Below are 57,671 nucleotides of genomic sequence, written 5' to 3' on the forward strand. Positions count from 1 at the left end.
ACCGATCAGCTGTATTAATCAAAACAACGATTCAAGCCACGCACGGATTTGCAAATCTTCTATGCAATAGCACATTTCAATAAATGTAGAAAGCAGGGAAGATACGAATCACAATAGCCCCAACGACGTGGAATCGAGTGTCCGGAACGGGAGTTGAACCCGTACGCCTGTATATATATAGGCACTAGCACCTCAAGCTAGCGCGTCTACCATTCCGCCACCCGGACAGGTGCGTAATCGCAACGGAGATAATCATAGCATCTCAGGCGGCATCGTGCACTGGGCGATTGGGGGAGCGTGTCGTCGCGGAGAGTGCTTTTCGGCGGCGGGCTGTAGCCTAACACCATGACTGCACCCCTCTTCCTGCTGGATCCCGACCACGATGATTCCCCACTGGCCAGCGATGAGCTCCATACCGGCTGGCGCCTGACCCTGCCCGAGCACATTCGTCGCCATGCCCTGGGCTCCATGAGGCTGAAGAATGGGGACCAGCTGGATCTTTCTGACGGGGGCGGACTGCGCATCAGAGCCCTGGTAAGGGATGCCTCGACCGGCCTGGTGGAGGTCACCGCTGTGGGGCGGCAGGCGCCTCCCAAGAAGGAACTGATTCTTGTTCAGGCCCTGGCCAAGGGCGGCAGCGACGAGCAGGCCATCGATATGGCCACCCAGATTGGAGTGGATCAGGTCATGCCTTGGCAGGCTGATCGGTCCATAGCCAAATGGAGGCCGGGCCGCAACGACCGGCACTGGCAGGCCACATTGGATGCAGCCACTGAGCAGAGCCGGAGGGCCTACCGTCCTCGACTGCTGGACAAGGTGGACAGCCGTGGTCTTGCCTCCTGGTGCCGGAAGGCGACTGATCAGGGATGCCTGGTCCTGGTCCTGCACCAGGATGCCGACCTTGGGTGGGATGCGGTCCGCAAGCGCGTAGACGAGCTTCCAGCGAGCTCGCCTGTTGCCGTGGTTGTGGGCCCGGAAGGCGGGATTGCCGACCAGGAGGTTCAGACCATGATGAGGGAGGGAGCCCTGGCAGTTCGGCTGGGCGGCAATATTCTCCGGGCCGCTCTTGCCGGACCTGTGGCCATGACCCTGCTGGCGGACATGCTGGGTCGTTGGTAGTCGGAAGCCCCTGAGCCCAGCGCATGAAGTCGCGCGCAATATACAACCTCGACAATAAGATGGAAAACAGCGAAAACGCCAAAAACAGCAATGCCGGCAAAGAATTAAGGAGTGGTCATGAGCGATGACGATCGACAGGAGGACTGCATTTTCTGCAGAATCGTGGCAGGGAAGGTCCCCAGCGAGAAGGTCTATGAGGATGAGACCGTCTACGCTTTCAAGGATGCCAACCCCAAGGCCGCCGTCCATGTCCTGATCGTCCCGCGTCACCACTACGCGTCGGTGGCTGAATTGGCCAAGGCTGATCCTGACACCCTGGCCCACATCGTCCAGGTGGCACAACAGATTGCCGACCAGGACTTCCATGGAGCCTACCGACTGATCTTCAACACAGGGGAGGATGCCGGACAATCGGTCTCCCACGTCCACGCCCACGTCCTGACCGGACAGGTGCTGCCCGAGTGAGGCCCATGTTCACCATCGTCGTCGTGCAGGAAGGGAATCCGTGGCGGTAACTACGCGAACCCTGGAGATTCCTGAGGGGATCGACCCGGTTCAGGTGTTGGGGCCGGAGGATGCAGTCATCGACAGGATCGGGCGCGCCTTCCCGGCAGTGTCCATCCTGGTTCGGGGCAACCGGATCGTGCTGCGGGCCCAGGACCGGCAGGGCGACGTTCAGGCGGCCCAGATCCGGGACCTGCTGTCTGAACTCATGCAGACTGCCGATCAGGTTCCCCTGGATGCCGATCAGGTGGGGCGAATACTGGATCACCGTCGCTTGGGGACTGCCCCCGCAACTGCGGCTGACTACTCCCGTCCAGAAGGGCAGAAAATTACAGACCGCAAAATGCAAGACCGCGATACTCAGGACCGCAATACGACAGACCATACTTCTGTAGACCGTAATTATCATGAGACAGCCATTGCCGAGTCGGAGGCGAGCAACACGCTGGAAGGCGGCGACCAACCCCGCCAGGCAGCTCCTGCTGCTCTTCGTCGCCGCCCCCTGACCCAGGCCTCCAAGGGTCCGATCAGGCCCAAGACCGCTGGCCAGTCCGCCTATGTGGCCGCCATTGAAACGCATACCATTACCTTTGGCGTCGGACCGGCCGGCACCGGCAAGACCTATCTGGCGGTGGCCAAGGCCGTTCAGGAATTCCGGGCCGGGCGTATCGGGCGAATCATTCTGACCAGGCCTGCCGTGGAGGCGGGGGAGAGTCTGGGCTTCCTGCCCGGCACCCTCAATGAAAAGGTCGACCCCTATCTGCGGCCCCTCTACGATGCCCTGGCCGACATGCTGGGCACCTCAAGGCTCCACCGGCTTCTGGCCGACGAGACCATTGAGGTGGCTCCGCTGGCCTACATGCGAGGGCGGACACTGAACGATGCCTTTGTCATTCTGGATGAGGCGCAGAACACCACCCGCAGGCAGATGAAGATGTTTCTGACCCGTCTGGGCTTCAACACCAAGATGGTCATCACCGGCGACGTCACCCAGGTCGATCTGGGCGGGCCAGCATCTGGTCTGGCAACCATTGAAGGGGTGTTGCACGGCATCGACGACATTGCCTTCGTACACCTGCAGGCGGCCGACGTAGTGCGCAATCGGCTGGTCGGGCAGATTGTCCGGGCCTATGACCGCGCAGATCAAGCCCGCAGCCGTGGACGGGAGCAGGCATGAGCGTAGAGGTGACCAACGAGACCCAGTGGCTGATCGACGCCAAGACCTTCTCCGATCTGGGGGTTTGGGTGCTGGACCAGATGCGGGTGAGCACCCAGTCCGACATGACCATCATCTTCAACGATCCCGAGCCCATGGCGGTGCTGCACGAGCGTTGGATGAACCTGGCCGGGCCAACCGATGTCATGAGCTTCCCTATGGACGAGCTGCGCCCCGGAGACGAGAACCATCGGCAGGAGGGCATCCTGGGCGACATTGTCATCTGCCCCTGGGTGGCGGCCCAGCAGGCTCTGGCAGCAGGTCATTCCACAATGGAGGAGATGCTGCTGCTGGCCATCCACGGCACCCTGCATCTGCTGGGATACGACCACGCCAGCAGGGAACAGGAGGCGCAGATGTTCGGTCTGCAACGCCAACTCTTGCTGACCTTCCTGGCCCTTCGCCAGGGGCCCATTGCGGATGCCGCACTGCCGGCCGGGGCCACCAATGCCATGGAAATCTACGAGCGGTACGGCCGTGATGCCCACCGGAGAGGCAAATCCCATGAGTGAGCAGACCATCGCTGCCCTGGTGGTCATGGTTCTGGCCGTCATCGCCCTGGTCGTGCTCTCCCTGGCGTTGGCAGAGGCCCAGGGGGCGCTCAATCGGGTGACCAGGTCCAGCCTCAACAATTTGATTTTGGGCCTGCAGACCGACCAGGAGCTCAGCCAGTTCTCCAGAATGAAGCGGATTGACCGCATTCATCGGGCACAGAGTCTGATTTCCCAACGGCAGGTGACAGGCAGCGCCTGTGCCTTTTTCCGCATCATCTGCGACATCATGGTCGGCGTCCTGGTGGCTTGTATGGCTGCTCTTGGCGGCCTGCCCTTCTGGGAGCAACTGCTGTGCGGAGTGGTCATGGCCATCCTGGTGGCTGCCATCTCCGTCACCCTGGGTCCGCATGGCCGCTCCCGCCAGCCCATGGAAGCATTGCTTAAGCACGTCCGGCTGGTCGGGCTGGCTGTTCTCCTGACGCCTTTCAAGCGTCGGCGGCAGGCTGAAGCCAGTGCCCGCATAAACCATCGCGGCGACCTTTCCGACGATGAGGAACTGGAGAAGATCCAGATCGAGCAGGGCCGTGCCATGGTCGACCAGTTGGTGGAGGCCGGCGCCTTCGATCCTGAAATCTCCGAGATGCTGAAGAACGTGCTGACCCTGTCGACCACGCTGACCCGCGAGATCATGGTCCCTCGTACAGACATGATCTGCATTTCCAAGGACGCAAGTCTGGATTCGGCCCTGAAGCTCTTCTCCCGGTCGGGGTTCTCCCGCATACCTGCCATTGGTGATGACGTGGATGACCTGGTCGGCATCGTCTACTTGAAGGATGTGGTCCGGGCCCTGGCCTTCAGCCACAAGGGCGACAGATCGGTCGCCTCCATCATTCGTCGGCCTGTTCTGGTGCCTGAATCAAAGCCGGTGGACGATCTCTTCCACTACATGCAGCGCTCCCGCCACCACCTGGCCGTGGTTGTGGACGAGTACGGGGGCATCGCCGGTCTGGTCACCATTGAGGACGCCATCGAGCAGATCGTGGGCGAGCTGGAGGACGAGCACGACCGGGTCCAGCATGACGAGCCCAAGCAGATCGGCCTGCACACCTGGCAGCTGCCGGTCCGCACGCCCATCGCCGACCTGGAGGAACTCTACGAGATCACCATCGACGAGGACGATGTGGATACGGTGTATGGACTGCTGACCAAGCTGCTGGGTTCCGTACCCGTCTCAGGCTCATCGGCAGTGACCCGGGGAATCAGGTTGACTGCGGGCGAAGCCGTGGGTCGCCGCAAGAAGATCGCCACCATCGTGGTCGAGCCAGCCAACGGATCCAGCATCGCCCTTGAGGACGATGCGGAGGAAGACCAACATACCGACGGGGATCAACCCGAGCAGGACAGTCAGGAGAATTCATGACCAAGGAAAAACAGAGCGATGCCAAGGCGCCGGTCCACCGATCGGGGTTCGTGGCAGTAGTGGGCCGACCCAATGTGGGCAAGTCCACGCTCATGAACGCCCTGGTGGGCAGGCCCATCGCCATCGCCTCCTCCCGGCCGGAAACCACCCGTAAGGCCATCCGGGGAATCATGACCCGGCCAGAGGCCCAGGTGGTTCTGGTGGACACCCCGGGCATCCACCGTCCGCGCACCCTGTTGGGTCAGCGTCTCAACGACGTCGTGGAGGCCTCCCTGTCGGACGTGGACGCCATTGCATTTCTGCTGCCTGCCGACCAAGCCATCGGCCCTGGCGACCGTCGCATTCTCAGTCGGCTGCGGTCCGACTTCGCCCGCAAGGATAAGGACGGCAAGTGGATCTGGCGAAAGCCGCTGATCGCCGTAGTGACCAAGATTGACCAGCTGAGCAAGGGTCAGCTGGTGGACAAGCTGCTGGAGATCGGCGCCTTTGCCGACTTCTCCCAGATTGTTCCGGTCAGCGCCCTGGAGGCTGACAACGTGGACGAAGTGGCACAGGTTTTGATTGATGCCATGCCCGAGGGCCCTCAGCTCTATCCCGACGATCAGCTGACCGAGGAACGTCCCGAGGACATGATCGCCGAGCTGGTACGCGGAGCCTACCTGGAGGAGCTCGACGACGAGCTACCGCACTCCCTGGCCGTCCGTGTGGAGTCCATCGAGCCGGATCCAGAGGGCGGGCGCGACACTGTCCATATAGGTATTTACGTAGAGCGCGACTCCCAGAAGCCCATTGTCATAGGGCGGGGAGCCGAGCACCTGGTGCGGGTGAAGAAGAAGCTGCGTACCGCCGTCAACCGGACCATGGGCCGTAAGGTCCGGTTGGACCTGCACGTCAAGGTGGCCCGCAACTGGCAGACCGACCCCAAGCAGCTGGAGCGCCTGGGGTTCTGATCGTGCTCAGCGGCGGGGTGCCGGGGTGCGCTTGGCCGTGTACATCCGGGTGTTCAGCAGGTCGGCGTAGCGCTCGATGACCTTGGGCCGGATCACCTTCATGGATGGTGTCATCAGTCCGTTGTCCTGGGTGAACTCCTCGGGCAGGATGATGAACTTGCGCACTGATTCGGCTCGTGAGACGCCCTCGTTGGCCCGGTCCACATATTCCTGGACCTCGGCCCGGACCACGGCGTTCTGAGCCGCCTCCTGCAGGGACATGTTGCGGTCCAGTCCCTTGGAGGCCAACCAGGGCCGCAAGGCGGACTCGTTCAGGGTGACCAGGGCGGAAATGAAGGGACGTTTGTCACCCAGCACCAGGGCCTGGGAGACGATCTCGGAGCGTTCGATGACTTCCTCGATGGGCCTGGGGGAGACGTTCTTGCCGCCGGCTGTGATGATCAGGTCCTTCTTGCGCCCGGTCAGGAAGAGGAACCCGTCACGGGAGAGCCGTCCCAGGTCGCCGGTGGCGTACCAGCCGTCCTCGGTGAAGGAATCGCGGGTGGCCTCCTCATTCTTGTGGTAGCGGTGGAATACGCAGACGCCCTTGATCTGTACTTCGCCGTCCGAGGCGATGCGGATGGTGAATCCCGGGAAGGGGATGCCCACCGAGCCCCTGTGGTAAGGGGTGCCCAGGGGGTTGAAGGCGCAGGGTGCTGTGGTCTCGGTCAGACCGTAGCCCTCATAGACCGGAACATTGGACCCGCGGAAGAATCCAAGCAGCTCCGGGTCCAGGGGTGCGCCCCCTGAGACGATCCACTTGGCCCGTCCGCCCAGGACCTGGCGCAAAGAAGAGTAGACCAGCGGGTCGTAGAAGGCTCGCCGCAGGGCGCTGCGCTTGGTCGGCCAGCCCTGGCGGGAGATGTCCTCCATGTAGGTGCGTGCCGCCCGTGCCGCTCCGTTGAAGATTCTGCCCTTGATGCCGTGCCCGGCCTTCTGGGAGGCGGCGTTGTAGACCTTCTCAAAGACCCTGGGCACGCCGATGATGACCGTGGGCTTGGACTCCTGCAGGTCGGACAGCAGGGTGGCCAGCCCGGAGGAGATGTATACGTGCATGGTCCCGTAGACGACCCCGTAGCTGATGGCCCGGGCGAAGGTATGGGCCTGGGGCAGGAAGAGCAGGATGGATCCATCCGGGTCGTGGGTCAGATTGGGGATGAAGGCGTTCAGGTTCCTGGCCAGCTGGCAATAGTGCTCATGGGTCATCTCCACACCCTTGGGCGCCGCTGTGGAACCGGAGGTGTAGACGATGGAGCAGAGGTCGGTCTTGCGGATGGAGTTGATCCGCTCGTCAAGTTCGGCGTCGCTGACCGACTCCCCATAGGCCTGCAACTCCTGCAGGGCACCGGACTCCAGGCAGGCGATCCGCTCCAGGGTGGGGCACTCCTTGTCGGCCCCCTCGGCCTTGGCCCGCATCTCGGCTGTCTGCACAACCAGCAGCCTGGCATCGGAGTTGTTGACGATGAATCGGATCTGTTCGGCCGAATCGGTGTCGTAGATGGTCGCGATGACCCCGCCGATGGACAGGACCGCGGCATCCACGATGTCCCACTCGTAGCTGGTCCTGCACATGAAGGCCACGGCATCACCCTTCTTCAGCCCGTAATGCAAAAAGCCCTTGGCGGTGGTTCTGATGTCGTGCAGTATCTCCCGGCCGGTCCGGTAGGTCCAGCTGCCGTTCTCCACAAAGTGCAGCACCGGCTGGTCGGGGGTGCGGCGGGCCCGGTCGGCGTAGATGTCATAGACGGTCATGTCGTCAGGCACCGGACCCATGCCGGCGGTGGTGGCCGAAAGCAGTCCCGAGGCCGGATCCATGCGCGTGGTGGTGGCGTAGTCAGCCGACCAGAAATGCGTATTGGGCAGGGCCAGCGAATCCTCGGCGGCCCGGGGGGCAGCCTGCGACAAATCCGCATTCTCCTCGCCAGTCGGTCCCTCCCCATGACCCACCTGGTGTGCCACAAAAGATTTGACCGATGCTAGTAACGACACGTTGTCTCCTTCAATAATCGCGGGATATGTCCAGAATACCCGCCTACTTGGAGAAGGGCGGGCCCGGTGCTAAAGTAGGCACGTTGCTTTGGCGAGGGAGGCTTTTCGGCCTCCGTTATCGACTCGGCTGGATCATCGGCGGCCTTTCCTTATGGGCGGTCCGGAATCCGACGCGGCGATGCGCCAGGACCGGCCCAGGTCGGTCTTGAGGAACCACTCAAGGAAGGAAGCCAACATGGCTAACACAATTAAGCTCGAGGGCGAAGTCCGCGACCAATTCGGCAAGGGGGCGGCACGCCGTATGCGCGTGGCCCAGCAGATTCCAGCCACCATCTACGCCGGCGGCGCCCAGCCCGACTACATCAAGCTGCCCATGCGCGAGACCACTCTGGCCCTGCGCCGCGCCAACGCCCTCTTCTCCATCAGCTTCGGTGGACAGACCAAGACGGCCGTGGTCAAGGACGTGCAGCGCAATCCGGTCAAGCGCCAGGTGGAGCACATCGACTTCTATGAGGTCCGCGCCGGCGAGAAGGTCACCGTTGAGGTGCCTGTCTTCGTCAGCGGCGAGACCAAGGGCGCTGCTGTGGCCCTGATCGACACCCAGAACCTGCAGGTCCGGGCTGACGTGTCCAACCTGCCCGAGCGCATTGACATCAGCGTTGAGGGCCTGGCCGAAGGCGACAAGATCCTGGCCAAGGACATCAAGCTGCCCGAAGGCTCCGAGCTGGTCATCGACGATATGGAGGAATCCATCGTCTCCGTTGAGATTCCCAAGGAGGAGAGCCTGGAGACCCCCACCGAGGAGACCGAACAGGCCGATACGGAAGCTGCTCCGGAGGCCGACGCCCAGAGCGAGTGAACCCGAAGGTTCGATTTGCAAGGCCGTGGGATCATCACGATCCCGCGGCCTTTTTGTCTAAGACGGTCACAATGCGAAATGCGCCGGACAGGTCAAGGCCTGCCTATGCGATAGTTCGGGTACCGGGCATCGCCATAAGCATTGCACCCGAGCAACCAAATACAGTAGCAAGAAGAAGTGGTAGATAATGGCAGAGCAATCACATCACGACCCGAAGGCACTCAATGAGTTGGCGGACGCTTTCAAGGTCATTCCCAACGATCATCCCGCCTCTGACGAGGAGCGTGCCCGGCTGATTGACAAGCCCGCCTTCGGCCAGCTCTTCTCAGACAACATGACCCATATGGGATGGACTTCGGAAGGCGGCTGGGCGGACCGCAGGGTTGAGCCCTACGGACCGATTAACCTGGATCCAGGGGCTTCGGTGCTTCACTACGCCCAGGAGGCCTTCGAGGGACTCAAGGCCTACTACCACGACGACGGCTCCATCTGGCTCTTCCGGCCCGATGCCAATGCCCAGCGCTTCTACAACTCAGCCAAGCGTCTGGCCCTGCCCCCGCTTGAGCCCAATGATTTCCTGGGCTCGGTCGCGGCCCTGGTCCGCCGTGACGCGGCCTGGGTGCCCAAGCGGCGTGAGTACACGCTCTATATGCGCCCCTATATGTTCGCCTCCGAGCCCTTCCTGGGCGTGCGCGCCCCGCATGCGGTGGACTATTGCGTCATCGCCTCGCCCTCGGGGCCCTACTTTGCCGGCGGCGTCAAGCCGGTCAGCATCTGGGTGGAGGACAAGTGGTTCCGCACCGGCCCCGGCGGCACCGGCTTCGCCAAGTGCGGCGGCAACTATGCGGCCTCCCTGCTGGGCGAGAACCGCGGCGCAGAGCACGGCTGCCAGCAGGTCTGCTTCGTTGATGCTGCCACCAAGACCTACCTGGAGGAGCTGGGCGGCATGAACATGTTCACCGTCCACAAGGACGGACACCTGGAGACCCCCAGCCTGACCGGAACCATTCTGCCCGGCGTCACCCGCAACTCCTTGATTGCTCTGGCCCAGGATCACGGTCGTGACGTGGTGGAGACCATGATCCGTCTGGACACCCTGCTGGACGACATCCGCTCCGGCGAGGTCACCGAGGTCTTCGCCTGCGGGACCGCCGCCATCATCACCCCGATCGGGCGTTTCAAGTCCGAGAACTTCGACGTTCAGGTGGCCGACGGCGGCTCGGGCAAGGTCACCATGGACTTCCGCAACGAGCTCCTGGGCATCCAGCTGGGCGAGATCGAGGATCCGCACGACTGGATGTGGAAGGTCTGCTGAGCGCTGACCTCATTCCTGCCTGACAGGTTTTGAGATAAGGCGGCTTCAGGGCAGCACTTAGCCCTGAAGCCGCCTTTTGTCATCTTTGTGGCCTTACGCACATCACCGGCCTGTTCTGCTGTGTGCTTGGCTAATCTATAGACAGACTTGAGTGAGAACCTGTTCCGGAAGGAGAAGCGCGGGATGAAGACGGCCTTGGAGGGGAACCTGATCTTCATGGTCATCGAGTACCTGGGCATCTTGAGCTGTGGGCTTTCGGGCGGTCTGGCTGCCGTGCGCAAGGGCTACGACATCATCGCTATTCTGCTGGTCTCCTGGATCAGTGCCCTGGGCGGCGGGGTGGTCCGTGACGTTCTTCTGGGTCAGGTGCCGCCCAGTGGCATCACCGACAAGGGCTCGGTCATCGTCACCCTGGCTTCCGGCCTGGTAGTGGCTGTCGCCCATCCCGAAATCAGCCGTATGACCTGGTCCATGCTGGTCACCGATGCCATGGCCCTGGGATCCTTCGCCGTCAACGGGACAGCCAAGGCTCTGATGTGTGGAACCGGCGGCATGACGGCCATCTTCATGGGCATGGCAACGGCCCTGGTCGGCGGTCTGCTGCGAGACATCCTGCTCAACCAGGTGCCTGCGGTCATCCAGGACCAGCACTGGTACGCGCTGCCTTCCCTGATCGGTTGCCTGCTGACCCTGGCTTCCACGCGCGCTCAGCAGCATGGGCTCTATCCGGCCCGGGTCGACATGATCCTGGACCTGGCCATCGTGGCCCTGGTGGTCGTCCTGCGCATCATCTCGGTAAAATTCGACATCCTGGTGCCTGGGGCGGTGGACCGGCACTCGGCCCGACTCCCACTCAGTGACGCCCAGCTGGCCAGGGCCATCCGTCACCTGATGCATGGCCGGTCGAACATCAGCGTCACCATCAAGCACACCGACGAGGACCCGGATACCAAAAAGGGCTGGTGATCCAAGCGCTTGGATCACCAGCCCCCATAGGGCACCCGGTTCAGAGGGCGTTGACGGCGTTGGCCAGACCGGACTTACGGTTGGCGGCCTGGTTGCGATGAATCACACCCTTGCCGGCGGCCTTGTCCAGACGGCGGGCGGCCACCTGGTAGGCAGCCTGAGCGGCCTCCTTGTCACCGGCATCCACGGCCTTGCGCACGGAACGCACGGAGGTCTTGATTGCGCTCTTGACCTCCTTGTTGCGCAGGTGCGCCTTTTCGTTGGTGATGACCCGCTTCTTCTGCGACTTGATGTTTGCCAATGTTGCTCCAAACGATGAATGTATCTGTACAGACAACCCACCATAGTAGCACCCGACCGGGAGAAGAATCCGCCAGAGGCGGGCGCTTCGGCCCAGGGCATCGTCTAGAATCGTTAGACCAGACGTACGTGAGGAGAGCAGACCGGTGCAGGAAGCCAAGAACCAACCAGGATTCACTGACCAATCGCTGATCCGTAATTTCTGCATCATCGCCCACATCGATCACGGTAAATCAACGGTGGCCGACCGGATTCTGCAACTGAGCGGGATCGTGCCCAAGCGCGAGATGCACGACCGGTTCCTGGACAGGATGGACATCGAGCAGGAGCGCGGCATCACCATCAAGTCCCAGGCTGTTCGCCTGCCCTGGGTCAAGGACGGCGTCGAATACACCCTGGGCATGATCGACACCCCTGGCCACGTGGACTTCACCTACGAGGTCTCCCGGGCCCTGGAGGCCTGCGAGGGCGCGGTCCTGCTGGTGGACGCCACCCAAGGCATCGAGGCGCAGACCCTCTCAAACTTGTACATGGCCCTGGAGGACGACCTGACCATCATCCCCGTGCTCAACAAGATCGACCTGCCCTCGGCCGAGCCGGACAAGCACGCTGAGGAGATCGCCAACCTGATCGGCTGCTCCACGGACGAGGTGCTGCGGGTGTCGGGCAAGACCGGCGAAGGAATCCGCGAACTGGTGGACCGTATCGTGGACCGGATACCGGCCCCCAAGGGGGATCCCAAGGCCCCGGCACGAGCCCTGATCTTCGACTCGGTCTACGACTCCTACCGGGGAATAGTCACCTACATCAGGATGGTGGACGGCGAGCTCAAGGAACGTCAGAAGATTCGCATGATGGGCCGGGGGACCGTGCACGACCCCATCGAGCTGGGCGTGATCAGCCCGGACATGACACCCACCAAGGCCCTGGGTGCCGGCGAGGTCGGCTACGTGATCACCGGCGTCAAGGATGTCAGCCAGTCCAAGGTGGGCGACACGGTCACCACCGAGGCCAATCCCGCCAAGGAACCCCTGCCCGGCTATCAGGACCCCCAGCCCATGGTCTATTCCGGGCTCTTCCCCATCGACAACGCCCAGTTCCCGGAGTTGCGTGACGCCCTGGACAAGCTCAAGCTCAACGATGCCGCACTGGTCTATGAGCCGGAGACCTCGGTGGCCCTGGGCTTCGGCTTCCGTTGCGGCTTCCTGGGGCTGCTGCACATGGAGATTGTCACCGAGCGCCTGAGCAGGGAGTTCGGCATGGACCTGATCGCCACTGCCCCCAACGTCACCTATCAGGTGACCATGGAGGACGGCAGTGAGCACACGGTGACCAACCCCAGCGAGTTCCCCGACGGCAAGGTTCGTCAGATTCTGGAGCCTGTGGTCAGCGCCGACATCATCACCCCCAAGGAGTTCATCGGACCGGTCATGGAGCTCTGCCAGGACCATCGCGGGCAGATGGGGACCATGGAGTATCTGAGCCCTGAGCGCGTCGAGATGCACTACAGGATGCCCCTGGCCGAGATCGTCTTCGACTTCTTCGACCAGCTGAAGAGCCGGACCAAGGGCTACGCCAGCCTGGACTACCAGCCCGACGGCACCCAGTCCGCCGACCTGGTCAAGGTGGACATCCTCATCCAGGGGGAGAAGATCGACGCCTTCTCGGCCATCGTCCACAAGGACAAGGCCTACGCCTACGGGGTGATGATGACCAAGAAGCTGCGCAAGCTGATTCCCCGTCAGCAGTTCGAGATCCCCATCCAGGCGGCCATAGGGTCTCGGATCATCGCCCGGGAAACCATCAGCGCCCTGCGCAAGGACGTGCTGGCCAAGTGCTACGGGGGCGACATCACCCGCAAACGCAAGCTGCTGGAGAAGCAGAAGGCCGGCAAGAAGCGCATGAAGATGCTGGGACATGTCGAGGTGCCCCAGGAGGCCTTCATCGCCGCCCTGAGCACCGGCCAGGCCCAGGATCGGGACACCAAGGACAAGATCCGGGCCGCCGCCAAGAAGGAGGGCTGAACGGGTGGGATCCTACCAGGTCTACATCCATGTGCCCTTCTGCATGCGCCGCTGCGGCTACTGCGACTTCAACACCTACACGGCCCGGGACCTGGGCGGGGGAGCCAGCCGGGAGCACTACGCCGACCTGGCCATCCAGGAGATGCGCATGGTCCGCGACTGGCAGACCTCCCGAGGGCTGATAGAGCCGCCCGTGTCCACCATCTTCTTCGGCGGGGGCACCCCGACCATTCTGCCCGCACAGGATCTGGTGCGCATGGTCGAGGCCGTGGCCGACCTCTGGGGTCTGTCTCCGGAGGCTGAAATCACTACGGAGGCCAACCCCGACACCGTGGATCGGGCCTACTTGGAGCAGCTGCTCCGGGGCGGCATCAACCGGGTCTCCTTCGGCATGCAGTCGGCGGTGCCCAGCGTCCTGGCCACCCTGGACCGCACCCATACTCCGGCCAATGTGACCACTGATGTGGCCGCTGCCAAGGACCTGGGACTCAGGGCCAGCGTGGATCTGATCTACGGGACGCCAGGGGAGCGGCTTGAAGATTGGCGGACCAGCCTGCAGGCGGCTCTGGACCTGGGTGTGGACCATGTCTCCGCCTATGCGCTGACCCTGGAGCCCACCACCAAGATGGGCCGTGCCGTGCGCCGGGGCCAGTTGCCCGCCCCCGATGACGACGACGAGGCGACCAAGTACGAGATGGCCGACGACATGCTTTCCCAGGCGGGCCTTTACTGGTACGAGATCTCCAACTGGGCCCGTCCCGGCCAGGAGAGCCGCCACAACCTGGGCTACTGGCACAACGTGGACTGGGCCGGCATCGGGCCAGGCGCCCACTCCCACTATCGTGCTCTGGAAGGCCAGGACACAGGCATGGCACTGGTAGAAGAGGCTCAGAAGTCGGAGCCCATACCTTCCGTCTCGCCCGGGTTCAGGGCCACCGGAAAAGCAGCAGCACAAGAGGCCGATCCTGGGGCACGCTGGTGGCTTTCGCCGGAGCCCGGCCTGGAGGAACGGCATGCCCGGGCCATCCGCTCCTGGGACATCGCCCACCCCAGGGACTGGGCAGCCGCCATGGATGACGGACGTGTGCCCTGGCAGGATGCCGAGCTTCTGGGCTGGAGGCAGGACCTTGAGGAGACGGTCATGCTGGCCCTGCGCTTGCCTGAAGGCCTGGGACTGGATCGGCTGACCAGGCTGGCAGGTCGTCCGGTAGACCCGAAGATCCTTAAGGATCTGGTCGACCAGGGCCTCCTGCTGCCCGTGGGTGACAGAATCCAGGTGACCCGCCGGGGCCGTCTGCTCAACGATCTGGTCATCGATCAGGTCCTGGAGGCGGTGGGCATTCGTTAGACACTGCGGAACGTTACATGGATGTCACCTGTGGATGCATTATTCTGTTGATTCACCAATGACCAGGCTCTTCAAGGGCGGAGCATGCCGGCCCCGCCCCCGTCCACGAATGAGGTGATTGCAGTGTCATTCACGGCCCCTCTCGATCTGCACGTCCACGGCCCGCAAGGGCTCTATGACCCTGATACGGAACACGATGCCTGCGGTTTCGGCATGGTGGCCACCCTCAACCGACGGGATGAAAGGCTGATCGTCGAGCAGGGCATCCGTGTCCTGGTCAATCTGGACCACCGAGGAGCCGTGGGAGCCGAGCCCAACACCGGCGATGGGGCCGGCATCATGCTTTCCATGCCCGACGAGTTCATGCGCACCCGCGTCTACCGGGATCTGCCTGAAGCCGGCCATTATCTGGCGGGAATGGCCTTCCTGGACAGGGACCCGGCTCAGGCTGCCAGCCAGGAGGAGGCCATAGCATCGATTGCAGGCCAAGAGGGGCTGCGCGTCCTGGCCTGGCGGTCAGTGCCCACCAATCCTGACGGACTGGGCCTGCAGGCTCTGGCCTCCATGCCCCGCTTCCTCATGCCAATTATGTGTGACGCCGGTCATCAAGGTCGCGGAGGCCTGGATCTGGAGCGGCTGGGCTACCGGGTCCGCAAGCGGGCCGAGCACGAGCTGGGCGTCTATTTCGCCTCCCTGTCCTGCAGGACCATCACCTACAAGGGCATGCTGACCACCAAGCAGCTGCAGGGTTTCTTCCCCGACCTGAGTGATCCGGCCATGAAGGCCCGCCTTGCCATCGTCCACTCCCGTTTCTCCACCAACACCTTCCCCTCCTGGCCTTTGGCCCAGCCTTTCAGGATGATCGCCCACAACGGGGAGATCAACACCATCCAGGGCAACCGCAACTGGATGTCGGCGCGCGAAGGAAAGCTCAGCTCGGAGCTGCTGGGCGACATGGCCCCCCTGCTGCCGGTCAACACCCCTGGAGCCTCAGATTCGGGCACCTTCGACGAGACCCTGGAGTTGCTTCACCTGGCAGGACGGTCCCTGCCCCATGCCGTCTCCATGATGATGCCTCCAGCCTGGCAGCAGGACCCGGACATGGACCCGGACCTGAAGGCCTTCTACCAGTACAACGACACTCTGATCGAGCCCTGGGACGGGCCGGCTGCCATCGTCTTTACCGACGGAACCCTGGTGGGTGCCCAGCTGGACCGCAATGGCCTGCGTCCCGGCCGCTGGCAGCTGACCGATGACGGCCACCTGGTCCTGGCTTCGGAGGCCGGCGTCCTGGAGGACACGCCTCAGGAGTCCATCGTCGCCAAGGGCAGGCTGGAGCCGGGACGCATGTTCCTGGCCGATACCAAAGAGGGCCGGATAGTGCCTGACAGCGAGATCAAGCACCAGCTGGCCGGTCTGCACCCCTACAGGAAGTGGATTGCCGAACGCACCGTCCGCCTGGACGACCTGCCCGAGCGCGAACACGTCAATTACTCGCGAATCTCGGTCCACCGAAGACAGCAGGCCTTCGGCTACACCCGGGAGGATCTGACCATGCTGCTGGGGCCGATGGCCGAAACCGGCAAGGAGCCCATCGGATCCATGGGCAATGACGCACCCATCGCCGTACTCTCACGCCGGTCCCGCATGCTCTTCGACTACTTCACACAGAAATTCGCCCAGGTCACCAACCCGCCCCTGGACTGGGAGCGCGAGGAACTGGTGACCAGCATCGCTTCGGCCATCGGCCCCGAGCCCAACCTTTTGGAGGACACCCCCGAGCATGCCTGGAAGATTCACATCGACCTGCCTGTGGTGGACTCCGTCCAGATGGCCCAGATCAAGCGCCTGGATCGGGCGCCGGTCCTGGAAGGCCGCTTCCGCCCCCGTCTGATCCGGGGCCTTTACCAGGTGGCTGGTGGTGGCAAAGCCCTTGAGGAGCGTCTGGAGGCCATCGAGAGGGAGGTGGATCAGGCCATCGAGGAGGGCTGCAATGTCCTTGTCCTCTCCGACCGGGATTCCAACCATATCTGGGGACCCATACCCTCCCTGTTGCTGACCGGGGCCGTCCAGCACCACCTGCTCCGTCAGCACACCCGCACCCAGGTCTCCCTGGCGGTGGAGGCCGGAGATGTGCGCGAGGTCCACCATGTGGCATTGCTGATCGCATACGGCGCCGCCTGCGTCAACCCCTATCTGGCCCTGGAGTCAGTGGAGAACCTGGCCAACAGCGGGGACCTGCACGTGGATGCCAAAAAGGCCTCAAACAACCTTGTCCGGGCCCTGAGCACCGGGGTCCTGAAAATCATGAGCAAGATGGGCGTGAGTACCATCATGTCCTACCGTGGCTCCCAGCTCTTCGAGGCCGTCGGACTGAGCCGTGAGGTCATCGACCGCTGGTTCACAGGCACCACCTCCCTGGTGGGCGGCATAGGCCTGGATGAGATCGCCGCCGAGGTGGCCCAGCGCCATCGGGTGGCCTATCCCATTGAGTGGACCGCAGGCTCCGGGCATGATCTGGAGACAGGCGGCAACTACCACTGGCGGCGCACCGGCGAGGATCACCTGAACGACCCTGAGTCCATCTTCCTGCTCCAGCAGTCCACCAAGCGCGGAGACTACGGACTCTTCAGGGCCTATACCGACCATGTGAACGCGGCGGCCAAGCAGGGCATGACCCTGCGCGGTCTCATGGAGCTGCACTCCGACAGGGCGCCCATACCGCTGGACCAGGTGGAGCCTGCCGAGTCCATCGTCACCCGCTTCTCCACCGGCGCCATGAGCTACGGGTCCATCTCCCAGGAGGCCCATGAGACCATGGCCCTGGCCATGAATCGGCTGGGAGCCCGGTCCAACTCCGGCGAGGGCGGCGAGTCCCCGGACCGGATTGCGGACCCTGCCAGGACCAGCCGCATCAAGCAGGTGGCCTCGGCCCGGTTCGGGGTGACCAGCGACTACCTGGTTTCTGCCACCGACCTGCAGATCAAGCTGGCCCAGGGAGCCAAGCCGGGGGAGGGCGGCCACCTTCCCGGCGCCAAGGTCCCGCCTTGGATCGCCCAAGTCAGACGGTCCACTCCCGGGGTCGAGCTCATCTCGCCCCCGCCCCACCACGACATCTACTCCATCGAAGATCTGAAGCAGCTGATCCATGACTTGAAGATGGCCAACCCCCGAGCCCGCATCCACGTCAAGCTGGTCTCCGAGCACGGGGTCGGAACCGTGGCCGCGGGCGTGGCCAAATGCCATGCCGATGTGGTCCTCATCTCCGGCCAGGACGGCGGCACGGGGGCGGCACCGCTCAACGCCATCAAGCACGCGGGCACCCCCTGGGAGCTGGGCCTGGCCGAGACCCAGCAGACCCTGGTCATGAACGACCTGCGCTCGCGGATCGTGGTCCAGTGCGACGGGGAGCTCAAGACTGGCCGTGACGTGGTCATAGCCGCCCTGCTGGGGGCCGAGGAGTTCGGCTTCGCCACTACAGCGCTGCAGGTGGAAGGCTGCGTCATGATGCGGGCCTGCCACAAGAACACCTGTCCCCAGGGCATAGCCACCCAGGATCCGGAGCTGCGCTCGCGTTTCACGGGTCGGCCCGAGGATCTGATCAACTTCTTCATGTTCATGGCCCGCCAGGTGCGCGAGATCCTGGCCTCCCTGGGCTTCGCCAGTCTGGAGGATGCGGTCGGCCATGTGGAGTGCCTGCGCCGGGACCCCTCCGTGCAGACCTGGAAGAGCCAGGGCATTGATCTGGATGCCATCCTGCGCAAGCCTGGCCCCACCCCGGGCACGGTATTGCACCACACCCAGGCCCAGGACCACGAGCTGGACAAGTCCCTGGATGTAGATCTGATCAATCAGGCTGTCGATGCCCTGGACGAGGGCCGGCCGGTGGCCATCAAGACAACCGTACGCAACGTCAACCGGAGCGTGGGCACCATGCTGGGCTACAGGATCACCCGCAAATACGGCGCGGCCGGCCTGCCGCAGAACACCGTGGACATCACGCTGACAGGTTCTGCCGGTCAATCCCTAGGTGCCTTCATTCCCAGAGGCGAGACCATCCGGGTGATCGGCGAGGCCAACGACTATGCGGGCAAGGGCCTGTCCGGCGGTCGTCTGATCCTCCACGCCGCCCAAGGCGTTCGATTCGACCCGCACCAGACCGTCATCTGCGGCAATGTGGCCGGATTTGGTGCCACCTCGGGCGACATGTTCGTGGCTGGACGGGCCGGGGAGCGCTTTGCCGTACGCAATGGTGGCGGCCGCTTCGTGGTCGAGGGCCTGGGCGACCACGGTTGCGAGTACATGACCGGCGGACTGGTGGTCGTTCTGGGTTCCACAGGACGCAACTTCGGTGCCGGCTTCTCGGGAGGGGATGCCTACCTGCTGGACATGGATGCCTCCCGGCTCAATCCTGAAGCCTGGAATGATGGCTCCCTGCTGGCCCTGGAGCCTGACCAGGACCAGGCGGCCATGCTCAAGGAACTGATAGGAGAGCATGTCCGGCTGACCGGGTCAAAGGCTGCGGCCGACCTGTTGGAGGACTGGCCAAGTGCGCTGGCCCGGTTCACCCATCTGGTTCCCCGTCGTTATCTGGCCATGAAGAAGGCCATGGAAGAGGCCGAGCGCGAGCAGGTGGACTTCAACGCGCCCGGCGTCTGGGACGCCACCTACGCCCAGGTCATGGAAGGAGCACACTGATATGGTCGACCCCAAGGGATTCCTCAAGGTACGCACCCGGCACGAGCTGGCCGAGCGCCCGGTCGCTGAACGCCTGAAGGACTGGCGCGACGTGCACCAGACCACCAGCCCCGGGCCCTGGACCGCCGAGCAGGCCGCCCGCTGCATGGACTGCGGCACCCCCTTCTGCATGACCGGCTGCCCCCTGGGCAACCTGATCCCCGAGTTCAACGACCTGCTGTCCCGGGGCCGCTGGGAGGAGGCCTACGAACGGCTGAGCCTGACCAACAACTTCCCGGAGTTCACCGGACGGATCTGCCCGGCTCCTTGCGAGTCCTCCTGCGTGCTCTCCATCCATCAGCCGGCCACCACCATCAAGCTGGACGAGCAGACCATCATCGACCAGGCCTGGTCCCTGGGTCTGGTCAAGCCCCGGCCTCCGCAGCGACTGACCGACATGACCGTGGCCGTGGTCGGGTCCGGTCCCGCCGGGCTGGCATGCGCCCAGCAACTGACCCGGGCAGGGCACACGGTGGTGGTCTACGAGCGCGCCGACGCCATAGGCGGCCTCCTTCGTTACGGCATTCCAGCCTTCAAGCTGGAGAAGTCCTTGTTGGACCGTCGGCTGGAGCAGATGGAGGCCGAAGGGACCCGATTCCGCACCGGTATTGAGGTGGGCCGAGACCTGACCTGGGACCAATTGCGGGCCCGTTATGACGCCCTGGTGGTGGCCATCGGTTCCACCGAGCCCCGCCGGGTGGACCTGCCCGGGCGGGATTTGCAGGGCATCCACTACGCCATGGACTTCCTGCCTGATCCCACACGTAAACTCATGGGCCGCGAGCCCATCAACAACATCGACGCGGCCGGCAAGGACGTCATCATCATCGGCGGCGGCGACACCGGGTCGGACTGCCTGGGCACGGCCCTGCGAGAGGGTGCCAAGTCGGTTACCGTCCTGCAGATCCGTCCCAAGGAGCCCTCTTCCAGGCCCGATAACCGGCCCTGGCCGACCTACGCCCGGCTCTACAATCCCACCTCCTCCATGGAGGAGGGTGGACACTACGAGTACGCTGCGGACAGTCTTGAGTACCTGGGCGACAGTTCCGATGACCGGATCAACCTGGACCAGAGCAGTGCCCCCACCGGCTTCGACCGGGACCATGAGGGACGGGTGTGCGGCGTTCGGGTGGTGGACGTCAGCCGGGACGACCAAGACCGAATCGTTCCCCATCCCGATACCGAGCGGGTCCTGCCCGCCGACCTGGTGCTGATCAGCATTGGCTTCGCCCATCCGGAGACGGCCACCCTGAGCGGACAGACCGGCATAGGCCTGGACCCTCGCGGCAACGTGGCCCGGGATGCCGACTACGCCACCGACCGCGACGGTATCTTCGTCTGCGGTGATGCAGGACGCGGCCAATCCCTGGTGGTCTGGGCCCTGGCCGAGGGTCGTTCCTGCGCTGCGGCCGTGGACCGGTATCTGACAGGGTCCACCGAGTTGCCCGCCCCCATCCGAGCCGATGAGCGCGCCATGACCCTGCCCGCAGCCGACCGGCGCCCACGCTAATATGAAAAGGAATGGTGCCGATCGAAGGGATGGAGGCAGTGGGATATGACCAACCGCGCTGAACGTAGGGCGCAGGCCAAGCGGAGCCGCCGTGGCGGCAGCGACGACCGGAGGATGACGGCCAAAGGCAGGGCTGGAGTGATGGACGAACGGGCCTTGCAGGAGCGCTCCCGTCGGCTGGAGGCTGGCCAGGGAGCCGAGTGGAAGCCCACCGGGCACACCGATGACCTGGTGCAGAAGGATTCCGTGGACCCCAATGACCGCAACCCCCGTCTGCTGAGGGCTCCCAGCGGCGTGCGCCAGTGGCTGCGAATCCTGGTCTGGGCCTTGATCATCTGCTCCGGCCTGGCATTCCTGGTCTGCATGTGGCTGCCACACGTTCCCATCTGGGCCACCATCGCCATCGCGGCGGTCTTCTGCCTGGGCGTACTGGGGCTCTTCCTGGTCGGCGGCAACCGGGACAATCCCCGTCTGGACTCCTACGGAACGGCCCTGTGACCATGAGCGAAAGCGTGGCAGAAAAACAGGCCGTGCTCATGCAGCACGTGGGATTCCGCCGTCAGGGCCGGGTTATTCTGGACGATGTCAACCTTGAGGTGGGCCGCGGGCAGAAGTGGGTGCTCTTCGGGCCTAACGGGGTGGGCAAATCCACCTTGGTGGCCATGATGAGCACACGAGGCTTCCCCAGCACCGGCAGCGTAGAGATCCTGGGCAACCGGCTGGGCAAGGTGAACGTTTTCTCCTACCGGCATCGGATTGGTCTGGCCTCGGCCGGCCTGGCCAAGACCATCAGTCCTCAGGAGGATCCCTACGACGTGGTGCTGACCGCCTTCAGCGACACCACAGGCCGCTGGAGGGAGACCTTCACGCCCGAGCAGGAGGAGGCCACCCTGGCCCTGATGGACCGGTTCGGCATCACCTACCTCAAGGGCAAGCGCATGTACCGGCTCTCTGAAGGGGAGCGCGGCCGGGTGCTGATATGCCGGGCGTTGATGGCCAATCCCGATCTGCTCATCCTGGATGAGCCGACCACCGGGCTGGACCTGGGCGGCCGGGAGCTGGTGCTCAGGGCCTTGAGTGACATCGGTCGTGAAGACAAGGACCGCACGGTCATCCTGGTCACCCACCGGCTTGAGGAGATTCCCCTTGGTTTCAATCGGATAGCCATGATGGGCCGGCGTCCTGCCGACACTGCAGACACCGGCGACCCGGATCCGGGCACCATCGTCTACCAGGGCCCCTTGGAGGGCGGACTGACTGGTCCGCGTCTGAGCGAGCTCTTCGGTCTGGACCTGACAGTTGTCCACCGCGACGGACGCTGGGGTGCATTCGCCGTCTGAACGCCACTGCCCGCGGACCCGTTCTGACACGCCCGTATCAGCTCAAGGAATAGCAAATTCGTTGGCCAAGGCACGGGTATAGACTGTGGTGGTTTGTCTGCCCGGGGACCGCGGCAGACCTGTATGCGTGAAGGATGTTGACGTGATCAAGATATGGACCCGCTACCTGCGGCCTTACTGGCTCCAGGTGGCCGTTCTGGTGCTCTTTCAGGTGGCGCAGACGGCCTTGAATCTCTACCTGCCCAACCTGCAGGCGGACATCATCGACAAGGGCGTGGCCGTAGGCGACCAGGATGCCATCTACAGGATCGGCTGGGAGATGATGGGCATCACCGCCGTCCAGATTGTGGCCAACGTGGTAGCCGTCTACTGCGCCACCCGGCTGGCCATGAGGATGGGCTACGAGCTGCGCAGGGATCTGTTCGCCTCGGTGGAGGGCTTCAGCCTCAACGAGATCGAGCGTTTCTCGGCAGGTTCCCTGATCACACGCACCACCAACGACGTCCAGCAGATGCAGATGACCACCATGCAGACACTGATGATTATTCTGCAGGCCCCGGTCATGCTGATCGGCGGTCTGGTTTTGGCCCTGCGTCAGGACGGCCCCCTGACCTGGTCCCTGGCGGTCATTGTGCCCCTGATCCTGGTGGTGGCACTGGTGCTCATGGGCAAAATGGGGCCCTTGTTCACCCGTCTGCAGAACATGCTGGACTCGGTCAACCGCCTGGTCCGCGAGCAGATCTCCGGGGTGCGGGTCATCCGAGCCTTCGTCCGCGAAAAGACCGAGGCCGCCCGCTTCGACAAGGCCAACCGCGACGTCTACGGTGTCCTGATCTCCACCGGTAGGCTGATGAGCATGATGGTGCCGCTCATGTGGTTCCTGCTGAACATGTCCAACGTTGCCATCATGTGGTTCGGCGGCCGACGCATCGACTCCGGCGCCATGCAGATCGGTGCCCTGCAGGCCTTCATCCAGTACCTGATGATTATCCTGTCAGGCCTGATGATGGCTGCCATGATGTCGGTCATGCTGCCAAGGGCGGCTGTAGCCGCCCGAAGGATCAACGAGGTTCTGGAGGCCACCAGCGAGATTGCCGCTCCTGAGCATCCCTACCGGAACGAGCACCCCCAGGGACTACTGGAGTTCAAGCACGTGGACTTCAGCTACCCGGGCGCCCAGGACCCGGTTCTTTCGGACATCTCCTTTACCGCCCGGCCGGGCACGACCACGGCCATCATCGGGGCCACGGGATCCGGCAAGTCCACCATCATCCGGCTGGCCAACCGCATGTTCGACGTCACCGACGGCCAGGTCCTGGTGGACGGGCACGACGTGCGTGAGTACGACCCCGACCAGCTGGCCCTGATCTTCGGGCCGGTCCCGCAGAAGGCCACCCTCTTCACCGGCACCATCCGCGACAACATGCAGTACGGGGACCCAGACGCCGACGACGACCGCATCTGGGAAGCCCTGCGCATCGCCCAGGCCGAGGACTTCGTGCGGGAGATCCCTGAGGGTCTGGACGCCCGCGTGGCCGAGGGCGGCACCAACTTCTCAGGCGGGCAGAAGCAGCGGCTCTGCATGGCCAGGGCCATTCTGCGCAACCCCCGCATCTACACCTTCGACGACTCCTTCTCCGCGCTGGACATGACCACCGACCGAGCCTTGCATGAGGCCCTGGTGCCGGTCACCCGCGAAGCAACCCAGATTGTGGTGGCCCAGAGGGCGGCATCCATCCGGCAGGCCGATCAGATTCTGGTCCTGGAACGCGGTCGCATCGTCGGCCGGGGCACCCACGACGAGCTCATGGAGGACTGCGCTACTTATCAGGAGATCGTCCAGTCCCAGGGCGGGCAGGGTCCCGACGTGGAAGAGCTCAGCATTGACGAGGGGAGGGCCGAGTAGATGGCTAAGGACTTGAGCGCGAATACAGGCTCGCAGGCCGTAAGCGGCCGCCGTCACACTGTGGGCCGGCTGGTCCATTATCTGCTGGCCAGCCCCTGGAGGGTCATCGTCATGGTCCTCGCCGGCATGACCGCCGTGGCCATGATCGTCATCGGCCCCAAGGTCATGGGCGAGGCCACCAATGTCCTCTTCGAGGGGCTGCTGGGGTCCATGCTGGTGAAGATGGGCGCCAAGCCCGGTACCCCCAAGCAGGCTGTGGTCACCTACTTGCAGTCCCGCGGCCAGGACAAGTTCGCCCGGATGATTGACTCCATGAACGTCCAGGTGGGCGTGGGGATCGACTGGGGGCGCTTCGGCACCATCCTCATGTTCGTCATCGGCATCTATCTGGTCTCCATCCTGGTCAGGCTGGTGCAGAACTTCCTGATGACCCGGCTGGTCTCCGACGCGGTCTACACCATGCGCAGGCAGATCGAGGACAAGCTGGACCGGTTGCCCCTTCAGTACTTCGACCGGACCCCGCGCGGCGAGGTCATGAGCCGGACCACCAACGACATCGACAATATCTCAGGCACCCTGCAACAGATCCTGGGCGAGCTGCTCTTCTCGGTCTTCTCCATCATCGGCGCCTTCATCATGATGCTGACCATCTCGCCCCTGCTGACCCTGATCGCCTTCATCATCATCCCGGTCATGGCCCTGTGCGCGGGCATCATCCTCAAGAAGACCCAGCCCCAGTTCACTAGGCAGTGGATCCGCACCGGCCAGGTCAACAGCCACGTGGAGGAGATGTTCTCCGGCCACATGGTGGTCCGGGCCTTCGGCCACCAGCGCAAGGCCGAGGAGGAGTTCGAGGAGCGCAACCAGGAGCTCTACCAGGCCAGCTTCAAGGCTTCCTTCTTCTCCGCCCTGGTCACGCCCATGTCAACCTTCTTCGGCAACCTGAGCTTCGTGATCGTGGTCATCATCGGCGGCGTGCACGTGCTCAACGGCAGCATGAGCCTGGGCGGTCTGCAGGCCTTCACCCAGTACACCCGTCAGGCCTCTCAGCCCATCGGTCAGCTGGCCTCCATGGGCACCATGCTCCAGTCCTCCCTGGCCTCCTGCCGCAGGGTCTTCGACTTCCTGGACGAGGCCGAAGAGGTGCCGGACATCGAGCATCCCGACCATCTGGGACAGGAGACCGGAGGCAAGGTCGAGGGCCACGTCCGCTTCGACCACGTCCGCTTCTCCTACGATCCGGCCGAGCCGTTGATCAAGGACCTGTCCATCGAAGCCAAGCCCGGGCAGACCATCGCCATCGTCGGGCCCACCGGGGCGGGCAAGACCACCCTGGTCAACCTGCTCATGCGCTTCTACGAGATCCAAGGCGGGCGCATCACCATCGACGGCGTGGACACCTCCAGGGTGACCCGTCACGACCTGCGCAGCCACTTCGGCATGGTCCTGCAGGACACCTGGCTATTCGACGGCACTGTTCGCGACAACCTGCTCTACGGGCTGGACGAGGGGCAGACCATCCCAGAGCAGACCATGATCGATGGCGCCAAGGCAACGCACGTGGACGAGTTCATCCGCAAGCTGCCTCAGGGCTACGACACCGTTTTGAATGAGGACAGCAGCGAGCTCAGCCAGGGCGAACGCCAGCTGATGACCATCTGCCGGGCCTTCCTGTCCGACCCGGACATCCTGATTCTGGACGAGGCCACATCCTCGGTGGATACCAGAACCGAGCTGCTGGTCCAGCAGGCCATGAACACCCTGCGCAAGGGCAGGACCTCCTTCGTCATCGCCCACCGGCTGTCCACCATCCGCGACGCCGACCTGATCCTGGTGGTCAACCACGGTTCGGTTGTCGAGCAGGGCACCCACGACCAGCTGTTGGAGCGTGGCGGGGCCTATGCCTCCCTCTACAACTCCCAGTTCACCAAGGGCGAGGAGGACTGAGGAGGTATGAGCTTGAGACGCGGTCCGCTGAGCGTAGGGGAGCGGGTCCAGCTGACCGACCGGCGTGGCCGCAAGCTGACGGTCATGCTGGAACCAGACGGCCTCACCCAGACCGACCACGGTCTCCTGCCGCACGAGGCCATGATCGGTCTGCCCGAGGGGTCCGTGGTGGTGACCATCTCGGCCGACAAGTGGCGGCAGATGCGTCACAAGCAGGATGCCGACACCGACACAGGGGAGCATGACAGGGCCAAGCCCTGGAAGTCCTCGCGAGGCATCGGAGGATGGGCTTTCACGGTCATGCGTCCTCGGCTGGAGGACTACATTCTCTCCATGCCTCGCGGCGCCCAGATCATGTACCCCAAGGATGTGGCCAGGGTCATTCTCCTTGGCGACATACGTCCCGGCATGAGGGTCTTGGAGTCGGGAGCCGGTTCAGGGGCGATGAGCCTGGGTCTTCTGGATGCCATCGGCGCGGAAGGAAAACTGACCAGCATCGAGAGGCGGGAGGAGTTCGCCAGGGTGGCCATGGGCAACGCCACCGTCTTCTTTGGGCAGCGCCCTGCCCAGTGGGACCTGCGTACCGGCGACTTCGACACCGTTGCTGCCGACCTGCCCGAGGACGGATTCGACCGTATTGTTCTGGACATGCTGGATCCCTGGAACCGTCTGGAGCAGGCATATCGGGTCATGGCCCCGGGCGGCGTGCTGACCGCCTATGTGACCACCACCACTCAGCTCAGCCGACTGGCCGAGGCCCTGCGCGCAGACGGTCGATGGACCGAGCCCGAAATCATGGAGAGCCTGGAGCGCTCCTGGAAGGCAGACGGCCTGGCGGTGCGACCCGAGCACGAGATGATCGGGCACACCGGCTTCCTCTTGACCAGCAGGGCCATGGCTCCCGGCCAGGAGGCTCTGCGTAAGCATATCCGGGCCACCAAGGACTACCAGACTGACGTGGATCAGGGCCGGCGGCCTGCCAAGATCAGCGGCTCCAATCACGAGCGCGAGATGCAGGATCTGGAGAATCTCGAGGATCTGGAGCTGCGCCGGGTCTCCGATCGTAAGCTGCGCAAGGTGTTGCGTGATCTGGATCATCAGGTGCGCACCCTGGAAGGCGGCAGTGAGCAGGAAAGCTGATTGCCCATGACCTGCGCCTTCAGTCAGCTCTGTCATAATGGAGAAGACGCCTGATAGGAACTCCGGGAAAGGAAGTATGCATGGGTTTGCGAAAAGGTCTGAAGGCCGAGGATCTGCGCAGGTGCAGCCGGACACTCATGCTCATGCGTCATGCCAAGACCGAACGCCAGGGGTCACAGGGTGATCGCAGCCGTCAGCTGACCGACCGAGGCCGGAAACAGGCCCGAATCATGGGTCGTGGATTGACCGCTTTGGGCCTGGTTCCCGACCGCATCATCTGCTCGGGTGCGCCCCGGGCACGTCAGACCCTGGACGGCATGCTCAAGCCCCTGGGTGACGGGCCGCGGGTCGATTACCGGGAATCCCTCTATGAATCCGGCATGCAGGCGGTCTTCGACGAGCTGGCGCAGTCCGAGGATCGTGACCGCCGGGTCCTCATCCTAGGGCATGAACCCACCATGTCTATCTGCTCACAGTGGCTGGCCGAGGACAACTCCGACCCCGACCTATTGGACCTGCTCAATCTTGGACTGCCGCCGGCCACCATGGTCGTGCTGGGGTCTGAGCGACCATTGACCGACTGGGGAACCCACCAGGCCCGTTTGCTTGGCATTCTGGGCCCTCAGGACCTTGAAGACTGACCGGCATAAGAAGCCGTAGACGATCTTCTATAGGCAGTCTTGGCGACCAATAATCCCCTGGCTGCTGTCATGTCGTTATCGATTCAATTTATGGCGACACCTTATTTGCACCAATTACCCGCCTCCCCCCGCCGCTGATAGGCTGACCGGAGACATCAGGACGAAACTGGGAGGTTTCATGGCAGCGATTACATCCGTGTCCGGGTTCCCGCGCATCGGTGCGCACCGCGAACTCAAGAGGGCCATCGAGGGCTATTGGAAGGGCGAACGGAATCTGGGCGAGGTTCGGCGCACGGCCGCCGACCTGCGGGCCAGGCACTGGCAGCTTCAGCAGGAGGCCGGCGTCGACCTGATTCCCGTCAATGATTTCAGCTACTACGACCAGATCTTGGATACGTCCATTCTTCTGGGCGTCGTGCCCGAGCGCTATCGGAAGCTGGGCCTGGGCCCCGAGGACACCCTCTTCGCCATGGGCCGTGGTTACCAGGGGGAGCAGGGTGACGTGACCGCCCTGCCCATGAAGAAGTGGTTCACCACGAATTACCACTACCTGGTTCCCGAGATCGATCAGGACACCAAAATCGCCCTGGAAGGCGACAAACCATTCAAGGAGTACCAGGAGGCGCGCGAGCAGGGCATCGCCGCCAAGCCGGTGCTGATCGGCCCCTACACCTTCCTCAAGCTGGCGCGCGGTCCCCAGGGTGAGCTGCTGGATCCTGACCCGGCGCTGGTCCAGGACCTGGCCAAGGCCTATGCGACCATACTGGAGCGGTTCATCGGCCTGGGCGCCGACTGGGTACAGCTGGACGAGCCTTATCTGGTCCTGGACAAGGAGCCTGGCGACCAGGACCTCTTCGATACCCTCTACCAGCCCATTCTCAAGGCCCGCCAAAGTGACCAGGGTAAGGTCCGTATTCTGCTCAACACCTACTTCGGCCATGTGGGCGACTGCTATGACCGGCTGGCTGATCTGGGCTTCGACGGCATCGGTCTGGATCTGGTCGAGGGCAGGGATGAGAATCTGGCGGCCCTCAAGGAGCACGGCGTGCCCGAGGGAACCACCATCTTCGCCGGCCTGGTCAACGGACGCAACATCTGGCGCAACGACTATGCGGTCAGTCTGGGCCTCTTGGATGCCCTGCACCAGGTAACCTCGAACGTGGTGGTGGCCACCGCATGTTCCCTCCTGCACGTGCCCTACACTGTGGCCGACGAGGACGGGCTGGATGCCGACACCGTGCGGCCCCACTTCGCCTTTGCCCTGGAGAAGCTGGGCGAGCTGCACGACCTGGCCCAGCTGGCCGATGCCGACGAGGACCAGCGCCGTTCCAGCAAGGCTCTTGCCGATAACCAGAAGCTCTTCGACGGCAGCCGCGTCCAGCCCGACCCGCAGGTGCAGCAGCGCCTGGCCGGTCTGAAGGACGAGGACTTTGTACGTACACCGGCCCGGCCCGAGCGCCAGAGGATCCAGGCCCAGGAGCTGGGTCTGCCCCTGCTGCCTACCACCACCATCGGCTCCTTCCCCCAGACCGCCGAGGTTCGCGCCGAGCGAGCCCGCCTGCGTAAGAAGGAGATCAGCCAAGAGGACTACGACGACTTCATCGCCCGCAAGATCGACCAGGTCATCGACCACCAGGAGCAGATCGGCCTGGATGTCCTGGTCCATGGGGAGTTCGAGCGCAACGACATGGTCGAGTACTTCGGCCAGAACCTCAAGGGCTACCTCTTTACCCGGAATGCCTGGGTCCAGTCCTATGGCACCCGCTGCGTCAAGCCTCCCATCGTCTGGGGGGACATCTCCCGCGCCCGGCCCATCACCGTGCGCTGGTCCTCTTATGCACAGTCCCGCACCAACCATGTGGTCAAGGGGATGCTGACCGGTCCGGTGACCATTCTCAACTGGTCCTGGCCCCGCGAGGATATCGATCACAAGCAGCAGACCCGTCAGCTGGCTCTGGCCATCAGAGATGAGGTCCTGGACCTGGAGGCCGCGGGCATCCGCATCATCCAGATTGACGAGGCCGCCCTGCGCGAGAAGCTGCCGCTGCGGCGCTCCGACTGGCACAGCCGATACCTGGACTGGGCCATCCCTGCCTTCCGGCTGGTGCATTCCGGCGTCAAACCCACTACCCAAATTCACACCCACATGTGCTACTCGGAGTTCAACGACATCATCAAGGACATTGATGCCATGGACGCCGATGTGATCTCCTTCGAAGCCTCCCGCTCCGACCTGACCGTTCTGGATGCCATCCAGGAGGCCAAGTTCGAGACCGAGGCAGGCCCCGGAGTCTACGACATCCACTCGCCGCGCATCCCCTCCACCGAGGAGATCGTGGACCGGATCCATGCCATCCTGAAGAAGCTGGACGCGGCCAAGGTCTGGATCAATCCCGACTGCGGACTCAAGACCCGAGGCGATAAGGAGACCTGGCCCAGCCTGGAGCACATGGTGGCCGCAGCCCATCAGGTGCGTGCGGAACTATCGTCCAGTCAGGAGTCGGATCATGCATGAGCCTATCTTTTCCCTGGAGGTCTTTCCCCCCAAGCGTGATGCCCCGGTGGGCACCATCTACGACACTCTGGATGGGCTTGAAGGGTTGATGCCCGACTTCATCTCGGTGACCTACGGGACCGGACGACGCTCAGACCGCACGGCCACGGCCCGCATAGCCAAGACGATCCATACCGAGTATGGCATCCCTGCCGTGGCGCACTTGACCGCCCAGTATGCGGACCGCGAGGTGATCGATCAGGCCCTGGATATGTTCGATGACGCAGGGGTGGCAGCGGTGCTGGCCCTGCGGGGCGACAGCGTGGAGGGCCGTGAGCCCGCCGGAGTCTTCGACCACGCCAGCGACCTGGCTGCCTACATCCGGTCCCGTCGGCCAAACCTGTCGATATACGGGGCCTGTTATCCCGAGACCCACCCGGAGGCCGCCTCGCCTGAGGAAGACATTGAGAATCTGCGAATCAAGGTCGATTCCGGCGTGGACCATCTGGTTTCGCAGCTCTTCTACGACAACGCCGATTTTCTGGACTTCCTGGACCGGGCTCGTGCAGCGGGCATTCAGGTGCCCATCGAGGCCGGCATCATGCCCATCACCAACGAGGGCCAGGTCCGGCACATGAGCGAGGTCTGCAAGGCGCGGATCCCGGCGGCTGTTGAATCCATCCTGGAACGCTGGGGTGACGACCGGGCCAGCCTGCGCGAGGCGGGCATCATCTACGCCTCTCAACAGATTGCCGACCTGGTGGCTCATGGGGTGGACGGCATCCACCTCTACTCCATGAACCACTCGGGGGTCACCAGGCGCATCTGGCACAACGTCCGTCACCTCTTCCGTCAAGTGGGCGCCAAGGAGGAGCCGGCAGACTCAAATCGGTGACAGATTCCTTCCGTTGAAGTCACCGTGGTCTATTTATCAGCTACGGATATTGCCTTACAAAAGGGTGGAGCAGGGAGGCCGGCATCATTCATTAATGGTGCTGGCCCCCATCCATGCCAAGCGTAACGAAGCCATCGTGGATTTCTGACCTTGTTCAATGTCAATATGATGATTCTGCAGTCTTCTGGCTTACCAAAAGGTTGATGTGATTGCCCTAATGGCATGCAAGATTGCCTGTCTGAAAACGGTAGAATCTTCGCTGCAACCGGATAAAACAGGCCATCAGCCCCTGCCGCTTCAAAACCAGATTCTCCTGCCTCTCTCCAATCAGAGGAATGAACAGTCTCAGCATGCCGCAATCCTGGCATCTTCGCACTAAAGTGCATACCAGCAGCATGAACCATGCGCACAGACAGATGGACTGGGTCAATTTTCCTCGGCCCGAGTGGGCTCGGTCCATTTATCGGTAGTCCCTGTTGACCGTACACCCAGTGAAGGGCATGAACTGCCAAACGTTCACCTGGGGTGCGCTTGTCCTTCGGATGCAGGTTATGTTCCTCCCCGCAATCCATCAGACATACTGTGTGCACAGCACTCCTTGCCTGACTCATCGACCATTGCGCTTTTCTGATACGGGGCCAATCGGAGTCTGTTACCATGTCGTCTTCACCTTCTGAGGGCGACCACTGGGGCAGTTGGACAATAAAGAACGGCAGCTTTTTCTGCGCAGCACTATCAGATGTGCTGATCATATGATCCGGTAGCTGCCATAAAGACCTCCACCGGTCTATAAGCAAGCCAAGCAAGGTTTGGTAAGTCGAGCTAAATGGCCCATCTTCTTCTCCCTGGTACCAAAGAATACCTGCCAGCGCATAGGGGGCTGTCCGTTCAAGCATGGAGGCAAAAGCCCCCGTTGGACGATATTGAGAGTGCCTGGTCATTGGCGGCGGCCACGGGCATTGGCCGCATGCCGAATTGATCTCTTCGTCTGATATTCCGGGATACGCCTGCCGTATTTCCGATACTCGGTTGTTCCACGCATCAAAGGTTGTTTGCCACGATTCAGCTTGAGCTTCCAGCTCTTCGTCAGTGTGACCCGATACTGTTCTACTGAAACGATCCAGATAGATCCGTCCTTCCGGACAAGATTGCAATGTCTCTTGATCAAGCCAGACGGCTATTGAGGTACCGCCTATGTAGCAATCGATGATTCCCACTGCGGTCTTTACGGGTAGATGCTTGCGAAGCTTGCGGGCAAAGTAGTAGGCCACTGCAGACATTTGTCCGCTTGTTTTCGGTTCGCAGCTGTTCCAGCCTGCCTGAGCTTCTGCTTGCCTGTCTATACGACCCGTCTGAGGAACCTGGTAGAACCTGATCAACGGGTCTTGGCTCTCGGCGACAGCAGTTGCTCCGTTGGCGCTATCCGCTAAGCTCAATGCCATATTGCTTTGACCTGAAGCCATCCATACTTCACCAATCATCAGATTCTTCAGATTAATGCACTCTTTTTTGGTGCGAACGGATAGGTTGTACGGCCCCCCGGATTGGCATGGTGGAAGAACTCCCAGCCATTTTCCGCTGATTTCGACCTGACAGGTTGTGCTGATTGATCCGGTCAATCGATCAGGGTTGGTCGGAGTTAATTCAATATGTACCGCATCTTCCGGTTGACCCCATCCGAAGATCGGGATTGGTTTGTAACTTTGCAGAACTGCACCATCAGTGAAGATGGCAGCAAGCTGTAATTTATGATGGTTGAAGTCGGTTGCAGGCACTTGCCTTCCCTGCGCACCACTTGCGTTTTTGCAATCCTCTTCTGTCATCAGAGCCTTTCCTGTCACCAAATTCTGCTGCCTAACCCCTGAATAAAAGCCACAAGCTCATCAGCCATTTCCTTCTGTTCGCTTATCCGAGGATGACCGCTTGTGGCAATGCCATTGCGACGATATACAAGATGGTGAATACAGGACCGGTCTAACTCGCGGCATGCATCCTCAATGGCCTGGTCCCAATGCTCATCGTGGGACAGGACGGAGGTGGCGGTTATGATTTGTGCTTGAGGATAGGTTTCCAGAAGAGTCCGCAGAAACTTTGCATAGCTCCGCCGCCAATGTTCAGCCTGCGATCCTGAGTAGTCTTGAGCCATGAAATCTCTAGGGTAAGCATCATTCTGGCCAAGGGCGACGATTACCACCTGCGGTTGGTATCGTGAAAAATCCCAGGGTTTGCAAGGACCGATAAACGAATTGTATTCAATTTTATTCCAGATACTCTCCATGCCAATGGCTTGTGGTGCCTGGAACCAGCCAATGCCATCAAGCAGAGCGGCCCCGCCCTGTGAAACGTCATGGAGCTGTGCCCCCAGCGATCTTGCTGCAATAGCGGCGAAGGAATACCAAGCATTGCTATATGAACTAAGATCTGCTGATGGATCCTCGCGGCCTGCATACAGGCTGGCTTCATTGCGCTCTCCGCAAGCGATTGAATCTCCGAAGACCTCCATTCGTCGTTTTGGCGGCTGTTCTTTATCGGGATACAGTTTTGCTGATTGTTCAAGCATGATTCCGGTTAACTTAAGATAATGCTGTCCATCCTGACGCTTGAATATTACTGCTTCATGCTCGATGTCAGGCAGGTTGTCAGCTATGGTTACTTCTACCGAATATGGCGATACAGCTGAATCAGGCCAGACAAAATCTTGATCTGCGACAGGCACGTTCCTTTGTGACGGACAATGCACGAGGTCTATTCGATATTCAAATCCGTCTATAAATGCACCTAGACAGCTGGTTCCATATTGGCGTGCGTTTATCAGCCGGACACCAAGGTACTTTCCGGTGAATCTGAATCTGACCTGAGTATATGGAAAGACCCATAATGGGCACTGATCAGCCTTCCAGTCCACCCTGCCCATGTATGTTAAAGACTTGTTTGCTGGCTTTATAAGTCGAAGTGTGTTCGCCTCGTTTGGCTTCGCATAGCTATCACTCAATGACAACGCCTCTCATCCCAACGCCATTCGACGATGACAGACAGCAACCGTCGTGTTCGTCTCGAGGTCGAACGGCATGCAACATCACTGTTTGTGTTTATCAATTGAATAATAACTGAACCGATTCATTGTTGCAAAGTGCAATAAGGTAGGATCGCTGGCATTTATAACTGAATGCCAGGATATGAACGGCGGGATGTTTTCGCTGTCTGCCCCAATATTGCAGCGATTTTGCTGGGAATGATTTTAGAGTGCGTAATAACCGAGCAAGAAGCAGGTTTGCAGAAATAAACTTAACCGGTTGACAAAAAGACAGTGGGTTGCTATTTTGTCAAGTATCGACTCCATTCATGTGATTCCGGAATGAATCGATGCTGAACTATTTCCAATAAGGCCAATAGGTGGCCTTTATCGGAACTGCTCAAAATGTCGCATAAGTGAATATCAGTGGATTTCAACGAGGAGATTTCAATGAAGAATGCACGTAAGTTGATTGCAGTAGCCATAGCTGGCTTATGTTTTTGGCCCTTGTCTGGATGCGGAGGAACCGGGGGCGCTGATTCGAATACACAAGCGACAAACCTGAATTATGCTTCTATCAAACTCGGTACTACCGGAAAGGATATTCACACCAAAATTAAGCTTTTTAATCACAAAACAGACATGTCTGTTGATACTTATCCTGGGAAAAACTGGAAGCAGTACGTCGCTGATTTCAACAAGCTGTATCCAAACATCTCCGTTGAAGTTGAAACCGATACCAATTATGCCGGCGATGCCTTAACGAGGCTGCAGGGTAAGGATTGGGGCGACATGATGATGATACCTGCAGTGGATCGTTCCGATCTCAGTACATATTTCCTACCCTTTGGCACCCAAGAGGAGATGTCAAAGTTGATTCGTTGGTCCAATGCATCTGAATATGGCGGGAAAGTGTATGGCGTGCCGAGCAATGGAAACGGTCTTGGGATCGTCTACAACAAACGAATCTTCAAAGAAGCTGGGGTTAGTGAGAATCCAAAAACGCCTCAGGAATTTATACAGGCCCTGAAAGCTATTAAAGAGAAGACAAAGGCTATACCATTGTATACAAATTATGCTGCAGGTTGGACCATGGCAGCTTGGGACGGCTACATTGGCGTCAACGCCACTGGAGACGGGCGTTATATGAACCAGAAACTATTACACACCAAAAATCCGTTCTCTGATCCCGGAGATGACACCCACGCTTACAATGTCTACAAGATTCTTTATGACGCCGTTTCAGACGGCTTGACCGAAGACGATTATTCCACGACTGACTGGGAGTCAAGCAAGGCCAAAATCAATCGAGGCGAAATAGCCACCATGGTACTAGGCGCCTGGGCAGTCTCACAATGCAAGAATGCTGCAGACCATCCAGACGATATCGGGTATATGCCATTCCCGATTAGCGTGAAAAACAAGCAATACACGGTTTCTGCTGGTGATTACGCATATGGCATCAATAGCCACGTGTCCAAGACTCGTCAAGAGGCATCCATGATCTTCATCAAATGGATGACCGAGCGTTCCGGTTTTGCCAAGAACGAGGGAGGCATCCCCACAGCGCAATCTGACAAAAGCATGCCTGACGCCTACAAGGAATTCTCGGATGTACATTTTGTAGAGGACCAGCCATCTGTCAAAGGTGAAGAGGATCTGTTCAATACTTTGAATTCTGACTCGGAGCTTGCTATTAACTCGGGCGGCAATGCGCGAATTCAAGCCATTGTTGAGCATGCTTCCAAGCATGACAAACCATACAATGACCTGGTCAAGGATTGGAATTCCAAGTGGAATGATGCTCTGAAAACCGAAGGCATCGAAGCGCAGTATGACACTGCAAGCAAGTAAGTATCCACGCTGATCAAGAGGCTGCCGACGGTAAATAGCCGTCGGCAGTCCGGGCAAACCGAGGAAGAAGGAGTTATGACAGCTACAACGATTGAATCTTCGCTGTCTCCTGATGTTCCGGACAACAAGCGACCCTTTGATTGGCGAAAGGGCATCATCATCGTGGCCTTTTGCGCCATTCCATTGACACTTCTTGTTGTTTTCACCTACCTGCCTTTCGGGCAAATGGTTGGATTCAGTTTCTACCGAATGAAGTATATTGGTGTTCCCCATTGGGTAGGGTTGCAGAATTATCGCCAGATTGTGACGAGGCCGGACATACTGCCCTCTCTGAAACTGAGCTTATATTACATGGCGGGGTCAGTGCTACATATTTCACTGGCGTTGTATCTTGCAACCATACTGAGTTTCCGGGTACGATGCGGCAATCTTTTTAAGGGTTTGTTCTTCTTTCCTTACCTCATCAATGGTATAGCTGTCGGCTTTATATTCAAATTCTTCTACACAAGGGGTTTCATATTCGACAGCGTTCTTCAATGGTGCGGTTTCAGCTTGAACAGCCTGCCATATTGGCTTAAGGATCAGTCCATCAACAACTGGTCATTGGTGGGTGCCTCTGTGTGGCGGTATATGGGCCAAACCATGATCCTGTTCATAGGAGCGATCATGTCGATCGATCAGTCGCTCTATGAGGCTGCCGAAATCGATGGGGCCAATAAGTTTCAGCAATTTCTACATATAATTCTTCCGAGCATCAAAACGATCCTGGTTTTGAATGTCGTGCTGTCGGTTACTGGAGCCCTGAGCGTTTTTGAGATTCCATTCGTTATAACCACTGGGGCCAACGGCACAGGAAGTTATTTCGTGCTTATGGACCGCATAGCTCATACAAATCAAAAAGTAGGTTTGGCCTCGGCCATGGCTGTTGTCTTGTTGATTGTCATTTTGATATTCGCCCTTTTACAGCAGATCCTGTTCAAATTCCTTTTCCGCAATCAGGATGATGGGGTTAAAGCAGCGAAAAGGCGTGCCCGCCGTGCCAAGCGTCAAAGGAACCGCATCGCTGCAGGAAAGGCGCCCTTGCTTACAAATGGTAGAAGACAGAGGGCTTACAGCCTGGAACGGGGGCAGTGATGCAGACGAAAAAGATGACCGCGACCATCGACAACCTAGGTCGATTCCGAGAGAATCCACCGGTCCTCAAGGATGCCGTCTTCAATGTGCTCAAATATGCAATACTGATATTCCTGGCTTTCTGGTTTATGCTGCCTTTGATAAGCTGTGTGATCACCGCGGCCAAGACAGATAAGGAATACGCCACAACCACAGTTACGCAGTTGCCAAAGAACTGGTTCAATATACAAAGCTATATCAATGCTTTTAATCTCTCCAATATGGGTAACGCCTTTAAGAACTCGATTATTATTCTTGTGGTCGTTTTAGTCTGTACTACCCTGATTGGCACGCAGCTTGCCTACGTTCTAAGCAGATTCACTTTTCCAGGCAATACCCTTATCCGAGGGCTGTTTACTGTGGCCGCCCTCTTGCCTGGCATTGCCATGCAGGTCGCCTTGTATAAAATGATGGTTGGCATGCACGCGGTCAATTCGCTGTGGGGATACATCATCATGTCGATGGGCACCGATGTGATTTCCATATATGTTTTTATACAGTATTTTGAAAATATTCCAATTTCCTTGGATGAATCCGCGATAGTGGATGGTGCTTCATACTTCACCGTCTACTCAAAGATCTTGTTGCCCTTGCTTAAGCCTGCAATCGTCACCTGCGTCATTCTGAAAGGTGTCGGAGTCTATAACGAGTATTATGCCGCAAATTTATATCTGCAAAGTGCGCATTTGAAGACCGTTGCCATAGCGCTGTATACTTTCACCGGTCCACAGGGAAGCAAATACAACCTTATTTGCGCAGGAGTGATTCTGACTCTGCTCCCGATGCTTGTGCTGTTCCTGCTTTTCCAAAAGCAGATATACACCGGTATAGCAGCTGGAGCAGTAAAGGAGTAAATCACTCTCCCTAGCAAAACATAGATGTTGATGCAGAGGCGACAAGTTCAATCAACTTGTGCCTCGGTTATGAGAATTTAAGAGGCCAGGTATAAACCGGTCAGCCGTGGAGAAGGAACAATGATGCCGTCTGGACAGTTGCAATCATCAAGTGATTCTGTGCGTTACCTATCACTCAACAAAGAATGGAATGTGCGGGCTCTCAACCCCGAAAAGGCCCCAACCAATCTTCGAGAAAGACTGCGTGAGGGTCTTCCTGCGGAAGTACCGGGGGAGGTTACCCTGGACCTTCTGCGGGCAGGTCTGATATCCGACCCATTTGATGGCGACAATGAGCAGATGCAACAGTGGATCGGTGACATTGATTGGCAATACACATGTCATTTTTCATGGCATGAAGATGATCAGCAATGTCATGATTTGGTGGCCTACGGATTAGATACCGTGGCTTTGGTGCAGCTCAATGGCCGCATGCTCGGGACCTGCAAGAATTTTTATTGCATGTACCGGTGGAATGTTGACGGTTTTCTGCAACAAGGCGTAAATACGTTGGTCGTTACTCTGAATTCACCGGTTCAAGAGTGCGAAAAGCGCGAAAGGCTCATCGGGTATTATCCGCATACGGAGCATCACGCATTCAATCAACTGCGCAAGCCACCCTTCCAATTTGGATGGGATTGGGGCATTGATGTGGCCGGAGTCGGCGTATGGAGGCCAATTGGCATTGATTCTTGGTCACAGACAAGAATCCGATCTGTACGTCCTTCCATACAAGTGCTGGATGACGGTACAGGAATTGCTGAGGTTCATGTCGATCTTGACTGGGCCGAATTTTCTGGGTCTCTGCCGGGCAAGCAACCACCTTCGGAGAATGCTCCGGTCGAATATCGGCTGACGGTTGAAGGCCATGGGACGAGAAAGACTGTGGAGGGAACCCTTGCCTATGGAGTCTCCGAGCTTGTTTCGACCGTGAGAGTTCCTCATGTCAATCTGTGGTGGCCACGCGGGTACGGGAAACAGCCCCTATACAATCTGTGTGTGCGTGTCGGAACGGCCGAATGGAAGGGAAGAATCGGCTTTCGTACGGTAACGGTGGATACCAGGGCAGATAAAGATGGACGTCCTTTCCGTTTATATATCAACGGGCTTCCAATTCACGCAAGAGGATTCAATTGGGTACCTCTGGATGCATTTATTTCCCGGGCGGATTCAGCGGCATATCGAGCCCGATTCCAAGATCTTGTCGAATCAAACGCCAACATGGTCAGAGCATGGGGAGGCGGCATTTACGAAACAGATGAATTTTACGATCTAGCAGATGAGTATGGAATCCTGGTCTGGCAGGATTTCGCTTTTGCCTGCGCCGCTTATCCAGAAACAGCCGAAATGCGGCAAGAAGTCGAAACTGAGGCAATACAGCAGATAAGCAGATTATGCCCGCATCCGAGTCTGGTTGTATGGAATGGTTCTAATGAAAACTATGTCGCATATGCGCAATGGGGTGGTTTCAAACAGGCCTTGAACGACGATCAAGAACCGAAGAACGCATACGGGTATGGCGAAAAGGGGTGGGGAGATTATTACTATTCTACGCTACTGCCCAAACTGCTGAAGAGACTGGATAATACTCGGGTTTATCTACCAAGTTCTCCAATGAGCTTCACTCCATTTGTGGACGCCAATGCCGATACGGATGGCACCATGCATATCTGGGATGTATGGAACAATGCTGATTACCATCGATACCGCGCTTATCGCCCTCGTTTTGCCGACGAATTTGGATATCAAGCCCCACCGGCCTGGAGCACTTTGATGAGAGTGATCCACGATCCACAGCCCGGACCGTCCTCTCCTCATATGTTGGCCCACCAAAAAGCCTCGTCAGGCAATGAAAAACTGGCAAAAGGCATGCGGTCCCATTTGACTTCAGGACAATTTGATGACATCGCTTACAATCTCGATGGGTCACGAAATTGGTTGATTCCTAGCGATCGTTGGAGTGATCTGGAGGATTGGCACTGGGCCTGCCAGTTGCAACAAGGGCAGGCAATTCGTTTCGGGCTGGAACACATGAGGTCATTGGAACCGCTTAATGCTGGAACACTGATTTGGCAGCTCAACGATGATTGGCCAGTTATTTCATGGTCGGCGATAGACTACGACGGGCACAAAAAACCGCTTTGGTTTGTGGCGCGCTCATGCTTCGCTCCTTGCTTTGCAACAATTCAGCCGTGGACTTCCGATCAGATGTTACAGGATCGGAGCTGGGAGGGTTCCCAGGTGGATCCAGACAGCCTCGCTCTTGTGCTGATAAATGACAGTATCTGTGACCATCATATGACTTGGAAGGTTGAACGACGTACCTTAGGGGGAACTGTATTAGCACAGCAGGTTTTCCAAGTCGATTTGGAGCGGCTGAGTAAAAGGACTCTTTTGCTGAATGACGATGTGGCAACCTGTTCTGATCCATATAATGAGCTGCTTGTGGCTACGCCGAATGGGCAAGGGTTCAGCGATCCGACATTTGCCAGAACCGTTTACGACTTTGCTGAAGTGATCGATCAAAGTTTGAATCCCAATCCTCTATCGGTAGAAGCAAAAATGTGTACAGATGGATATATTTTGAAAATTACGGCCAATGCGTACGCTCGCGATATCTTTTGCATGGTTGACAAAATCGATCCTTCAGCCTCCATCGATGGCGGGATGGTCTCTCTGCTTCCCGGAGAGAGTCTGAGCTGGCATATAGCTTCGCGAAAGAAAGTGGATCCCCAGGTTTTTGCCCAAAAACGTGTGTTACGTAGCGCCAATGATTTGCGAGAAAGCCATCAGTGAACCTTGGGCTACTAGAATAGCTTGGTACGTGCTGCAATAAGTGCACGGGTCTGCATTCGCCCTCCTTTCCAAACTATGCATTGACGGGAGAACAGAGCATGGTATTGCCGAAGTCGAAAGTGACCATTTCTGATGTGGCACAGGAGGCTGGCGTCTCCAACAGTGCGGTTTCGTATGCTCTCAATGGTAAACCCGGTGTTTCGAACAAGACCCGCCGAAAGGTATTGGACGTCGCCGAACATCTTGGATGGAGGCCTAATAGCGCGGCCAAGGCGCTTTCCGATGCCAAGACGCACAATGTGGGACTCGTGCTTACTTACGATACCGGTATCCTGTCGGTAGAGTCCTACACAATGGAACTTATCGCAGGATTGACGACGGAGTTGGAAAAACAGGGTTATTCCCTGTTATTACGATCTTCGCAAAGTCGGCAACAGGAGGTGGCCATTCTCAAAGAATGGGTGAGTGCTGGCGCAGTCGATGCCATGTTGATCATGAACCTGGAGCTAGGCGATCCGCGGATGGATTTATTCAAACATCACCCTGATATGCCTGTACTGGCTTTATGCGATGTTTCCATTGCTGATGGGTTGCCGTCTTTGTCCGATGATGCTCAGAGTGCAGCCCATCTTATCGTCGATTATCTGCATGAATTAGGTCATCGACGGATTGCAAGGATAGCTGGACCCGAGACTTTGGAGCATACTTTCATCAGAGACAATGCATTTGTCGAGGAAGTAGCGGAATTGGGCTTGCAGTACAGTTGTTTTCACACTGATTATTCACCTGACGAGGCGCGATCTAGTACAAAACGATTTTTGCAATTGCCCGAAAGGCCTACGGCCATCGTTTATGACAGCGATGTAATGGCGCTTTCTTCGCTCAAGACCATTGCGGACATGGGGCTGCGCGTCCCTGACGACCTTTCGGTAATTTCATGGAACAATTCTTTTATGTGCGAGGTCGGCCTGCCCAGTATCACAGCATTGGACCGTAATGTTGTGGCGCGGGGTAGGAAAGCGGCTCAAATGATGCTGGCTTTGATTGCCGGAGACAGAGTCAGTTCTCAAAGGGAGGATGACTGCAGTCTCATTTTCCGTCAGTCGAGCGGTCCTCTGAGAATCCACTGACTCTTTAGATACGAGTTAGTCATTCAACCGCATGTTCTACGATCATGATGCAGGTCGAGGATGGATTCGAAGCAAAATTGTATTCGTGATATATGCCGTGACACCTGTTCCCAAAACGCTCCATACAAGCAAAATGACAGGAAGCGCGTCAGGTGCAACGATCACGAGTATCAGAGGCAATAGCTTCAAAGCGGCTATTGTGCATGCGTATAAGGGATGGAGCAAGGACAACCGAGCTGAGTCGGTAATCAGTTGCAAAGCCTTTGCATCGCTCCGAGCGGCGAGCGGGAACACAAATGAACCAGCTGCCATTAACACAAATGAAGTCGTTACTACGATGCCGTAAGCCAGTGAAGACAAATCAGAGTCCATCATGCCGTTGGACAAATACCATAGGTCAAAACCGGCCAAAAATACTATTGAAGCCATCACTATTGTCAATTTAAATGAACGTAATATATTGTTAAGCAGACCACGGAAGAATTGTCTGATCATATGGCTTCCTCGGCCAGTTTGAAGTTGTTCAATCTGAGTGTACAAGGCAGTGTCGGCTGCGCCTATGGTAACCAATGGTATGCAGGATATAATCCAACAAATATTGAGTATAGACAAGTCTCCGATGGCTGACATTACGGTATTATACGGACTGTCCTGTCGAAACATAGAGGTCATCAGTTCACCTTCCACACACAAACTTCGTGAATCGTACAGCATCCTGTTTGTGAGGACTATTCACTGCCAATCCAATGACTGCTTGATTGGGTGATGTGCTCTTGCCTTTTGCAAATCCATATTTTTCGCTTTCTTTTTTCTGGTGCGGCCTCCAGTGCCGATTTTGGATGGAGTCGCAAATTAATCCATAAGGCTTTATCGGGCCTTTATCCATTGATGCCTCTGCCTCGTCGTCTTGGCTGTCATCCCCTGGACCGGGCAATAGTGCTTGTTCGCCGAACTGATTGTCAGGAAAAATTTGGCTCAAATCAGTCATATATCCATAGTTGGCCAACTGCGCGAAGGTACTCTTGGGCGCAATGATCACATCGATGGTACCGGCACTAAGCATGGTTTGGAGTTTAGGAAGACCGTCACGTGAAAAATCAAAACCGTCGTCGACAACCAAACCGGAATTATCATCTGCTTGCATATGCAGGGCAATTGCCGCTTGTGAATTCAACTCACCCGCTTCCACATTCTCTATGGGATCATCAACAAGAGCCACGAATAACTTGGGGCCGGTAGCCGGGTGCAGAATGTGCATGGTCAGCCAGATCAACAAGCAGCATATGGTGATAATCGCGATGATTGGAATCGAAAAATGATCGATGAAGTAAGACCAGCGTTTCTTCCCTGAAAGCGACTGTAATACGGCGATCCGGCCTCCATTCCTCACTGGAGACGATGCCAAGGCGTCCACGGCTTTGGAACGATGCTCTTTGGGTGCAGTCAATGCAATCCTCCTTTCAGCAGCTTCTTCGGAGCCATGGCATACTCAGCAATAAGAAGCCGAATAGGCAAATTACTGGTCACAATGCTATATTTCAGTATAACTGAACCGATTCATATATGCGACTTTGCCATGTTTAGATGCTTGTTGTTGTCACGAACCTTAGTCACGGCATCAGTTCAGAGGCTCTGATCGATAAAGCAACTGCCCGGAAGGAGAAGACATGCATCACATAGGGTCGCCCATCGACAGCCATCCAACAGATCAGCTACTAACTCTATGCTCCCGATTAAGGCGATTTACCGGGAAGAAAACAATGCTCGGCCACCAGGACACTACACTTTGCCGACGCATGCACGAATGCGACAGTGATGTTGCGACTCTTACGGGAGCATACCCAGCAGTTTGGGGGTTTGACCTGGGACGTACTGAATTGGGCTGGGAAAAGAATATCGATAATATTTCTTTTGCGCGTATTCATCAAGAGGTTTCGCACGCGCACGATATTGGTGCAATTCCCACCTTTACATGGCACTCGGTAAACCCGATTACCAGCGGTGGATACGGCAGTAATACAGCTCCAGGCTCTGTTTGCGCAGTGCTGCCGGGAGGCGATTGCCATGGACGCTTTCTTGACTGGCTTGACCGAGTGGCGATAATGCTCAACTCTTTGACCGATGACGATGGCTTACCGATTCCAGTGGTCTTTAGGCCTTTTCATGAGCACAATGGCACCTGGTTCTGGTGGTCCCTCGGTTCCCGCATGGGGACAACTGACACCTCAGAAGAGGAGTTCAAGCAATTATGGCGCATGAGTATTGATTATTTAAGAAACAGTTGTGGTATTCACCATGTGCTTTATGCCTATTCTCCAGATCGCAGCAGAATAGACTTAACCAATGAAACTGCTATAACAGAGGAATATCTTTACGGGTATCCGGGTGACGACTATGTCGATGTGCTCGGAATCGACGATTATTGGGACATGGATCAGCATCCTTCGGGCACAGATCCAGCAAAGCAGCATGAGGAGCTTATTACTATGCTTACACTGGTCGGACGTCTCGCCGAAAAGCATGGCAAGCTTGCAGCTGTTACCGAAATCGGTTCGCCAGGAGCTTTCGCGTCAAGACTGAACAATGGAAAAGATGGGGATGAAGTATATGCTCCCCGTCCTTGGACAGGCTATTTGCTTTCCGCCTTGGAAGCGAACCAGTTCACTGCTCGAATGCTATGGTGCCTTCCATGGCGTAATTCCTTGGAGGGTGAAGGCACAGGTGCTTATGGAACCCCTTCTGCTGCTTCTCCTTACGCACGAGATTTTATCGATTTTGCAGAGAGCCAGCGCATCGTCCTTATTAAAGAGTCGGCAAAATTGCCAGCTGACGAATAAGCCATTATTTATAGAAAACTCGGTATTGCCTTGACGTTCCCACTGGGGCTGACGACCCGTCATCCCTATAATGCCTGTACTGGTTCCGCAGACTTCACATTTTTTGCGGGCCTGAGGAAGGCAGGGGATAAGTCATGGAAGATCCGGTGCGACCGACCACTTCGACCCTGATCCACCTCGGGTTGCACGACCTGGACAAGGCCCGGGTTCGGCTGGATCGGCTTGCCCGCCTCGTGGACGACCAGGCTCTGGCGCAAACCCTGATCCAAGCCCTGGGACAGGCCTGCGATCCTGATGAAGCCCTTGCTGGACTGATACGGATTCTGGAACAGTATCAGAAGGCAGACCGACCGAACTTTCTGGCCGGATCTCCGCAGGAAAACCAAGAGGCCGCCCAGTCGCTGATCAGGGTGCTGGGGGCCTCGGAGGCCATGGGCCGACTGATGCGCTCGCGTCCGGAGTTGGTAGAGGCGGCTGCCCTGGATTCCGACCACCTGGCTGACTGCCCGGCTGAAATTAGACAGGAAAGGATCCTGGATGCCCTGGACAGGGTGGAAAAGAATTCAGAATCCCTGCCCTCGCTGGCCGCCTACGCGGATGCACTGCGCTCCGAATACCGGCTGCAGCTGGCCGCCGTCATGGCCCGGGATCTGGCAGCCGAGGATCCCTTGGAGCTGGAGCCGGCAATCAGCCGGGCCCTGTCCGATATGGCCGACGCTGCGCTTCAAGGGGCTCTGAGCATCGCCCGCCGTCAGGTTACCGACGCTGATTCATGCCGTCTGACGGTCATCGGCATGGGCAAACTGGGCGCCCAGGAACTCAACTACGTGTCCGATGTGGATCTCATGTACTTGGTGGAGCCGGCCTCGGGGGTGGATACGAGCGAGACCGATCCCATCGCCGTGGGCACCGCCATGGCCGTCCTCTTGCAGCGGGTCTGCCAGTCGGTCATCCCCGGTTCGACCGAGCCGCCGCTCTGGAAAGTTGACACTGCCCTGAGGCCTGAGGGGCGTGATGGCCCCTTGGTCCGTCGTCTGGCCTCCTACGCTGACTACTATGCACAATGGGCCGAGAATTGGGAGTTCCAGGCCCTGCTCAAGGCCCGTCCGGTCGCGGGCGACAAGGCCCTGGGCCAGGACTACTCGGCCATGATCGAGCCCCTGGTCTGGGGTGCCTGCCAGCGGCCCAACTTCGTCTACGACTGCCAGCGGATGCGCCAGCGTGTGGAGAGGCTGATACCCGAGGACCGTAAGGAGCGCGAGATCAAACTGGGCCAGGGTGGATTACGGGACGTGGAATTCACCGTCCAGATGCTCCAGCTGGTCCATGGCTCCAGCGACGAGGATCTGCGTTGTCCAGCGACTCTTGACGCCTTGCAGGCCTTGTCCCGCGGTGGCTACATTTCACGCAAGCACGGTGACCAGCTGGACCATGACTATCGGTTTGAGCGGGTCATGGAGCATCGTCTGCAGATGTGGCAGCTGCGTCGCACCCACCTCTTTCCGAAAATCAACCGCTCAGGCACCTCCGGCCAGCGGCCGCCCAGTCTGGAGGAGCTGGAGAGCAACCGAGATCTGAGGCGGCTGGCCCGGGCATTCGGTCTGCATGCCGACCAGATGCTGGCCCAATATCAGGCCACCAGGATCGAGGTCCGCAACCTTCACCAGGCCATTTACTTCCGTCCCATGCTGCCCATCAACGCCCAGGTGGATGAGGACGAGGTCAGCCTGCGTCCCCAGGCGGCCCGCGCACGGTTCGCCTCCATCGGATTTGCCGACCCCGATGCAGCCATTCGCCACGTCACGGCCCTGACCACAGGGGTGACCCGATCGGCGCGGATCAACCGTATTCTCATGCCCGCCGTTCTCCAGTGGCTGGGGGAGGGACAGGACCCTGACATGGGACTGCTGGGCTGGCGAACCCTTGAGGAGCACTTCGGTGGCAAGAGTACCTACCTGGGCTTCCTTCGGGACTCCACTTCGGCCGCCCGCCGCCTCTGCCACGTCCTGTCCAACTCACGCTATTTGTCCGGTGCCCTGGCCCGGTCCGTCCAGTCGGTGACCTGGCTGGGCCATGACCAGGATATGGTTCCCCGTGATAGGGCCACCTTGGACAAGCGCACCGCAGCCTACCGCACCCGGCATGCGGACTCATTGGAGGAGTTCGCCACCGCGGTCCGGGCCATGCGCCGCCAGGAGATCGAACGGATCGGGCTGGGCTGGATGAGCGGGGTGGACGATCAGCAGGCCTGCCTGGCGGGCATGTCCGATGTCTACGATGCAGCCATCAATACAGCCCTGGACTGGGCCGTGGACCATCGTTCGGAACAGGCTAGCGCACCAGCCGATCTGGCCGTCATCGGCATGGGTCGCTACGGAGGCAGGGAGGTCAACTTCAACTCGGACGCCGACATTATGCTGATCTACCGTCCCACATCAGGCGCCGACCAGGACCAGGCGGCTGAATTCGCACGTGGCGTGACCGCCGATCTACGCGCCGTCCTGGCTGGACCGGCCAGCCTGGAGCCAGGCATCGACCTGGACTTCGACCTGCGCCCCGAAGGTCGTCAGGGGCCTCTGGTGCGTTCTCTGGACTCCTACCAGCGCTATTACCGTGAGTGGTCGGAAACCTGGGAACATCAGGCCCTGATCCGGGCCAGATTCGCAGCCGGGAATGCTGACCTGGCCAAGGACTTTCTGGAGGACATAGCCAATCCGCTGCGCTACCCAGAGCAGCCGCCCAATGAGGAGCAACTGGGTCAGATCCGCCGTCTCAAGGCCCGAATGGAGGCAGAGCGGCTGCCGCGCGGGGTGCGTCGGGACCGGCATCTGAAACTGGGCAGGGGAGGGCTGTCTGACGTGGAGTGGACGGTTCAGCTCCTCCAGCTGCGCTACGCCCACGATCTGCCTGATCTGCAGGTCACCGGCACGCTGACCGCCCTGGATGCCCTGGAGTCTGCGGGACTCATAGAGTCCAAGGACGCCAAGGCCCTGCGCCGCAGCTGGGTGCTCTGCACCGCAGCCCGCAACGCCAACTTCCTCTGGTCCGGACGCGTCTCCCAGGCGGACATCCTGCCGGACGATGGTCAGGTTTTGGGAGGCATCGCGGTCTGCCTGGGCTACCCGGCCCACCGGGGCCAGCATTTTATCAACGAGCTGCTGGCGGCCATGCGCCGCTGTAGGCAGGTCATGGAACGGCTCTTCTACGGAGGCTGACCCTGGGTCCATCCGGGGTCGTATGCTTGTTCAGGTCACATAAGGTGGCCACCTTGAGGAAGGTGAGCCGTTGTCCCAACAAGTTGATCACGCATCCAAAACCTCTTCCACCGTTGTTCCGCTTCGTGGGCGAAGTGTGGTAACCCTCGACGACATTCCCATGACACAGATCCTGGACCTGCTGGATCGGGCGGCCTATATCGACACCCATCGCCGTCAGGTGGCCCACACCTGTGACGGCCGGGTCCTGGCCACGCTCTTCTATGAACCCAGCACCCGCACCCGGCTCAGCTTCGAGACGGCCATGCTCCGTCTGGGCGGCCAGGTCATCGGGTTCGCCGGCGCCCAGCTGGCCAGCGTCTCAAAGGGGGAGTCCATCAGCGACACCCTGAAGACGGTCTCCAACTACGCCGACATCGTGGCCATCCGCCATCCCAAGGAGGGTGCCGCCCTGGTAGCCTCCCAGGCAGCCACCGTCCCGGTCATCAACGCCGGCGACGGCGGGCACATGCATCCCACCCAGACCCTGACCGACCTGGCCACCATCCGCGCCCGCAAGGGTCGGCTGAACCACCTGACCATCGGCCTGTGTGGTGATTTGACCTTCGGCAGAACCGTCCACTCCCTGATCACCACCCTCTGCCGCCTGGGCCATGTGGACTTCGTTCTGATCAGCCCCGACGAGCTGCGCACCCCCGAATACGTCCTGGAGAGGATCCGCTCCTCGGCCGACTGCACCTACCGGGAGACCGGGGATCTGAACGGGGTTATCGGCGACTTGGACGTGCTTTACATGACCCGTGTCCAGCAGGAGCGCTTCTTCAACGAGGACGACTACCTGCGCCTGCGCGACACCTACATTCTGAATGCCGACAAGCTTCGGGCTGCGCGATCCGACATGGCCGTTCTCCACCCCCTGCCCAGGGTCAACGAAATCGCCGTGGAGGTGGACGATGATCCGCGTGCGGCATACTTCCAGCAGGTCCGCAACGGCATGCTGGTCAGAATGGCCCTGGAAAGCGCCCTGCTGGGTGACGAGCTGCCCGGTTACCGCGAGCAGAAGGAGGTGGCGGCATGAAGGTCACCAGCATTGTTGACGGCATCATCATCGACCACGTTCGTGCAGGCACTGCCCTGAAGGTGCTGCACTACCTGCGCGTGGATCCGGCGAAGACCCGGCTGGCCCTGATTATGAATACGGACAGCCGCAAGTACGGGTCCAAGGACATCATCAAGATCGAGCAGACCGGGGATCTGGACCTGACCGCCCTGGGGTTCATCGCCCCCGAGGCCACCGTGGATGTGGTTCGGCAGGGCAGGATCGTCAGCAAGCATCAGCCGGACCGCCCCAGCCATCTGGTGAACGTCATCACCTGCGTCAACCCCCGTTGTGTAACCACGGTGGAGACTGGCGTGGATCAACGCTTCCACCTGGACGATGCCGGGGTCTACCGCTGCGACTACTGCGACGAGAAGGCTGAAGACTGACATGCGGCTGCTGGGGTTGACTGATTGGCGTAGCGGCAGGGCGGTCGATCTAGTACTTCCCCTGGCCGCCAATGGTGCGCTGATTGACGAGACCGGTGCCATGTCGGCAGAGGTGGATCAGATAGATGCCTCGGGGCTGGTGCTGGCTCCCGCCCTAGTCGACCCTCACGTCCACCTGCGGGACCCTGGCCAGACCGACAAGGAGGACATGGTCACCGGCACAGCTGCCGCAGCCGCCGGAGGCTACGGGCTGATACTGCTCATGCCCAACACCCAGCCAAGCATGGACGGACGCGCCAGGATGGCCGACGGGCGCACGGTCATTGACTACCTGGAATCCTACGAGCAGGACCACGGGCTGAGACTGCCGGTGGGCTACGCCCTCTGCGTGGCGGCCACCCTGGATCGGGCTGGCCGTCAGGCCTCGAACCCTGACGACTGGTCGGGGCACCTGCCTGGCCACGGATGGAAACACCCTGTAGTGGCCATCAGCGACGACGGCTCGGCCGTCACCGATCAGACACTGGAGGCCGTGGCCGCCAACGCAAGGGCTTTCGACTTGCCCATCCTGGATCACTGCGAACACCACGAGCACGGTCAGGTCAATCTTGGAGCCGTCAGCCGCCGACTGGGGTTGGAGGGGATTCCAGCCTCGACCGAGACCGCCATCATCAATCGGGACATCGTCTTGGCCGAACGTACCGGCATCCGGGTGCACCTGCAGCATGTCAGCACCGCCGGGGGATTCGAGGCCGTCCGCCGGGCCAAGGGCCGTGGATTACCGGTCACCTGCGAGACCGCGCCCCACTATCTGGCCCTCTGCGACGAGGACCTGCTGCGCTGCGGCAGCATGGCCAAGATGAACCCTCCGCTGCGCTCCCGCGCCGACCAGCAGGCAGCCCTTGAGGCCGTGGCCGACGGCACTGTGGACATGATCGCCACCGACCATGCCCCACATACTGCTGCTGAAAAGGCGCTGGGGCTCAAGGATGCCCCCAACGGCATCATCGGCATGGAGACTGCGTATGCGGTCTGCAACCAGGTTCTGGTCAAAAGCGGGATAATCAGCCATGACCGCCTGATTGAGCTCATGTCCCTGGCTCCGGCCGGGCTCATGGGCATGCATCGGCTCATACCTGAAGACCTGCCTTCGAACACTGCCAACAATGTCAATAAGGCCGGCACCGGTCCCCTTCAACTGGAGGCCGACAAGCCCAACGAGACCGGCCAGCCGCCCGTTGACTTGGTCATCCTGGACCCTGAGGCCAAGTGGAAGGTTGATCCCAGCCGCTTCCACTCCAGGGCGAGGAACACCCCCTTCGCCGGGGCGGAACTGGCTGGACGGGTCATGGCCACCATCAAGGATGGGCGTCTGGTCTTCTCCCGTCTGCCTGCAAGCCGCCTCATCCCCAGGGAAAGGATCTGAGCATGGACCGACTGACCGCGCTCATCCAGAACAAGAACAATCCGACCGTGGTCGGTCTGGATCCGCGACCGGAACTGCTGCCCAGCCAGCTGATCGAACAAGCCAGACAACGTGCCGCCGGGAGCATGGCCCAGATGGGCTTGGACCCCAAGGATCCCCAGCAGACCCAGGGCGAGCAGGCTCAGGCTGTCTGGGCGGACAACCTGGCCCGGGTCTATCTGCGCTTCAACCTGGCAATCCTGGAGGGCGTGGCCGATCTGGTGCCTGCAGTCAAACCCCAGATCGCCATGTACGAGGCCCTGGGAGCCTGGGGTATCAGGGCCTACACCGGCACCTGCCGGGCCGCAGCCGACCGCGGCCTCTACGTCATCGGGGATGTCAAGCGCGGTGACATCGGCTCAACAGCCGAGGCCTATGCCGCCCATCTGGACGGGCTTCCCCTGCCCTTCAATCCTGGGCAGCCAGCGGATGGGCCGACCCGAGTAGGTGGAAGGTTCCCCTGGTATGAGGATGCCCTGACCATCAATGTCTACCTGGGTTCCGACGGGGTGGAGCCCTTCCTGCAGGCGGCCGAGCACATCCAGGGTGACCTCTTCGCCCTGGTGCGCACTTCCAATCCTTCGGGTAGCCAGATCCAGGAGCTGGGTCTGGACACTCACTCGGGCGGGGGCACCATCTATCAACGCCTGGGCGACCTGGTCGAGTCCTGGGGGCAGCCCTCCATCGGCCAATCAGGCTACTCCAGGCTTGGAGCAGTGGTCGGCGCCACCCACCCCGAGGATGGTGCTCTTCTGCGGCAGGCCATGCCCCACACCTTCTTCCTGGTCCCCGGCTACGGAGCCCAGGGCGGTTCGGCAGCCGACGTGGCGCCCATGTTCGACCGGTCCGGCGGCGGTGCTGTGGTCAATTCCTCCCGGGGGATCATCGCAGCCTGGCGGAAGGATCCGGACTACAGTCCGCAGCTGAGCGTCCAGGCGGCACTTGGTATGGTCACCCGCGATGCCCGCCGGGCCGCAGAGGCCATGAAGGACGATCTCAATCAGGCGATCAAGGAGGCCCGATGAAACCCAACCTCTTCATATCCACCAGCAGGGTGGAGGATCAGGCCCGACAGGCGGGCCGGATGCCCGGACGCCGCACGGCCCAGGTCACCGGTATGGAGCCCCTGGACCGGCAGGTCTGGCGGATGACCATCCGCGACCCCTACCTGGCAGCCCACGCCCCGGCAGGAGCCTTCATCAACCTCTACTCGGCCGACCGCATGACCATGATGCCCAGACCCTTCGGCATCAGCAGGGTCCTGGAGGGCGAGCAGATTGAGATCATCTTCGCCGTGGTGGGCCAAGGGACCTACGAATTCTCCCGACTGCAGCCGGGCATGGCTGTGGACCTGCTGGGGCCCCTTGGTCATGGCTTCGACCTGGAGGAGCGGGCCCACTATCTGCTGGTGGGTGGCGGTCTGGGCGTCCCCCCGCTGATCCGCGCAGCCCAGTGCCTGCAAGGCCGGTCCGGTGCGCGTACCACCGCCCTGCTGGGCTACCGTGACCACCGGTTTGCCGATGCCATCATGGGTTCGCTGACCGACCGGCTGGAGTCCATCGACAATGCCTCCGGGGATGTCATAACCCTCTTGGACCGTGTTCGCGGCGACATCGATCCCGAGCGGACCATCATCCTGACCTGCGGACCTCTGCCCATGATGCGGGCCGTGGCCGCCTGGGCCCGCAAGACAGGTCTGCCGGCCCAGTGTTGCATGGAGTCCCGGATGGGTTGTGGCTACGGCACCTGCGTGGCCTGTGTGGTCGACACCGTGGACGGCAGGCTCAAGGTCTGCAAGGACGGCCCGGTCTTCGCCGCCGACCGTCTGATCTGGGATGCAGACGAGGACAAGAAGGAGACACGATGAGCGGGCTGACAATCATGGATCCTCTGGAGCCACACGTCTGGCGGCATGGCACTATTGTGGCCGGCACGCCCTGGAAGAACCCGGTGGGCACGGCCTCGGGCACCTTCAACCTGGATGCCTGCGGGGGCTATTACGACGTCTCCCAGATGGGTGCCATATCCACCAAGGGTGTTTCACCGGTTCCCTGGGAAGGCAACCCCACGCCCAGGACCGCCGAGAGCCCAGCCGGCATGGTCAATTCCGTGGGCCTGCAGAACCCGGGCGTAGACCATTACCTGGTGGACGAGCTGCCCAGACTCAAGGCCCTTGGAGCCAACGTGGTCACCAATGTGGCCGGTCACAGCGACGAGGACTATGCCGCCGTCGTGGAACGCTTGGCCGACTCCCCAGCGGACATGCTGGAGATCAACGTCTCCTGTCCCAATGTCTCTCATGGGGGGATGTCCGTGGGCACCGATGCCAAGGCCCTGAACCGGTTGATCACCCGGCTGCGGGCTCTGACCGACAAGCCCATGGTGGTCAAGCTGACCCCAAACGTCACCGACATCGTGGAGGTGGCCAGGGCGGCTGTCGACGGGGGAGCGGATGCCCTCAGCCTGATCAACACCCTGGTAGGCATGCGCATCGACATTACTACAGGCAAACCCATCCTGGCCCAAGGCACCGGCGGTGTCTCAGGCCCCTGCATCCTGCCCATTGCCTTGTCCTTCGTCTGGCGGGTGCGCCAGGCACTGCCCGACATTCCCATCATCGGCATCGGGGGCATCGACTCGGGACGCACGGCCTTGGAATTCCTTTATGCGGGGGCCAATGCCGTGGAGGTGGGGGCTGCGGCCCTGGTGGATCCTGTGGCTCCCATGCGGGTGGCTCGGGAACTGGACGATCTGTTGGACGAGCGGCCCGATATGGCCGATTTACTCAAGAAAGGGGAATGCTGGCGATGAACGCATCCGCAGCAGAAGACAAGGCCAACCATGACGGGGATGCCCAGGAGCAGACCCGCCGCATCCAGGAGGGCTTCACCAGCTTCCTGCTCCAGAGCGGAGCGCTCAAGTTCGGTGACTTCACCCTGAAGTCGGGGCGGCGCTCGCCTTACTTCATCAACGCCGGGGCTTTCAACGACGGACGGCTGATTGCCTTGCTGGGGGAGTTCTACGCCCGGACCATTGTTCAGGCCGTGAAGCAGGGGACCCTTCCCGCCGACATCGACACGGTTTTCGGCCCAGCCTACAAGGGGATTCCCCTGGCCGTCTCCACAGCCATAGCACTGAGCGGGGCACATGGGATGCCAGTCGGCTACACCTTTGACCGCAAGGAGGTCAAGGACCATGGCGACGGAGGCCTCATGGTCGGCACGCAGCTCAAGGACGGCATGAGGGTGCTGCTGGTGGATGACGTCATGACAGCAGGGACCGCAGTTCGCCAGGTGGTGCCCAAGATCATGTCCCAGGCCAAGGTCACCATCGTCGGCCTGGTGCTCTCTGTGGACCGGATGGAGCGCACCGGTCAAGGCCAGGGCTCGGCTGTGGAGTCAATCATGGACGAGTTCCATTTCCCTGTCATCAGCATCGTCAACGTCCGCCAGATCTTCGATGCTGCTGCCTCCATGAAGGGCCCGGACGGGTCGCCCATTCTGGACCAGCGCACGGCTGATGCCGCCAGGGACTATCTGGAGCGCTACGGGGCCTGAGTAAAGGACCGTCTTATATCAACATGCGAATTGTGCATTCGTGCCACATTGACGCACCTTCTTCGGATGGTCATTCTGCCGGATGACCCTCGTGTAGATTAATAAAGGTCCGCTGGGCAGGCCGGCGGATCATCATCGCAAGGAAGGCCATGGATCATGACGAAACCGCAGGAGCAGAACGGTCATGAGGAACCGGACCAGACTAGGGACGATGCAGTGGATTCGGTGAAGCCTACCGCTTCGGCCACAGCAGCTGACGCAGTGAACCCTTCAGCTGTGGCTGAATCTGCTGATAGTCATATTGCGACTGAGGATGAACCGGCAGAGGCAGGCCAGCCCCAGGAGAGCGAGTCTGAAGAAAGTGCGTCTGCACAGCGCTTGCGGAGGTTTCCGCTGATACTGGTGGCGGTGGCTCTTGTGCTGGTGCTTGCGGCAGGCATATACATGCTATGGGCAGAACATTCTGGAGTCGGCCAGTCAGCCCAAAAGGCTTCATCCGGAGCATCGACCGCGCAAGCTGGTCAGGCTCCCAGCGGAGACGCCACGGCCTATAAGGACCTGCAAGAGGTCGCCGTCAAGCCTTCGGTGGCCGACGACCAGGGAGGACTGACCGTTTCAGCCAAGGGGGTCGGCAGCAAGAAGAAGGTTGCCGATGCGCCGACCCTAGAGATCTTCATGGACCCCATGTGCCCCTGGTGTGGCAAGGTGGGCCGGGTCATCGATCCGCAGTTGCAGCGCATGATCAGCGCCGGCCAGATCAACGTCACCTACAACTTTTTGAACTTCCTGGATTCAGCCTCAAGCGACGAGTACTCCAGTCGCGTGGACAACGCCCTGGCCATGGTGGCCCAGGAGGACCCGGATCATCTGCCGGCCTTCGCCGCTGCCATTTTTGCCACCGACTTCCAGCCCGATGAAAGCTCCTATCAGGCCGTCTCCGACGCGCGCCTGGCCGACCAGGCCGTGGGAGCTGGAGTGCCCAGGTCCTTGGCGGACCGTTTCGCCCAGGGCACCTACAGGCCATGGGTGGACAAGGTCAACGCTTACGCCATCACCCGGAAGGATGTCAAGGACGCCAAGGGGGAGTTCTCGACACCCACCATCATGATCAACGGCAAGGTCTGGGATTTGACCGCAGCGGCAAAGAGCCAGGGAGGGCTGGAACATCTGGACCAAGCCCTGCTCAAGGCCCTGGGGCTCAAATCGCAGGATGTGGGTCACCAAGGAAAGATGCCATCCATCGGAGCCCAAGGAAAAGCGTTGAAAGTACAGTGACCGGTTGCTTGTTTTGCTGCTACTCGCCTGACTCCTGTTCAATCAGCGAGTATCCGTGGTTGGACACCACCTGGCACAGCTTGTCCAAGTAGAGTTCGGCAGCGTGGGACAGTTTGGTCCGGCTGTTGACGATCCAACCCACCAGCATGGATTCATCTGATTCCAAGGGGACGCTGACGATCTTCTCGTTGTTCAGATCCTCGTTGTCGATGCCTGTGCAGACCGTGTAGGCGTTCAGCCCCACGATGAAGTTGAGCATGGTGGCCCGGTCGCTCACAGTGATCTGCTTGGGGGAGTAGTCGGGCCAGACCGCCTCCTCGGCGAAGTAGAAGGAACCCTCTTCACCTTGCTCGTACTGCAGGAAGGGATAGGGCTCCAGGTCCTTCATGGTCACCATGGCCCGATCGGCCAGGGGGTTGGTCCGGGCGAGGAAGACATGCAGGTCCGCCCGGAAGAGGGGATGGAAGTCCAGGTGCTTCTCGCGTAGCATCTTGGAAAGGACCCGTTTGTTGAAGTCGGACTCATAGATGATGCCAATCTCCGACTGGAGGGTGGCCACCTGGTCGATGATGTCCCTGGTGCGCGTCTCCCGTATGGTGAATTCGTACTCGTCCGAATCGATGGAGTTGATCATCTCCACGAACGCTTCGACTGCGAACATGTAGTGCTGGGTGGAGACCCGGCAGAGCTGCTTGCGGGGCCTGACCTGCCGGTAGCGGGCCTCCAGCAGGTCGGTCTGGTCCAGAATCTGCCGGGCGTAGGTCAGGAATTCCGCCCCGTCCACGGTCAGAGCAATCCCCTGCGAATGGCGGGTGAAGATCTCGATGCCCAGCTCGTTCTCCAGCTCCTTGACCGATGAACTCAGGGCCGGCTGGGAGATGTAGAGCTCATGCGAGGCCTCGTTCATGGAGCCGCATTCGACAATTTTGACGATGTAGCGCAGTTGGAGCAGTGTCATATAAGCCAATCTATACCCAAGGCCCTATCGGCCCAGGGCCACGGTTTCCGCCATGCCCTGGTTCGCGGCCTCCTGATCCAGATAGCGACCCGGTCCCTGGACCTGGGGGTTGCCGTCTCCATCGGTCTCGAAGCTGTAGACCATGGGCACGCCGGTGGGTACATTGATGGATCGGATGTCCTTGTCGTCTACGCCCTCAAGGACCTTGATCAGGCTGCGGACCACGGAACCATGGGTGACGATGAGCACAGTCCGACCCTGGGCCAGGTTGGGGGCTATCCGGCTGCGCCAGTAGGGATGCAGGCGAATCAGCAGGTCCTTGAGACACTCGGCACGGATTTCGGCCGGATTCTGGCTGTCCAACTCGTCGCACATGGCCGGGGCATAGCGCGGATCCCGTCCCTGAAAGTAGGGTGAATCGGTTTCGATGGCGGGAGGCCGAACATCGTAGGAACGTCGGTAGATATTGAATTGCTGCTGACCGTAGCGTTCCAGCATGGCCGGTCGCGTCTGTCCCTGGAAGGCGCCATAGTGGCGCTCGTTCAACCTCCAGGTGCGCTCCACCGGAATCCAGGCCCGATCAACCAGGTCCAGGACCGTGTTGGCGGTGATGATACTGCGGGTCAGCAGGGAGGTGAAGACCAGGTCAGGCAGCAAGCCTGATTTCTTGAGCAGCTGTCCGGCATGGCGGGCCTGTTGCAGTCCGCGTTCCGTCAGGGGTACGTCCACCCAACCGGCGAAACGGTTGACCGACTTCTGAGTCCAGACGCTCTCTCCGTGACGCATGACGATGAGCTGTGCGGTCATCGAATCAACTCCTTTTCCAACCACATGCTTAGAACCAAAGTGAGCTGTTTTCGAAGA

At 59.9% G+C, this 57,671-nt stretch carries 45 protein-coding genes, 1 tRNA gene and 1 pseudogene (1 of these 47 running past the window's edge); 36 read left to right on the plus strand and 11 right to left on the minus strand.

Translation table 11 applies throughout. The annotated features are described in order from the left end of the window. Positions 1-138: 138 nt before the first annotated feature. Positions 139-227, minus strand: a tRNA-Leu gene (locus tag P272_RS0106645). A gap of 118 nt (positions 228-345) precedes the next feature. On the opposite strand from P272_RS0106645, the gene P272_RS0106650 reads away from it, so the two are divergent. The 6 genes from P272_RS0106650 to era all read left to right on the plus strand — a co-directional run bounded on the left by P272_RS0106650 (position 346) and on the right by era (position 5,703). Then, complete coding sequence (locus P272_RS0106650) at positions 346-1,119, plus strand: 16S rRNA (uracil(1498)-N(3))-methyltransferase (protein WP_029678762.1); 774 nt, start codon at positions 346-348, stop codon at positions 1,117-1,119. Between the two features lie 117 nt (positions 1,120-1,236). Beyond that, positions 1,237-1,584: a histidine triad nucleotide-binding protein gene (locus P272_RS0106655; RefSeq protein ID WP_029678763.1), complete on the plus strand. Its 348-nt coding sequence runs from the start codon at positions 1,237-1,239 to the stop codon at positions 1,582-1,584. A gap of 40 nt (positions 1,585-1,624) precedes the next feature. Continuing rightward, entirely contained in the window at positions 1,625-2,800 is a 1,176-nt protein-coding gene (locus P272_RS0106660) for a PhoH family protein (RefSeq protein ID WP_029678764.1), read from the plus strand. Next, complete coding sequence (ybeY, locus tag P272_RS0106665) at positions 2,797-3,351, plus strand: rRNA maturation RNase YbeY (RefSeq protein WP_029678765.1); 555 nt, start codon at positions 2,797-2,799, stop codon at positions 3,349-3,351. The genes P272_RS0106660 and ybeY overlap by 4 nt, the downstream gene beginning before the upstream one ends. After that, positions 3,344-4,753 (plus strand): hemolysin family protein, encoded by a 1,410-nt coding sequence (locus tag P272_RS0106670; protein ID WP_029678766.1) that lies wholly within the window; start codon positions 3,344-3,346, stop codon positions 4,751-4,753. The genes ybeY and P272_RS0106670 overlap by 8 nt, the downstream gene beginning before the upstream one ends. Next, entirely contained in the window at positions 4,750-5,703 is a 954-nt protein-coding gene (gene era / locus P272_RS0106675; RefSeq protein ID WP_029678767.1) for a GTPase Era, read from the plus strand. Before P272_RS0106670 ends, era begins: the two co-directional genes overlap by 4 nt. Positions 5,704-5,709: 6 nt before the next feature. On the opposite strand, the gene P272_RS0106680 is transcribed toward era, so the two are convergent. Then, the gene (locus tag P272_RS0106680; RefSeq protein WP_415873659.1) at positions 5,710-7,701 is read right to left on the minus strand and encodes an AMP-dependent synthetase/ligase; all 1,992 of its coding nucleotides are present in this window, start codon (positions 7,699-7,701) and stop codon (positions 5,710-5,712) included. Positions 7,702-7,966: 265 nt separating this feature from the next. Between P272_RS0106680 and P272_RS0106685 the strand changes: the two genes are divergently transcribed. From P272_RS0106685 to P272_RS0106695, 3 genes are all read left to right on the plus strand, one after another. Continuing rightward, entirely contained in the window at positions 7,967-8,590 is a 624-nt protein-coding gene (locus P272_RS0106685; RefSeq protein ID WP_029678769.1) for a 50S ribosomal protein L25/general stress protein Ctc, read from the plus strand. Between the two features lie 187 nt (positions 8,591-8,777). Next, positions 8,778-9,905: a branched-chain amino acid aminotransferase gene (locus P272_RS0106690; RefSeq protein ID WP_029678770.1), complete on the plus strand. Its 1,128-nt coding sequence runs from the start codon at positions 8,778-8,780 to the stop codon at positions 9,903-9,905. A 183-nt stretch (positions 9,906-10,088) separates the two neighbouring features. After that, positions 10,089-10,871: a trimeric intracellular cation channel family protein gene (locus P272_RS0106695; RefSeq protein ID WP_044097879.1), complete on the plus strand. Its 783-nt coding sequence runs from the start codon at positions 10,089-10,091 to the stop codon at positions 10,869-10,871. A gap of 40 nt (positions 10,872-10,911) precedes the next feature. Here the strand turns inward: P272_RS0106695 and rpsT are convergent, their stop codons facing one another. Beyond that, positions 10,912-11,172, minus strand: coding sequence for a 30S ribosomal protein S20 (rpsT, locus tag P272_RS0106700; RefSeq protein WP_015021872.1), 261 nt, complete (start codon positions 11,170-11,172; stop codon positions 10,912-10,914). Between the two features lie 145 nt (positions 11,173-11,317). On the opposite strand from rpsT, the gene lepA reads away from it, so the two are divergent. The 12 genes from lepA to metF all read left to right on the plus strand — a co-directional run bounded on the left by lepA (position 11,318) and on the right by metF (position 31,153). After that, a complete protein-coding gene (gene lepA / locus P272_RS0106705; protein ID WP_029678772.1) occupies positions 11,318-13,195 on the plus strand; it encodes a translation elongation factor 4 in 1,878 nt (625 codons plus the stop codon). 4 nt (positions 13,196-13,199) lie between these two features. Next, complete coding sequence (gene hemW, locus P272_RS0106710; protein WP_081709091.1) at positions 13,200-14,543, plus strand: radical SAM family heme chaperone HemW; 1,344 nt, start codon at positions 13,200-13,202, stop codon at positions 14,541-14,543. Between the two features lie 123 nt (positions 14,544-14,666). Continuing rightward, positions 14,667-19,241, plus strand: a complete 4,575-nt coding sequence (gene gltB, locus P272_RS0106715) for a glutamate synthase large subunit (protein WP_029678774.1) — start codon at positions 14,667-14,669, stop codon at positions 19,239-19,241. A 1-nt stretch (position 19,242) separates the two neighbouring features. Continuing rightward, a complete protein-coding gene (locus tag P272_RS0106720) occupies positions 19,243-20,790 on the plus strand; it encodes a glutamate synthase subunit beta (protein WP_029678775.1) in 1,548 nt (515 codons plus the stop codon). A 45-nt stretch (positions 20,791-20,835) separates the two neighbouring features. Then, positions 20,836-21,288 (plus strand): hypothetical protein, encoded by a 453-nt coding sequence (locus P272_RS0106725; protein WP_029678776.1) that lies wholly within the window; start codon positions 20,836-20,838, stop codon positions 21,286-21,288. Positions 21,289-21,290: 2 nt separating this feature from the next. After that, a complete protein-coding gene (locus tag P272_RS0106730; RefSeq protein ID WP_029678777.1) occupies positions 21,291-22,130 on the plus strand; it encodes an ABC transporter ATP-binding protein in 840 nt (279 codons plus the stop codon). A gap of 127 nt (positions 22,131-22,257) precedes the next feature. Beyond that, positions 22,258-24,036, plus strand: a complete 1,779-nt coding sequence (locus P272_RS0106735) for an ABC transporter ATP-binding protein (RefSeq protein WP_253269679.1) — start codon at positions 22,258-22,260, stop codon at positions 24,034-24,036. Beyond that, positions 24,037-25,983 carry an ABC transporter ATP-binding protein gene (locus P272_RS0106740; protein WP_155805037.1) on the plus strand — a complete coding sequence of 649 codons (1,947 nt, stop codon included), beginning with the start codon at positions 24,037-24,039 and terminating at the stop codon, positions 25,981-25,983. 6 nt (positions 25,984-25,989) lie between these two features. After that, positions 25,990-27,123, plus strand: a complete 1,134-nt coding sequence (locus tag P272_RS0106745) for a tRNA (adenine-N1)-methyltransferase (protein WP_029678780.1) — start codon at positions 25,990-25,992, stop codon at positions 27,121-27,123. A gap of 80 nt (positions 27,124-27,203) precedes the next feature. Next, complete coding sequence (locus P272_RS0106750; RefSeq protein ID WP_029678781.1) at positions 27,204-27,764, plus strand: SixA phosphatase family protein; 561 nt, start codon at positions 27,204-27,206, stop codon at positions 27,762-27,764. A gap of 178 nt (positions 27,765-27,942) precedes the next feature. Continuing rightward, a complete protein-coding gene (metE, locus tag P272_RS0106755; protein WP_029678782.1) occupies positions 27,943-30,279 on the plus strand; it encodes a 5-methyltetrahydropteroyltriglutamate--homocysteine S-methyltransferase in 2,337 nt (778 codons plus the stop codon). Then, positions 30,272-31,153 carry a methylenetetrahydrofolate reductase [NAD(P)H] gene (gene metF, locus P272_RS0106760; RefSeq protein ID WP_044097880.1) on the plus strand — a complete coding sequence of 294 codons (882 nt, stop codon included), beginning with the start codon at positions 30,272-30,274 and terminating at the stop codon, positions 31,151-31,153. The genes metE and metF overlap by 8 nt, the downstream gene beginning before the upstream one ends. Positions 31,154-31,182: 29 nt before the next feature. Here the strand turns inward: metF and P272_RS09140 are convergent, their stop codons facing one another. From P272_RS09140 to P272_RS09640, 3 genes and pseudogenes are all read right to left on the minus strand, one after another. Continuing rightward, on the minus strand, positions 31,183-32,976 hold the full coding sequence (locus P272_RS09140) for a sialate O-acetylesterase (RefSeq protein ID WP_081709092.1): 1,794 nt from the start codon (positions 32,974-32,976) through the stop codon (positions 31,183-31,185). 14 nt (positions 32,977-32,990) lie between these two features. Beyond that, positions 32,991-33,869 carry a GDSL-type esterase/lipase family protein gene (locus P272_RS0106770; protein ID WP_253269685.1) on the minus strand — a complete coding sequence of 293 codons (879 nt, stop codon included), beginning with the start codon at positions 33,867-33,869 and terminating at the stop codon, positions 32,991-32,993. Beyond that, positions 33,870-34,067 (minus strand): annotated as a pseudogene (locus P272_RS09640) (hypothetical protein); the annotation flags it as partial. It lies immediately after the preceding gene. Between the two features lie 549 nt (positions 34,068-34,616). On the opposite strand from P272_RS09640, the gene P272_RS0106775 reads away from it, so the two are divergent. The 5 genes from P272_RS0106775 to P272_RS0106795 all read left to right on the plus strand — a co-directional run bounded on the left by P272_RS0106775 (position 34,617) and on the right by P272_RS0106795 (position 42,012). Beyond that, a complete protein-coding gene (locus P272_RS0106775; RefSeq protein ID WP_029678785.1) occupies positions 34,617-36,020 on the plus strand; it encodes an ABC transporter substrate-binding protein in 1,404 nt (467 codons plus the stop codon). Between the two features lie 75 nt (positions 36,021-36,095). After that, positions 36,096-37,154, plus strand: coding sequence for a carbohydrate ABC transporter permease (locus P272_RS0106780; protein WP_044097881.1), 1,059 nt, complete (start codon positions 36,096-36,098; stop codon positions 37,152-37,154). Beyond that, entirely contained in the window at positions 37,154-38,047 is an 894-nt protein-coding gene (locus tag P272_RS0106785) for a carbohydrate ABC transporter permease (protein ID WP_029678787.1), read from the plus strand. Before P272_RS0106780 ends, P272_RS0106785 begins: the two co-directional genes overlap by 1 nt. 120 nt (positions 38,048-38,167) lie before the next feature. After that, a complete protein-coding gene (locus tag P272_RS0106790; protein ID WP_253269680.1) occupies positions 38,168-40,882 on the plus strand; it encodes a glycoside hydrolase family 2 protein in 2,715 nt (904 codons plus the stop codon). Positions 40,883-40,980: 98 nt separating this feature from the next. Next, a complete protein-coding gene (locus P272_RS0106795; RefSeq protein WP_029678789.1) occupies positions 40,981-42,012 on the plus strand; it encodes a LacI family DNA-binding transcriptional regulator in 1,032 nt (343 codons plus the stop codon). A 42-nt stretch (positions 42,013-42,054) separates the two neighbouring features. Here the strand turns inward: P272_RS0106795 and P272_RS0106800 are convergent, their stop codons facing one another. Continuing rightward, on the minus strand, positions 42,055-42,726 hold the full coding sequence (locus P272_RS0106800) for a YesL family protein (protein ID WP_081709094.1): 672 nt from the start codon (positions 42,724-42,726) through the stop codon (positions 42,055-42,057). Then, positions 42,689-43,459, minus strand: a complete 771-nt coding sequence (locus P272_RS0106805) for a hypothetical protein (protein ID WP_029678791.1) — start codon at positions 43,457-43,459, stop codon at positions 42,689-42,691. Before P272_RS0106805 ends, P272_RS0106800 begins: the two co-directional genes overlap by 38 nt. Before the next feature lie 220 nt (positions 43,460-43,679). Here P272_RS0106805 and P272_RS09145 point away from each other — a divergent pair, with 220 nt between their 5' ends. The 10 genes from P272_RS09145 to P272_RS0106860 all read left to right on the plus strand — a co-directional run bounded on the left by P272_RS09145 (position 43,680) and on the right by P272_RS0106860 (position 55,849). Further along, entirely contained in the window at positions 43,680-44,849 is a 1,170-nt protein-coding gene (locus tag P272_RS09145; protein WP_081709095.1) for a glycoside hydrolase family 26 protein, read from the plus strand. A 134-nt stretch (positions 44,850-44,983) separates the two neighbouring features. Next, positions 44,984-48,064 carry a bifunctional [glutamine synthetase] adenylyltransferase/[glutamine synthetase]-adenylyl-L-tyrosine phosphorylase gene (locus P272_RS0106820; protein WP_029678795.1) on the plus strand — a complete coding sequence of 1,027 codons (3,081 nt, stop codon included), beginning with the start codon at positions 44,984-44,986 and terminating at the stop codon, positions 48,062-48,064. 70 nt (positions 48,065-48,134) lie between these two features. Then, entirely contained in the window at positions 48,135-49,142 is a 1,008-nt protein-coding gene (pyrB, locus tag P272_RS0106825) for an aspartate carbamoyltransferase (RefSeq protein WP_044097882.1), read from the plus strand. After that, positions 49,139-49,552: an aspartate carbamoyltransferase regulatory subunit gene (locus P272_RS0106830; RefSeq protein WP_029678797.1), complete on the plus strand. Its 414-nt coding sequence runs from the start codon at positions 49,139-49,141 to the stop codon at positions 49,550-49,552. Before pyrB ends, P272_RS0106830 begins: the two co-directional genes overlap by 4 nt. A 1-nt stretch (position 49,553) precedes the next feature. Then, positions 49,554-50,978 (plus strand): dihydroorotase, encoded by a 1,425-nt coding sequence (locus P272_RS0106835; protein ID WP_029678798.1) that lies wholly within the window; start codon positions 49,554-49,556, stop codon positions 50,976-50,978. Between the two features lie 2 nt (positions 50,979-50,980). Beyond that, positions 50,981-52,042 (plus strand): orotidine-5'-phosphate decarboxylase, encoded by a 1,062-nt coding sequence (gene pyrF, locus P272_RS0106840; protein WP_029678799.1) that lies wholly within the window; start codon positions 50,981-50,983, stop codon positions 52,040-52,042. Beyond that, the gene (locus P272_RS0106845) at positions 52,039-52,884 is read left to right on the plus strand and encodes a dihydroorotate dehydrogenase electron transfer subunit (RefSeq protein ID WP_044097883.1); all 846 of its coding nucleotides are present in this window, start codon (positions 52,039-52,041) and stop codon (positions 52,882-52,884) included. Before pyrF ends, P272_RS0106845 begins: the two co-directional genes overlap by 4 nt. Further along, positions 52,881-53,828, plus strand: a complete 948-nt coding sequence (locus P272_RS0106850) for a dihydroorotate dehydrogenase (RefSeq protein WP_029678801.1) — start codon at positions 52,881-52,883, stop codon at positions 53,826-53,828. The genes P272_RS0106845 and P272_RS0106850 overlap by 4 nt, the downstream gene beginning before the upstream one ends. Next, positions 53,825-54,574 (plus strand): orotate phosphoribosyltransferase, encoded by a 750-nt coding sequence (pyrE, locus tag P272_RS0106855; RefSeq protein WP_253269682.1) that lies wholly within the window; start codon positions 53,825-53,827, stop codon positions 54,572-54,574. Before P272_RS0106850 ends, pyrE begins: the two co-directional genes overlap by 4 nt. Positions 54,575-54,730: 156 nt before the next feature. Then, positions 54,731-55,849 carry a DsbA family protein gene (locus P272_RS0106860; RefSeq protein WP_052323228.1) on the plus strand — a complete coding sequence of 373 codons (1,119 nt, stop codon included), beginning with the start codon at positions 54,731-54,733 and terminating at the stop codon, positions 55,847-55,849. Between the two features lie 19 nt (positions 55,850-55,868). Here P272_RS0106860 and P272_RS0106865 read toward each other — a convergent pair whose 3' ends face one another. The 3 genes in view from P272_RS0106865 to P272_RS0106875 are tightly spaced (at most 28 nt apart) and all read right to left on the minus strand, a layout consistent with a single transcriptional unit that may run on beyond the window. Continuing rightward, positions 55,869-56,807, minus strand: a complete 939-nt coding sequence (locus tag P272_RS0106865) for a LysR family transcriptional regulator (RefSeq protein ID WP_029678804.1) — start codon at positions 56,805-56,807, stop codon at positions 55,869-55,871. 24 nt (positions 56,808-56,831) lie between these two features. Next, positions 56,832-57,614, minus strand: a complete 783-nt coding sequence (locus P272_RS0106870) for a 2,3-bisphosphoglycerate-dependent phosphoglycerate mutase (protein WP_029678805.1) — start codon at positions 57,612-57,614, stop codon at positions 56,832-56,834. Between the two features lie 28 nt (positions 57,615-57,642). Continuing rightward, on the minus strand, positions 57,643-57,671 hold the 3' end of the coding sequence (locus P272_RS0106875; RefSeq protein WP_029678806.1) for a bifunctional ADP-dependent NAD(P)H-hydrate dehydratase/NAD(P)H-hydrate epimerase. It continues 1,879 nt past the right edge of the window; 29 of the gene's 1,908 nt are visible here — the last part of the coding sequence; its start codon lies off the right edge, out of view — the gene reads right to left on this strand; its stop codon occupies positions 57,643-57,645.

This window comes from Bifidobacterium sp. 7101 (genome assembly GCF_000499285.1).
Classification (GTDB): Bacteria; Actinomycetota; Actinomycetes; order Actinomycetales; family Bifidobacteriaceae; genus Bombiscardovia; species Bombiscardovia apis_A.

What these genes read in the sequence shown, in the direction of transcription:
- P272_RS0106650 (WP_029678762.1), top strand. Translation starts at nt 346, where the DNA reads ATGACTGCACCCCTCTTCCTGCTGGATCCCGACCACGATGATTCCCCA.
- P272_RS0106655 (WP_029678763.1), top strand. Translation starts at nt 1,237, where the DNA reads ATGAGCGATGACGATCGACAGGAGGACTGCATTTTCTGCAGAATCGTG.
- ybeY (WP_029678765.1), top strand. Translation starts at nt 2,797, where the DNA reads ATGAGCGTAGAGGTGACCAACGAGACCCAGTGGCTGATCGACGCCAAG.
- P272_RS0106670 (WP_029678766.1), top strand. Translation starts at nt 3,344, where the DNA reads ATGAGTGAGCAGACCATCGCTGCCCTGGTGGTCATGGTTCTGGCCGTC.
- era (WP_029678767.1), top strand. Translation starts at nt 4,750, where the DNA reads ATGACCAAGGAAAAACAGAGCGATGCCAAGGCGCCGGTCCACCGATCG.
- P272_RS0106685 (WP_029678769.1), top strand. Translation starts at nt 7,967, where the DNA reads ATGGCTAACACAATTAAGCTCGAGGGCGAAGTCCGCGACCAATTCGGC.
- P272_RS0106690 (WP_029678770.1), top strand. Translation starts at nt 8,778, where the DNA reads ATGGCAGAGCAATCACATCACGACCCGAAGGCACTCAATGAGTTGGCG.
- P272_RS0106695 (WP_044097879.1), top strand. Translation starts at nt 10,089, where the DNA reads ATGAAGACGGCCTTGGAGGGGAACCTGATCTTCATGGTCATCGAGTAC.
- P272_RS0106720 (WP_029678775.1), top strand. Translation starts at nt 19,243, where the DNA reads ATGGTCGACCCCAAGGGATTCCTCAAGGTACGCACCCGGCACGAGCTG.
- P272_RS0106725 (WP_029678776.1), top strand. Translation starts at nt 20,836, where the DNA reads ATGACCAACCGCGCTGAACGTAGGGCGCAGGCCAAGCGGAGCCGCCGT.
- P272_RS0106730 (WP_029678777.1), top strand. Translation starts at nt 21,291, where the DNA reads ATGAGCGAAAGCGTGGCAGAAAAACAGGCCGTGCTCATGCAGCACGTG.
- P272_RS0106740 (WP_155805037.1), top strand. Translation starts at nt 24,037, where the DNA reads ATGGCTAAGGACTTGAGCGCGAATACAGGCTCGCAGGCCGTAAGCGGC.
- P272_RS0106745 (WP_029678780.1), top strand. Translation starts at nt 25,990, where the DNA reads ATGAGCTTGAGACGCGGTCCGCTGAGCGTAGGGGAGCGGGTCCAGCTG.
- P272_RS0106750 (WP_029678781.1), top strand. Translation starts at nt 27,204, where the DNA reads ATGGGTTTGCGAAAAGGTCTGAAGGCCGAGGATCTGCGCAGGTGCAGC.
- metE (WP_029678782.1), top strand. Translation starts at nt 27,943, where the DNA reads ATGGCAGCGATTACATCCGTGTCCGGGTTCCCGCGCATCGGTGCGCAC.
- metF (WP_044097880.1), top strand. Translation starts at nt 30,272, where the DNA reads ATGCATGAGCCTATCTTTTCCCTGGAGGTCTTTCCCCCCAAGCGTGAT.
- P272_RS09140 (WP_081709092.1), bottom strand. Translation starts at nt 32,976, where the DNA reads ATGACAGAAGAGGATTGCAAAAACGCAAGTGGTGCGCAGGGAAGGCAA.
- P272_RS0106775 (WP_029678785.1), top strand. Translation starts at nt 34,617, where the DNA reads ATGAAGAATGCACGTAAGTTGATTGCAGTAGCCATAGCTGGCTTATGT.
- P272_RS0106780 (WP_044097881.1), top strand. Translation starts at nt 36,096, where the DNA reads ATGACAGCTACAACGATTGAATCTTCGCTGTCTCCTGATGTTCCGGAC.
- P272_RS0106785 (WP_029678787.1), top strand. Translation starts at nt 37,154, where the DNA reads ATGCAGACGAAAAAGATGACCGCGACCATCGACAACCTAGGTCGATTC.
- P272_RS0106790 (WP_253269680.1), top strand. Translation starts at nt 38,168, where the DNA reads ATGATGCCGTCTGGACAGTTGCAATCATCAAGTGATTCTGTGCGTTAC.
- P272_RS0106795 (WP_029678789.1), top strand. Translation starts at nt 40,981, where the DNA reads ATGGTATTGCCGAAGTCGAAAGTGACCATTTCTGATGTGGCACAGGAG.
- P272_RS0106800 (WP_081709094.1), bottom strand. Translation starts at nt 42,726, where the DNA reads ATGCTGTACGATTCACGAAGTTTGTGTGTGGAAGGTGAACTGATGACC.
- P272_RS09145 (WP_081709095.1), top strand. Translation starts at nt 43,680, where the DNA reads ATGCATCACATAGGGTCGCCCATCGACAGCCATCCAACAGATCAGCTA.
- P272_RS0106820 (WP_029678795.1), top strand. Translation starts at nt 44,984, where the DNA reads ATGGAAGATCCGGTGCGACCGACCACTTCGACCCTGATCCACCTCGGG.
- P272_RS0106830 (WP_029678797.1), top strand. Translation starts at nt 49,139, where the DNA reads ATGAAGGTCACCAGCATTGTTGACGGCATCATCATCGACCACGTTCGT.
- P272_RS0106835 (WP_029678798.1), top strand. Translation starts at nt 49,554, where the DNA reads ATGCGGCTGCTGGGGTTGACTGATTGGCGTAGCGGCAGGGCGGTCGAT.
- pyrF (WP_029678799.1), top strand. Translation starts at nt 50,981, where the DNA reads ATGGACCGACTGACCGCGCTCATCCAGAACAAGAACAATCCGACCGTG.
- P272_RS0106845 (WP_044097883.1), top strand. Translation starts at nt 52,039, where the DNA reads ATGAAACCCAACCTCTTCATATCCACCAGCAGGGTGGAGGATCAGGCC.
- P272_RS0106850 (WP_029678801.1), top strand. Translation starts at nt 52,881, where the DNA reads ATGAGCGGGCTGACAATCATGGATCCTCTGGAGCCACACGTCTGGCGG.
- pyrE (WP_253269682.1), top strand. Translation starts at nt 53,825, where the DNA reads ATGAACGCATCCGCAGCAGAAGACAAGGCCAACCATGACGGGGATGCC.
- P272_RS0106860 (WP_052323228.1), top strand. Translation starts at nt 54,731, where the DNA reads ATGACGAAACCGCAGGAGCAGAACGGTCATGAGGAACCGGACCAGACT.
- P272_RS0106865 (WP_029678804.1), bottom strand. Translation starts at nt 56,807, where the DNA reads ATGACACTGCTCCAACTGCGCTACATCGTCAAAATTGTCGAATGCGGC.
- P272_RS0106870 (WP_029678805.1), bottom strand. Translation starts at nt 57,614, where the DNA reads ATGACCGCACAGCTCATCGTCATGCGTCACGGAGAGAGCGTCTGGACT.